This window comes from Adhaeribacter pallidiroseus, assembly GCF_003340495.1.
In the GTDB taxonomy this organism is placed as follows: domain Bacteria; phylum Bacteroidota; class Bacteroidia; order Cytophagales; family Hymenobacteraceae; genus Adhaeribacter; species Adhaeribacter pallidiroseus.
In genome coordinates, this window is record NZ_QASA01000001.1 from 57,672 (window position 1) to 115,342 (window position 57,671).

Annotated in this window: 35 protein-coding genes (2 of these 35 cut by a window edge); 26 read left to right on the plus strand and 9 right to left on the minus strand. The window is 45.0% G+C overall.

The window, feature by feature from the left end; translation table 11 throughout:
• The 3 genes from AHMF7616_RS00200 to AHMF7616_RS00210 form a co-directional block, all read left to right on the plus strand.
• On the plus strand, window positions 1-1,413 hold the 3' portion of the coding sequence (locus AHMF7616_RS00200; protein WP_115371050.1) for a VCBS repeat-containing protein. It extends 2,112 nt beyond the left edge of the window; 1,413 of the gene's 3,525 nt are visible here — the last part of the coding sequence; the start codon falls outside the window, past its left edge; the stop codon is at window positions 1,411-1,413.
• Between the two features lie 152 nt (window positions 1,414-1,565).
• Entirely contained in the window at window positions 1,566-3,203 is a 1,638-nt protein-coding gene (locus AHMF7616_RS00205; RefSeq protein WP_115375396.1) for an AGE family epimerase/isomerase, read from the plus strand.
• A 133-nt stretch (window positions 3,204-3,336) separates the two neighbouring features.
• Entirely contained in the window at window positions 3,337-4,200 is an 864-nt protein-coding gene (locus tag AHMF7616_RS00210; protein WP_115371051.1) for a sugar phosphate isomerase/epimerase family protein, read from the plus strand.
• A gap of 793 nt (window positions 4,201-4,993) precedes the next feature.
• Here the strand turns inward: AHMF7616_RS00210 and AHMF7616_RS00215 are convergent.
• The 4 genes from AHMF7616_RS00215 to AHMF7616_RS00230 form a co-directional block, all read right to left on the minus strand.
• On the minus strand, window positions 4,994-6,709 hold the full coding sequence (locus AHMF7616_RS00215; protein WP_115371052.1) for a GMC oxidoreductase: 1,716 nt from the start codon (window positions 6,707-6,709) through the stop codon (window positions 4,994-4,996).
• Entirely contained in the window at window positions 6,709-7,251 is a 543-nt protein-coding gene (locus AHMF7616_RS00220; RefSeq protein ID WP_233507219.1) for a gluconate 2-dehydrogenase subunit 3 family protein, read from the minus strand. Before AHMF7616_RS00220 ends, AHMF7616_RS00215 begins: the two co-directional genes overlap by 1 nt.
• A gap of 185 nt (window positions 7,252-7,436) precedes the next feature.
• Window positions 7,437-9,017 carry a TolB family protein gene (locus AHMF7616_RS00225; RefSeq protein ID WP_115371054.1) on the minus strand — a complete coding sequence of 527 codons (1,581 nt, stop codon included), beginning with the start codon at window positions 9,015-9,017 and terminating at the stop codon, window positions 7,437-7,439.
• A 99-nt stretch (window positions 9,018-9,116) separates the two neighbouring features.
• Window positions 9,117-9,989 carry an AraC family transcriptional regulator gene (locus tag AHMF7616_RS00230; protein ID WP_115371055.1) on the minus strand — a complete coding sequence of 291 codons (873 nt, stop codon included), beginning with the start codon at window positions 9,987-9,989 and terminating at the stop codon, window positions 9,117-9,119.
• A 395-nt stretch (window positions 9,990-10,384) separates the two neighbouring features.
• On the opposite strand from AHMF7616_RS00230, the gene AHMF7616_RS00235 reads away from it, so the two are divergent.
• From AHMF7616_RS00235 to AHMF7616_RS00290, 12 genes are all read left to right on the plus strand, one after another.
• Window positions 10,385-11,563, plus strand: a complete 1,179-nt coding sequence (locus AHMF7616_RS00235; RefSeq protein WP_115371056.1) for a glycoside hydrolase family 26 protein — start codon at window positions 10,385-10,387, stop codon at window positions 11,561-11,563.
• A 43-nt stretch (window positions 11,564-11,606) separates the two neighbouring features.
• On the plus strand, window positions 11,607-13,481 hold the full coding sequence (locus tag AHMF7616_RS00240) for a sodium:solute symporter family protein (protein WP_115371057.1): 1,875 nt from the start codon (window positions 11,607-11,609) through the stop codon (window positions 13,479-13,481).
• Window positions 13,482-13,637: 156 nt separating this feature from the next.
• Window positions 13,638-14,852, plus strand: coding sequence for a glycoside hydrolase family 130 protein (locus tag AHMF7616_RS00245; protein ID WP_115371058.1), 1,215 nt, complete (start codon window positions 13,638-13,640; stop codon window positions 14,850-14,852).
• A complete protein-coding gene (locus tag AHMF7616_RS00250) occupies window positions 14,852-16,078 on the plus strand; it encodes an AGE family epimerase/isomerase (RefSeq protein WP_115371059.1) in 1,227 nt (408 codons plus the stop codon). The genes AHMF7616_RS00245 and AHMF7616_RS00250 overlap by 1 nt, the downstream gene beginning before the upstream one ends.
• 77 nt (window positions 16,079-16,155) lie before the next feature.
• Complete coding sequence (locus AHMF7616_RS00255) at window positions 16,156-16,656, plus strand: cupin domain-containing protein (protein WP_115371060.1); 501 nt, start codon at window positions 16,156-16,158, stop codon at window positions 16,654-16,656.
• A 534-nt stretch (window positions 16,657-17,190) separates the two neighbouring features.
• Window positions 17,191-18,315: a glycoside hydrolase family 27 protein gene (locus AHMF7616_RS00260; RefSeq protein WP_115371061.1), complete on the plus strand. Its 1,125-nt coding sequence runs from the start codon at window positions 17,191-17,193 to the stop codon at window positions 18,313-18,315.
• 628 nt (window positions 18,316-18,943) lie between these two features.
• Window positions 18,944-21,781 carry a glycosyl hydrolase gene (locus AHMF7616_RS00265; RefSeq protein WP_115371062.1) on the plus strand — a complete coding sequence of 946 codons (2,838 nt, stop codon included), beginning with the start codon at window positions 18,944-18,946 and terminating at the stop codon, window positions 21,779-21,781.
• A gap of 300 nt (window positions 21,782-22,081) precedes the next feature.
• Complete coding sequence (mgrA, locus tag AHMF7616_RS00270) at window positions 22,082-23,071, plus strand: L-glyceraldehyde 3-phosphate reductase (RefSeq protein ID WP_115371063.1); 990 nt, start codon at window positions 22,082-22,084, stop codon at window positions 23,069-23,071.
• 391 nt (window positions 23,072-23,462) lie between these two features.
• Window positions 23,463-23,948: a tetratricopeptide repeat protein gene (locus tag AHMF7616_RS00275; RefSeq protein ID WP_115371064.1), complete on the plus strand. Its 486-nt coding sequence runs from the start codon at window positions 23,463-23,465 to the stop codon at window positions 23,946-23,948.
• 14 nt (window positions 23,949-23,962) lie between these two features.
• Window positions 23,963-25,291 (plus strand): histidine kinase dimerization/phosphoacceptor domain -containing protein, encoded by a 1,329-nt coding sequence (locus tag AHMF7616_RS00280; protein WP_158546063.1) that lies wholly within the window; start codon window positions 23,963-23,965, stop codon window positions 25,289-25,291.
• Window positions 25,291-26,082 carry a response regulator gene (locus AHMF7616_RS00285; RefSeq protein WP_115371066.1) on the plus strand — a complete coding sequence of 264 codons (792 nt, stop codon included), beginning with the start codon at window positions 25,291-25,293 and terminating at the stop codon, window positions 26,080-26,082. The genes AHMF7616_RS00280 and AHMF7616_RS00285 overlap by 1 nt, the downstream gene beginning before the upstream one ends.
• 229 nt (window positions 26,083-26,311) lie before the next feature.
• Window positions 26,312-35,653, plus strand: a complete 9,342-nt coding sequence (locus tag AHMF7616_RS00290; RefSeq protein WP_115371067.1) for a LamG-like jellyroll fold domain-containing protein — start codon at window positions 26,312-26,314, stop codon at window positions 35,651-35,653.
• Window positions 35,654-35,913: 260 nt separating this feature from the next.
• Here the strand turns inward: AHMF7616_RS00290 and AHMF7616_RS00295 are convergent, their stop codons facing one another.
• Window positions 35,914-36,564: a response regulator transcription factor gene (locus AHMF7616_RS00295; RefSeq protein ID WP_115371068.1), complete on the minus strand. Its 651-nt coding sequence runs from the start codon at window positions 36,562-36,564 to the stop codon at window positions 35,914-35,916.
• Entirely contained in the window at window positions 36,557-38,035 is a 1,479-nt protein-coding gene (locus AHMF7616_RS00300; protein WP_115371069.1) for an ATP-binding protein, read from the minus strand. Before AHMF7616_RS00300 ends, AHMF7616_RS00295 begins: the two co-directional genes overlap by 8 nt.
• 801 nt (window positions 38,036-38,836) lie before the next feature.
• On the opposite strand from AHMF7616_RS00300, the gene nirB reads away from it, so the two are divergent.
• From nirB to AHMF7616_RS00330, 6 genes are all read left to right on the plus strand, one after another.
• Window positions 38,837-41,347 carry a nitrite reductase large subunit NirB gene (nirB, locus tag AHMF7616_RS00305; protein ID WP_115371070.1) on the plus strand — a complete coding sequence of 837 codons (2,511 nt, stop codon included), beginning with the start codon at window positions 38,837-38,839 and terminating at the stop codon, window positions 41,345-41,347.
• A gap of 101 nt (window positions 41,348-41,448) precedes the next feature.
• On the plus strand, window positions 41,449-41,820 hold the full coding sequence (nirD, locus tag AHMF7616_RS00310) for a nitrite reductase small subunit NirD (protein WP_115371071.1): 372 nt from the start codon (window positions 41,449-41,451) through the stop codon (window positions 41,818-41,820).
• Window positions 41,821-42,071: 251 nt separating this feature from the next.
• A complete protein-coding gene (locus AHMF7616_RS00315; protein WP_115371072.1) occupies window positions 42,072-43,529 on the plus strand; it encodes an alginate export family protein in 1,458 nt (485 codons plus the stop codon).
• A gap of 39 nt (window positions 43,530-43,568) precedes the next feature.
• The gene (locus tag AHMF7616_RS00320; protein WP_199474034.1) at window positions 43,569-44,942 is read left to right on the plus strand and encodes a NarK family nitrate/nitrite MFS transporter; all 1,374 of its coding nucleotides are present in this window, start codon (window positions 43,569-43,571) and stop codon (window positions 44,940-44,942) included.
• Between the two features lie 415 nt (window positions 44,943-45,357).
• On the plus strand, window positions 45,358-48,885 hold the full coding sequence (locus tag AHMF7616_RS00325; RefSeq protein WP_115371073.1) for a nitrate reductase: 3,528 nt from the start codon (window positions 45,358-45,360) through the stop codon (window positions 48,883-48,885).
• A gap of 268 nt (window positions 48,886-49,153) precedes the next feature.
• The gene (locus tag AHMF7616_RS00330; protein ID WP_115371074.1) at window positions 49,154-50,611 is read left to right on the plus strand and encodes a rubredoxin; all 1,458 of its coding nucleotides are present in this window, start codon (window positions 49,154-49,156) and stop codon (window positions 50,609-50,611) included.
• A gap of 16 nt (window positions 50,612-50,627) precedes the next feature.
• On the opposite strand, the gene AHMF7616_RS00335 is transcribed toward AHMF7616_RS00330, so the two are convergent.
• Window positions 50,628-51,506, minus strand: coding sequence for an MBL fold metallo-hydrolase (locus AHMF7616_RS00335; protein WP_115371075.1), 879 nt, complete (start codon window positions 51,504-51,506; stop codon window positions 50,628-50,630).
• 220 nt (window positions 51,507-51,726) lie between these two features.
• On the opposite strand from AHMF7616_RS00335, the gene AHMF7616_RS00340 reads away from it, so the two are divergent.
• Window positions 51,727-52,938, plus strand: a complete 1,212-nt coding sequence (locus tag AHMF7616_RS00340) for a molybdopterin molybdotransferase MoeA (RefSeq protein ID WP_115371076.1) — start codon at window positions 51,727-51,729, stop codon at window positions 52,936-52,938.
• A 317-nt stretch (window positions 52,939-53,255) separates the two neighbouring features.
• Window positions 53,256-54,194 (plus strand): Nif3-like dinuclear metal center hexameric protein, encoded by a 939-nt coding sequence (locus AHMF7616_RS00345; protein WP_115371077.1) that lies wholly within the window; start codon window positions 53,256-53,258, stop codon window positions 54,192-54,194.
• Between the two features lie 314 nt (window positions 54,195-54,508).
• Here AHMF7616_RS00345 and AHMF7616_RS00350 read toward each other — a convergent pair whose 3' ends face one another.
• Window positions 54,509-54,832 (minus strand): DUF7009 family protein, encoded by a 324-nt coding sequence (locus tag AHMF7616_RS00350; protein ID WP_115371078.1) that lies wholly within the window; start codon window positions 54,830-54,832, stop codon window positions 54,509-54,511.
• A gap of 258 nt (window positions 54,833-55,090) precedes the next feature.
• On the opposite strand from AHMF7616_RS00350, the gene moaC reads away from it, so the two are divergent.
• The 3 genes from moaC (at window position 55,091) to AHMF7616_RS00365 (ending at window position 57,319) form a co-directional block, all read left to right on the plus strand.
• Window positions 55,091-55,576, plus strand: a complete 486-nt coding sequence (gene moaC, locus AHMF7616_RS00355; RefSeq protein WP_115371079.1) for a cyclic pyranopterin monophosphate synthase MoaC — start codon at window positions 55,091-55,093, stop codon at window positions 55,574-55,576.
• Complete coding sequence (locus tag AHMF7616_RS26930) at window positions 55,557-56,735, plus strand: NTP transferase domain-containing protein (protein ID WP_233507220.1); 1,179 nt, start codon at window positions 55,557-55,559, stop codon at window positions 56,733-56,735. Before moaC ends, AHMF7616_RS26930 begins: the two co-directional genes overlap by 20 nt.
• A 143-nt stretch (window positions 56,736-56,878) precedes the next feature.
• Window positions 56,879-57,319: a hypothetical protein gene (locus AHMF7616_RS00365; protein ID WP_115371080.1), complete on the plus strand. Its 441-nt coding sequence runs from the start codon at window positions 56,879-56,881 to the stop codon at window positions 57,317-57,319.
• A 40-nt stretch (window positions 57,320-57,359) separates the two neighbouring features.
• On the opposite strand, the gene AHMF7616_RS00370 is transcribed toward AHMF7616_RS00365, so the two are convergent.
• A protein-coding gene (locus AHMF7616_RS00370; protein WP_115371081.1) for a molybdenum cofactor biosynthesis protein MoaE crosses the window boundary here: on the minus strand, window positions 57,360-57,671 show its 3' portion. The gene runs 99 nt beyond the window's last position; 312 of the gene's 411 nt are visible here — the last part of the coding sequence; its start codon lies off the right edge, out of view — the gene reads right to left on this strand; the stop codon is at window positions 57,360-57,362.

Sequence of the window (57,671 nt, forward strand, 5' to 3'; positions counted from 1 at the left end):
AATGATAATGATTTGGATTTATACGTAGCCACCGGCGGCAACGAAAACCTGGACCCCAATGCTTATTTGCACCGCCTGTATAAGAACGATGGCCAAAGCAACTTTACTTTAGATGCGCGAGCCTTGCCGCAGATTATGGTAAGTGGCTCCGTAGTAACGGCTGCCGATTATGATAAAGACGGCGACTTAGATTTGTTTGTGGGCGGGCGCAACAGCCCGAAAAAATACCCGATGCCGGGGCAAAGCTGTTTGCTGCAAAACAATAAAGGTACTTTCCGGAATGTAACGTCGGCACTTTGTAAAGAACTGGAGAAAGCCGGGATGGTAACCGCTGCCCTCTGGACGGACTTCGACCAGGATAACCAAATTGATTTAATTGTGACGGGTGAGTGGATGCCTTTGCTTTTTTTTAAAAATGACAAAGGAATTTTTAAAAATGTGACCAACCAAACCGGCTTAACGCACACCGAAGGCTGGTGGAACAGCTTAATAGCCGGCGATTTCGATAACGATGGCGATCTGGATTACGTGGCCGGAAACCTGGGCTTAAATTCCCGGTTTAAAGCTTCGCCGGAACAACCCGTAAGTTTGGTAGCTAAAGATTTTGATAAGAACGGCAACATCGATCCGGTAATGGGCTATTACATTCAGGGCAAAAACTACCCGGCTCCGCCCCGCGATGCGCTTACCGATCAGTTGGTTTCCATGCGTAAGAAATTTCCGCGCTACTCCGATTACGGCGAAGCTACGTTTGAACAAATGTTTACGCCCGAAGAACTGCAAGGCGCTTACCAGGCGAAAAGTTATACGTTTAGCAGCAGTTACCTCCAAAACCAAAGCCATGGCAAATTTACGATCAAACCTTTGCCCATGCCGGCTCAGGTAGCGCCGGTGTACGGCATGCTAGCTACTGATTTTAACCACGATGGAAATCTGGATGTAATGCTAGTCGGTAATTCTTATGCCACCGAAACGGCCGTGGGGTATTACGATGCTTCGGTAGGTACTGCTTTAGCGGGTACGGGCCAAGGTACATTTAAAATTATTCCGCCCAAGGCTACGGGTTTTAACGTGAGCGGCGATGCCAAGGCGATGGTGCAATTACTTACTACCAATAACAATTCTTTACTAGTGGTAAGTCAGAATGCCGATAGTTTAAAAGTTTTTGCTCCTTCCCAAAACCAGAATAATCAGGTGATTAAACTTCAACCTACCGATGCCTACGCTGATTTGTACTTTAAAAACGGCAAAAAACGCCGGGAAGAATTTACCTACGGCATCGGCTATTTATCGCAGTCGGGCCGGGCATTCATCAGCCAGAATTTATCGAAAGTTATTATAACTAGCTTTACCGGCAAGCAGCGGCAGATTAGTTTTGATAGCAAAGAAGTAGCCATACAAACCAAGCAGTAGAATCGTAAAAATTTAAAAAAACAGCGTAGCGGCTCTAGTAATTAGCCCTATGCTTTGGGTAGATTAGAAAAACAGGTAATTATTAAACAAGTTCTACGGATTTAAAACCAAAATAAGCTAAATTACTTCGTTGATTATTGTTTGCTTTCGCTATGATTTTTAAAAAACAACTCTTTAAACTGACCCTGGCTCTGGCCTTATTCGGTTCATTCGCTTTTTACCCAGGAGCCTTTAAACCCGCCGATGATGCTACGGAACGAGCCCGGTTAGCCACGGTAATTGATAAATCTATTAAAACCGAAATGCTGAATAAATGGTATCCGCAGGCCGTCGACAGAGAAGCGGGTGGATTTTTGAGTACTTTTTCTTACGACTGGAAACCCGTGGGCGAGCAGGATAAAATGGTGGTAACGCAAGCCCGTCACATCTGGTCTAATTCCAAAGCTTCCCAACTGTATCCCGAAGTAGATTATTATTTACCCAGCGCGAAACACGGCGTAGCCTTTTTGCGCGACAAAATTTGGGACAAAACCAACGGTGGTTTTTTTACTTTAGTAGACCGGCAAGGTAATGAGAAAAAACAAGAAGGCGGTTATGCGGGCGGCGGTAAAAACGCCTACGGCAATGCTTTTGCGATTTACGCGCTAGCGGCTTACTACCAAGCCTCCGGCGATACCAGTGCTTTAAACTTAGCTAAGAAAACGTTTCGCTGGCTCGAAAAACACAGCCACGACCCGGTAAATAAAGGCTACTACCAAACCCTGGCCGATGATGGTACGCCCATCCAGCGTACAAAGGAAGTGCCTTCTACTTCGGATGTAGGTTACAAAGATCAGAATAGCTCCATTCACTTACTCGAAGCTTTATCGGAATTGTATTTGGTGTGGCCCGATCCTTTGGTGCGGGAGCGTTTACAGGAAATGCTGGTGCTCATCCGCGACACCTTGGTAAATGAGAAAGGCTATTTAACTTTATTTTTTACCCCCGATTGGAAGCCGATCAGCTTTCGGGATTCTTCCGAAGCCGATATAGATAAGCACCACACCCTGGACGAAGTTTCGTTCGGCCACGACATTGAAACCGCTTATTTGTTACTGGAAGCTTCGCACATTTTAGGGTTGCACAACGATACCAAAACCATGGCCGTCGCCAAAAAATTAACCGATCATACCATCCGCAACGGGTTTGATAATAAAATGGGCGGGTTTTACGATGCCGGATATTATTTTAAAGATAAAACAAACATCACGATTATTAAAGACACCAAAAATTGGTGGGCCCAGGCCGAAGGTTTAAATACCTTGTTGCTCATGGCCGATCATTTCCCGAAAGATTCGCTGAACTATTTTAGTCTTTTCCAAAAAGAGTGGAAATACATTAACACCTATATCATTGATCACGAGCACGGCGAGTGGTACATGGGCGGTATTGATAAAGAACCCGACATGAAAACCGCCCAAAAAGGTCAGATCTGGAAAGCTTCGTACCACCAGTTCCGCGCCTTATCCAACATTGTGCAGCGTTTGCGTCCTGATAAAACCGCTCCTTCATCTCCAAAAAATTTAAAAAAGAGTGGCACTGGCACCTTAGTTCTGCAATGGGATAAAGCCACTGATAACCGGCGGGTGATTGGTTACAATTTATACCAAAACAATAAACGCATTGGTTTTACCCCGCTCACCAGCTTTGCTCTGGCTAATGCCGCTAAGTTAAAAGGAAGTAAAATCACGATTAAAGCCATTGATTACCAAGGAAACCAATCAGTGAATAGTACGGCTATTACGCTTTAATAAGAGGTTTTGCAAAACCTTGTAAAAAGTCCCCTTCGGAGGGGATAGGGTGAGGACAAACCAAGCAAGGTGCCCTTAGTACTAACCATTATTAGAAAAATTTAAAAAATTCCTTAAATCTATTTACCCAATTATGAAAAGAATTATTTGCTCATTGAGTTTTGCTGCGTTATTAGGCATGAGCGCTACCAACACTTTTGCTCAAAAAGGAACGCCGATCTTTCCGCAGGTCCCCGGTATGGAAGCTTACACCTACCGCGAAAGTTTTAAGAAAGATGTTGCCGCCACCCTTGATTCTATCAAAGCTTTAGGCATAACGGAATTGGAAAGCGGCCCCAATCCCAATGGCTTAACCCCGGAAGCCTTCCGTAAAATGCTCGACGAACGCGGTTTAACCGTGCCCGCCATTGGCGCTGGCTACGATGATATTGTAAAAGACCCCGCCGAAGTGGCCCGGAAAGCCAAAGTATTAGGCGCTAAGTACGTAATGGTAGCCTGGATTCCGCATAAAAAAGAATTTACCTTGGACGATGCTAAAAAAGCCGCTGCTGATTTTAACCGGGCTGGTAAAGTATTACAGGAACAAGGCGTTACCTTGTGTTACCACAACCATGGCTACGAGTTTCAACCATACCAAAACGGTACCTTATTCGATTACCTGGCCGAAAACACCGATCCCAAGTATTTGTCTTTTGAAATGGACATGCTGTGGGCTTACCACGGCGGTCAGGACCCGGTTAAATTATTAAATAAATACGGCAGCCGCTGGAAACTGATGCACTTAAAAGATTTACGCAAAGGCGTAAAAGGCGACTTAACCGGTAATACTTCCACGGAAAATGATGTAATTTTGGGTACCGGCCAATTAGATGTACCCGCTATTTTGCTGGCTGCTAAAAAAGTAGGTATCAAGCATTACTTCATCGAAGACGAAAGCCCCCGTTGGAGCAAGCAAGTACCGAAGACTATGGCGTATTTAAAGAGTTTGAAAGAATAGTTTTTGTCTGCATAGCAGCAGTTTCCTTAAATTATTACTATGGCACGGATTTACTTTCGTGCCTTTTTTAATATTTCTGTTCGTATTGCAGCGGCTTTTGCTTTAGCTAGTTGCTAGCTGATTTTCGTTCGCATAGCTACGGCTGATGCTTTGTTTTCGGAGTGCAGTTGTTTCATTGCTTAGGTTCTGTTCTTTTTGTCTTGATACAAAAAGAACCAAAAAATCAAGACGCTAAAAACTCGCTGAACAACAGAACAGTTTAGCGTCAACTCTTGCACTTCGCTAAAGCCGATTGTTGCATAGTTAGATGGCAAAATTTAAAATACTTGAAAATCAAAATACATCCACTTTGTCATTCAGGAGGAACCTATTTAGCTACGCAGCAGAACCGATTCAGGTAATAGAAATCTTTTTATGACGTACAAAGTAATAGATCCCTTAACAGATTCTAAATAACCGTTAGAGATTTAAAAAAGCAAAAAAGCCTTTTCTGAAAAGAGAAGGCTTTTTTATGTCAAGCTAAGTAAAACGCATTTGAGAATTCTATTACTAGCCAACTTCTAAATCATTTAGCTACTAGCAAAGATACCAGTTTGGCTATGGAGGGCCTTCTAAGGTTCCGGTGCGTAGCATTCCGAGGTACGAGGAAAACAAGCTTAGACTGCCCGAGAGAGGCAAACGAGGCCCGCCAGCCAGGAGGCAAACTCACCCCGTTCAAACACGATGGAACCGCCGCCTGGAGGCTGGAACAGACTCCAAAGAAAAACTTTCGCGTTTGTAATTAAATTAAATTTTAAATATTCCCCTTCTTCATTTCCTTCACCGCATAATCAGCAGACCGAGCCGTAAAAGCCATGTACGTCAGCGAAGGATTCTGCGTAGCCGTAGACGTCATGCAAGCCCCATCGGTCACAAACACATTTTTACAAGCGTGCATCTGGTTCCATTTATTCAGGATAGAGGTTCTCGGGTCTTTGCCCATGCGCACACCGCCCATTTCGTGGATATCGGAGCCCGGAGCACTTTTGGAATCGACGGGTTTAATGTTGGTGAAACCGGCTTTAGTGAACATTTCGGTGAATTGCTCCAGGTAATCCTGAATCATTTTTTCGTCATTATCGTCGAAGGCTACCGAGAAGCGCATTTGCGGAATGCCATAAGGGTCTTTTAATGTTTTATCCAACGTTACAAAATTGCTTTCCTTCGGAATGGTTTCGCCCATCATCCAGGAGCTAACGTTCCAGGGACCTAGAACCGGGTTCAATAATTGCTCTTTCAGGGTAGCACCAATCCCTTCTTTATTCTGAATCATGCCCCGACCGCCGCCAAATCCGGCCGCATAACCCCGCAGAAAATCTGTTTCTTGCTTGTGTACGTTCCGGAAACGGGGAATGTAGGAGTGATTCGGGGTTTTGCCATCGGTGGTTTTATCCATTAAACCTTCGAACTGCGCCGAGATGCGGGCCCGGTAATTATGGAAAGCTACGTATTTGCCCAACACGCCACTGTCGTTACCCAAACCATTTTCAAAACGCGACGAAGTAGAGTTTAGTAAAATTAAATTGGTATTCAAGGCCGAAGCATTCACGAAAATAATTTTGGCGTAGTACTCCAGCATTTCTTTGGTATTGGCATCTACTACGCGTACGCCTGTAGCCTGGCCTTTTTTATCGTCGTAAATAATAGAATGCACCACCGAATGCGGCCGTAAGGTCATCTTGCCGGTTTTAGCAGCCCAGGGCAGGGTAGAAGCGTTGCTGCTGAAATAACCGCCAAAGGGGCAGCCCCGCACGCACAACGCCCGGTGCTGGCACTTGGCCCGGCCTTGCTGGTAATGCACTTCTTTCGGCTGAGTCAGGTGGGCACAACGACCCTGAATCATTTGCCGGTCTTGGTAATTTTTAGCAATTTGGTCCTTAAAATAAGCATCTACGCAGCTCATTTCGGTAGCGGGTAAAAACTCACCATCGGGTAGGTGGGGCAAACCATCTTTATTGCCCGAGATACCGGCAAACTTTTCGACGTAGCTGTACCAAGATGCCAGATCTTTGTAGCGGATGGGCCAGTCTACGGCAAAGCCGTCGCGGGCCGGGCCTTCAAAGTCGAAATCGCTCCAGCGTTGGGTTTGGCGCGCCCACAACAACGATTTGCCGCCCACGTGGTAGCCGCGCGTCCAGTTAAACGGTTTATCTTCAATGTAAGGCTGTTCCCCGTCCTTCACCACAAAATGCATGGTGGCTTCGTTAAACAAACCTCGTTTCTGGCTTTCTATCGGGTTTTGCTTCTTTATTTCCAAAGGAACCTGGCCCCGATGTTCAAATTCCCATGGGTTTAAGTTGGCCGTGGGGTAATCAATTACGTGTTTTACATCCCGACCGCGTTCCAGTACCAAGGTTTTCAAGCCTTTACCGGTTAATTCTTTGGCGGCCCAACCGCCGCTAATGCCCGAGCCAATAACGATGGCGTCGAAGGTCATTTCTTTTACTGCGTCTATTGATAAATTTGCCATTATTTCTGTAACTGAGCTTGGGGAGTAGGCGCCGGAACACAGCCGTAAAAATGTCCCGGAATCATCTTGTAATTGGTGTGATTGGTTAAGTAATATTCGGAAGTAAGGTAGCCTTGCAAGGTTAAGTCTTTCACCAGCTTGTAAAACGAAGCCCAGTTCGGGTCGATGGAAATTTCCATGGTGGTTAAAATTTCTTCGCGTTGCTTGGTGTCGCAGGTAGCAAACGTTTTGGCGTAGGTTTGTTTCGCTAATTGCTCCGCCGTGGCTAAACCTTTTACTACGTTTTCCTGTACCTCGGGCTCATAGCAATCCGCAATCATTTTGTGCACGAACGTATAAATTTTTAAATCTTTAGCTCCGGGCGTATTGGTAGCTGGCAGAATGGTTTCGGTAATTTCGGCCAGCAAAGCTTCCTGCTCCGACGATAAGTAAGACTTTAGAGATTGGATAGAAGTGGCGCTCCAGCTATCGGCCCAGGCTGGCAGTGCCAGCAAACTCCCGAATGCTAAAGCCATGTTTTTAAGAGCTACTCGTCTTTTCATTTTTAAAATTTCAGCTAATTATTGTATACTCAGGCATTGTTTGTTAATGGTTGTTCGAAGAAATAAAGGCTGTAGTTCAATAAGGTATTATATTTTATTCGTATTCGCTAAATTAACCGGTATAAAGGGCCGCCCAAAATTCTGAAATCAACCGGCATTTTTTAAATTTTCGATGCCTTGTGGGCTTACTTTGCTTTTTCTGCAATTGGGGTAGCCGCTTTTTCAGAGTTACTCACAAAAGAAATAAATTTACTATCCGGCGACCACGAATTAACATTGATCGTTCCTTGTCCGCCGTACAGGTAAGCCATTACCCGGGGCGCACCGCCGGTAGTGGGTAACAGCCGCAAGGTTACCCGCTGGTAACTAGGGTGAGCATTCGGGTCGATGTCCGTGGGGAACGAAATATAAGCAATCCATTTGCCATCCGGCGAAATATGCGGGAACCAGTTGTGGTTTTCGTCGAAGGTGATTTGTTCTTTACCCGAACCATCCGGCTTCATCCGCCAGATTTGCATAGTACCGGTAGGGTTGGCGTTATAATAAATATACTTGCCATCCGGCGAGTATTCCGGGCCGTCTACGTGACCGGCAGTATTTTTGGTGAGCGCTTCTTCTTTGCCGTTGTTTATATTTGCCCGGTAAATGTTATAAATTTTGCTGCCATTGCGTTGGCCTACAAAAACTACATCCTTGTTATTGGTGGCCCAACCGTGCCAATAAGATGGCGATTCCTGGGTTATTAATTTCGGGGTGCCGCCAGTTAAAGGCAAAACGTACACGTACGAACCGCCGGTTGCACCTTCTTTACCGCCGCTAATGGCTAGTTGCTTGCCGTCGAAAGAAATGCCGTGGTCGTTATTAATGCGGGAAACGGTGCCGGTATTTAGTTTTTCCGGAGTGCCGCCGGTAACCGGAATGGTGAATAAGGCCCCGCCTTCGTTATAGAGCAATTTTTTACCGTCTGGCATCCAGTTTGGCGCTTCAAATTTGCCGCTAGATTCCTGAATCACTTTACGTTTACCATCCGCAATGGTCATGATTTCCAGACGGCAACCCAGTACATCCTGCGTTTTAGGTAAAAGTTTTTGAATTTGTGGGTTCGGGTGATAAATACTAGCCACTGGTTTATCGATGCGGACATTCCAAACTTTGGCTTCCTGTACATCGTCGGGGTTGTGCGACGAAATAAACAAACCCGCTAGCACCGCATCGGGCAGATCGGGCATCTCGTGCGAACCTACTTCTTGCAAAGGTTCGCCCCAGTTGGCTACGCGCATTATCATTTTCTTGCCGCTACGCTCCAGTTGAATTACCTGAAAAACGGTTTTCTTAGAGTAAAAAATTTCGTCTTGGGGGTCGCGCATGAAAGCGCCACGCAAAGGCCGCCACTGTAAAACGGTTAAACCGTCGCCGTGCACTACCGCGTTCATACTGGCCGCCGCTTCGTCCGCCGATTCCCGCACCATCCAACCGATTTTGCGGTGCGGATCGCCTTTCTGGCCCATAAATTCAAAATGGGCGGTTAAGATAAAATCCCCCTGAATGTGATTATAAAGGTAGTGAAATTCATCGCGGTTAAACCAGATATTACTGCCGCCGCCTCTTATAGTATAGGTTTGTGTATTAGAGTCGTAAGTAGCACTCCCGGTCATTTTAGGTTTTCCAACATCGGCGTTGTTTTGAAAAATACCCACTGGGTTTGTTTGAGCGAATGCACTCGAACCAATTAAAAAAAGCAGGGCAATTGATAAAAGTTTAGCCATCAGTACAATAAAGAGTTGAATAAGTGAAAATGCGTATAAGTTAAGCAGTTACGCGTTAGAAATTTTAAATTTTTTTAAATTTTTCGTTGCAGCAATGTATTAAATGTAAACGCGGCTACCAGAATAATTTTGGCGAAATTCTTTAGGCGTACACCCGTTTTTTTTGCGAAATATCCGGTTAAAATAAGATAGATTGTTAAAGCCGCAGTTATACGAAATTTCGGCAATGGTTTGGGTAGTGTCAATTAACATTCGCGAGGCGTGGCCCAACCGGATTTGGTTTAAACTTTCGATGAAGGTTTTGCCAGTCCGTTTCTTAATAAACCTACTAAACGATACTTCCGGCATATTTACCACGGCGGCTACATCGGCTAAGGAAATTTCTTTATTATAATTGGCCTGCATAAATTCAAACGCTTTTTCGATACGCCGGCTGTGGTAGTTAAATTGTTCCGAGGTAAAAGACGAGTTAGACAAAGAACGCATATTCGACGACACGGATAAATCGTGCAGAATAGAAATTAATTCCAGAACCGAGTCGAAACCAGTTTTTTGCGTCAGCTTTTCTAAACGGGGCCGGAACTTTTCGGTGGTTTCGGGCGGGAAAGCAATGCCTTTGCTGGACCGTTCGAGTAAGTTGCGAATAAAACTTAGCTGATTGCGCTGCAAAAACTTTTCGTCGAACAAATCCGAGTGAAACTGCAGGGTAATTTCAAAAATTTCCTTGCTTTTGCACTGGTGCGTAAACCAGCCGTGCGGCAAATTACTGCCTACCAAAACCAACTCTAAATCATCAATTACCTCTACGTGGTCGCCTACTACCCGTTTGGTGCCGGCGGCATTGGCAATAAAGTTCAACTCAAACTCGTCGTGGTAATGCAGCGGGAAATTAAATTCCTCTTTAATCCGGTGAAAAACGGTAAAACAATCATTTTGAGTAAGCGGCGTAATTTCGCGGTAAATGGTATTCATTAAAACCTTATTCTTATTGAATTCTATTTAATTAATACGTAAATATTTTGGTAAATTGATAAAATAATATCACTATTTTTCGCATACATTTATTAAAGTTTTAGACATTTAACCATTATTGGCCTCATGTATATAAAGTACTAATAACGTCTAATTTAGTTGGGTATACTATATAAATAATTGAAAATTAGCTTAATCATTCTGTTTTTTTACTGCTTGTTAAGATTGCAGTTTAGTTGGTATAACTTATCCAAAAATTAAAAATTTATTTTTACAAAGAAAAATAATTGGCGTTTTGGGCAAATAATTGATAAAATAGTATTACAATTCTGAAGTTAATTAAATATAAATTTGTTTTTCTGATGTATGCTGATTTGTAGTTAAGAAGGAATAATATGGCGTTTACCTACCAGCGGTTTTATGAAAAGCTAATTTGTTTTACTACCCACCGAAAGCCACTTATTGTATTACTGGCTTTTGGACTTTACTATTCTTCCGTTTCAGCTTTAGCGCAATCCTTACCCATTAACCCTAAAGCTACTACCGAAACTAAAAACCTGTTTGCGAATTTACAGCGGCTAGCTGGTAAAGGTGTGCTATTTGGCCACCACGATGATTTAGCTTACGGTATCGGGTGGAAAGACCAACCCGGCCGCTCCGATGTGCAGGCGGTAGCGGGCGAATACCCGGCGGTTTTTGGTTGGGAAATCGGGAAGCTGGAGTTTAACCATTCCATTAGTATTGATAGCGTGCCGTTTGCAAAAATGCGGGCGTATATCCAACAGGTATATGCCCAGGGAGGGGTAAACACTATTAGCTGGCATTTAAATAATCCGGTGCAACCCGCTAAAACCAGCTGGGACAAAGCGGATTCTACAGTTATTAAATTGTTTGCCGATAACAAGGCACTGAAACGCTACGAAGGCTGGTTAGATCATGTGGCCGATTTTATGAAAAGCCTGAAAAGCGCAGAAGGCGAAGCGATACCCATTATATTCCGGCCGTACCACGAGCATACCGGCAGTTGGTTCTGGTGGGGCCGCGGCCACGTAGCGCCTCCGTATTACGTGAAACTCTGGCGTTTTACCGTGGATTATTTGCGCAAAAAGAAAGTAAATAACTTATTGTACGCTTACTCTACCGATAGATTTACATCGCGCGAAGATTACCTGCAAAACTGGCCCGGTGATGATTATGTAGATATTATAGGATTTGATTTATACCACCGCCCGGAATCGGATCCTTATAACACCTTTGTAGCCGATGCCCGCCGCATGGTCGAAACCGTAAGGCAAATTGGCCAGGAAAAACGCAAGGTGTGGGCCTTTACCGAAACGGGCCAGGAAAGGGTGCCTTTTGCTAACTGGTGGACCGGATTTTTACTGCCCATTATTCAGGATGCTGGTTTATCGTACGTAATGGTGTGGCGCAACGCCCGCTTAAATCACTTCTACGCGCCGTACCCGGAGCACGTGAGTGCCAGAAATTTTAAATTATTTGCTACTAATCCCAAGGTTCTGTTGCAAACCAAAACGGCCGCCGAAAACTTGTATGCTCCCGTGCCGGCTCATTAAAAATTATCTCACCTTATACTTACCCTATAAAATTAATACCTGAATGAAATTAACCACCGGTGATATTTGCATTATTCTGGTTTACCTGGTAGCTGTTATTGTGCTGGGGTTGGTGCTGAAGAAAAGAGCTTCGAAGGATAAAGAAGCCTACATGCTGGGCGGTAAAACCTTGCCGTGGTACATGCTGGGCTTATCCAATGCTTCGGATATGTTTGATATTTCGGGCACCATGTGGATGGTAACATTGGCGTTTGTGTACGGCATGAAAAGCCTCTGGATTCCGTGGTTGTGGCCGGTTTTCAACCAAATTTTTATGATGATGTATTTATCAGTCTGGTTGCGGCGGTCGAACGTAACTACCGGCGCCGAATGGATAAATACGCGTTTTGGCTATGGCAAAGGGGTATTGGCTTCGCATACCATTGTGGTGGTTTTTGCCATTCTGAGCTGTTTGGGTTTTCTGGCCTATGGTTTTGTGGGCTTAGGTAAGTTTGTGGAGATATTTATTCCGTTTAGCAGCGTTTCGCCTTATTTGCCATTCTCGGTACCGGCCGAATACGTAGCCCACTTTTACGGCATTGTTTTTACGGCTTTTGCGGTATTCTACGCCATCTTGGGCGGCATGACCAGTATTGTAATTGGGGATGTGCTCAAGTACGTGATTATGACCATTGCGGCCGTAGTAATTGCTTACATCGCGATGCAGAACCTGGCGGTAAAGAGTTTGAATGTGCCGGAAGGATGGTTTACACCGTTCTTTGGCTCCACCTTGAACGATTTAAACTGGACCGGTATTATAAACGAAGTAAACGATAAAATACGGGAAGATAAGTACACCTTATTCGGGGTTTTCTTCATGATGATGACCTTTAAAGGTATTTTGGCTAGTTTGGCCGGTCCGGCCCCGAACTACGATATGCAGAAAGTGCTTTCCACGAAATCGCCGCAGGATGCGGCTAAAATGAGTGGTTTTGTATCTATTTTTTTGCTGCCGGTACGTTACGCCATGATTATGGGATTTACCGTGTTGGCTTTGCTGCACTACGACCAGCTTAATCTGCAATCAGCCACCGGTATTGACTTTGAAAGAATATTACCCGCGGCTATTCTGCAATTTGTACCAGCCGGTTTAATGGGGTTGCTTTTGGCTGGTTTACTCGCCGCTTTCATGGGTACTTTTGCGGGTACACTTAACGCTGCCCAAGCCTACATCGTTAATGATATTTACCTCAAATACGTGAATCCGAATGCCTCCAACAAACGCATCAGCAATATGAATTATATTACTGGTTTAGGGGTAGCCATAGTGGGCGTATTAATGGGCTTGTTTGCAAAAGACGTAAACAGCATTCTGCAATGGATTGTATCGGCACTGTACGGTGGTTATGTAGCGGCTAATGTTTTAAAATGGCATTGGTGGCGCTTTAACGCTACGGGCTTCTTCTGGGGTATGCTGGCGGGTATTGTGCCGGCTTTAATATTACCCCTGGTTTTTAAAGAAACATTAGAATTGTATTATTTTCCGGTATTATTCCTGTTGTCTTTGGCTGGCTGTATTATTGGCTCCTTATCAACTCCTGCTACCGAAGAAGCTACTCTAAAGTCTTTTTACAAAACCATTCGGCCCTGGGGATTTTGGAAACCAATTGATGCTTTAGTTAAAAAAGAAGATCCTGCGTTCGAGGAAAACAAGAATTTTAAATTAGACGCCTTTAACGTGGTCATCGGGGTAATCGCGCAATGCTGCTTAACCTTGTTGCCCATGTACTTAATTACCCGCATGAACAGCCAGTTATTCGTAACCATTGCTATTTTGGCGGTATGTCTGGTTATTTTAAAGAAAACCTGGTGGAACCGGTTACCCCAAGATAACCCTACGTTCGAGAATAAACCCAAAAAGGCTTTTGCCGGGCATTAGATTCACCTTGTTATCTGTAAATAATTTAAAAAAACAGAGGGCCGGAACTGCCAAATGGCGGTATTTGCTTAACGACAGAATTTCTGGATTTAAGAATTTAACTTTTAATCTGCCTAACTGAAATTGCCCCATCCGTTATCAAAACAATTAACAAACATGAACTTTAAAGAACGATTAAACCAACTGGAAAAAGCATATACCAAACTAATTACCCGCCAAAACGAAAAGCAGGAGTTAGGCAATGGCATATACTACCGTTATAAATACCCCGTATTAACCGCGCAACACGCTCCAATTTTCTGGCGCTACGATTTAAACCCGGAAACCAATCCTTACTTAATGGAGCGTTTCGGGATAAATGCGGCCTTTAATGCCGGTGCTATTAAGCTGGGCGGTAAGTATTTGCTGGTGGTGCGGGTAGAAGGCCTGGACCGGAAATCGTTTTTTGCCGTTGCCGAAAGCCCGAACGGCACGGATAATTTTAAATTTTGGGACCACCCCGTTACCATGCCCGAAACCGAAGACCCGGATATTAACGTGTACGATATGCGCGTGGTGCAGCACGAAGATGGCTGGATTTACGGGTTATTCTGTACCGAACGCAAAGACCCCGATGCCAAACCCGGCGATGAGTCGTCGGCGTACGCGCAGTGCGGCATTGCCCGTACCCACGATTTAGTTACCTGGGAACGTTTACCCGACTTAAAAACCAATTCGCCGCAGCAACGCAACGTAGTTTTGCATCCTGCGTTTTACCACGGAAAGTATGCCCTCTATACCCGGCCGCAAGATTCTTTTATTGAAGCGGGTACCCGCGGCGGCATTGGTTTTGGCCTGACGGATTCCATGGAAAATGCCGTGGTAGACGAAGAAGTTATTATCGATGAAAAACGATACCACACCGTGTACGAAGTGAAAAACGGCCAGGGCCCGGCTCCCCTTAAAACGCAAAAAGGTTGGTTGCATTTAGCGCACGGCGTGCGAAATACCGCGGCCGGTTTGCGTTATGTGTTGTATTTATTCTTAACCGACTTACAGGATATTACCAAAGTGACGCACAAGCCGGCGGGTTATTTTATCGCTCCGGAAGGCAAAGAAAGGGTAGGAGATGTATCGAACGTAACGTTTGCCAACGGCTGGATTCTGGACGACGATGGCACCGTTTTTATTTACTACGCTTCCTCCGATACCCGCATGCACGTAGCCACCTCTACCCTGGACCAGCTGCTGGATTACGTAGTAAATACGCCGGAAGATGGTTTCCGGTCAGCCGCTTCGGTGCAGCAACTAAACGCCCTCATCGACCGCAACCTGGCGTATAGCGCCATACCGGGTAAAAATTTTATTTTAAAAACCAGTAAAGTTAGTTAATGGTAACTTCCCGGATAAATCATCCAGTAGCTGATAAACTGCACCAGTACCAAACCGAAGCCGAAGCCGAAATCCGGCGAATTTTAAATTTTTGGGTAGAACAGGCCCAGGACGAGCGCGGCGGATTTATTGGGCAAATGAATAGCCAAGGCCAGGTAAACCCCAGCGCCCCCAAAGGCAGCGTTTTAAATGCGCGCATTTTATGGTCTTTTTCGGCGGCTTACCGGCATACGCAAAGCGAGCAGTACCGGCAAATGGCCGACCGGGCTTTTAATTACCTGCTCACTTATTTCATCGATCAGGAGTTTGGCGGTACGTACTGGCAAGTTAGTGCAGCCGGCAAACCCCAAAATACCCGCAAACAAATTTACGGACTAGCCTTTACCATCTACGGTTTAAGTGAATATTACCTGGCCACTCAGAATAACCAAGCTTTAAAAGTGTGTCAGGAACTCTTCCAGTGGATAGAAAAACACAGCTACGATCAAGTCCAGGGTGGGTATTTAGAAGCATTTAGTCGGGAAGGTGAATTATTGGAAGATTTGCGACTCAGCGAGAAAGACCGCAATGACCCGAAAACCATGAATACGCACCTGCATATTCTGGAGGCTTACGCCAATTTATACCGCATCTGGCCGGATAAATTTTTAAAAAATCAACTCGAAAAGTTAATTTGGGTTTTCCTTAACCATATTATCGACCGCGAAACCGGCCATTTAAAACTGTTTTTATCCACTAATTGGGCTTCTACCGCCAACCTGGTTTCTTACGGGCACGATATTGAAGCTTCGTGGCTTTTAGAAGAAGCTGCCGAGGTATTAGGCAATCCAGAATTACTCGTGGCAGTAAAAGCGGTGGCGGTGCAAATGGCCCGGGCTACCATCGAAGGCATTCAACCGGATGGCAGCTTGTACCACGAATGGAATAAAGACACCACCCATTACGACACCCATCGCGAATGGTGGGTAAGCGCCGAAGCCATGGTGGGATTTCTAAATGCTTATGGGATAACCGGCGAAGAAGCTTTCCTGGAAAAATCTTTACATTCCTGGCAGTTTATTCAGAAGTATATTCTGGATAAACACTATGGCGAATGGCTTTGGGGCGTATTCGATGATTATACCCCAATGATGGCCGAAGATAAAATTGGCTTTTGGAAGTGCCCGTACCACAATACGCGGGCTTGTTTAGAAGTAGTTAACCGGTGTAAAACTTTATTAAAGTAAATTATTCAGAGATAGTCCAGCAGCAGTTCTTATTTTTAAACCCGATAGAATACAAGAATATAATAGAATTATAAGGCATGTCAGAAAAAAGTAAGGAAGTTATTTTTAAGGAAATTGAACAGCAATTAACGGAGCAACAATTTACCATTGATAAACAAGATCAAACTCGACCCTGGGGCGGTTTTTTTGTGATTAAAGAAAACCAGGCGCAACAATTTGCCGACTTGTATTTTGACGGGATGCCCATCGAAGATTTAAAAATCTCGGGTAAACTAAGCCCTAAAATCTTGGTAGTGGCCCCAGAGATGCGTCTGTCGTGGCAGTATCATCACCGCCGCGCCGAAATCTGGAAAGTGATCCAAGGCAAGGTAGGCGTAATTACCAGTCCCACCGACGACGAAGGGGAACTAAAAACCTACGCAGTAGGCGGCCTGATTACCCTGGAACAAGGCGAACGCCACCGCTTGGTTGGCCTAAATGACTGGGGCGTTTTGGCCGAAATCTGGCAACATACCGACGCCAGCAATCCTTCCGACGAAGAAGACATTATCCGGGTGCAAGATGATTTCGGCCGGTAAATTTTTTAATTTTTGGAGCATCAAGGCGCATAAGCTAAGCTCATAGACCAATGTTATTCATCAAAATTTAAAAAAATCACAGCAGAAATGTAAAAGACGGCAATAGCTAGGTGCAAGAATTATCGCTAACCTGTTCCGTTGCCCAGGGCGTTTCAGCGAAGTTGATTTTCGCTGATTCCCCAGAGAACATCCTCTCCTTCCCTGTTTTTAGGGAAGGTCCCGCAGGCGGAAGGGTTCTTGTGTCAAGACAAAAAGAACAAGACCTAAGTAATTCAAGTGAAAACCGTAGTTATGCGAACGTATTAATAAGTTTGAACGGCAAAATCAACCGCCCCTAACCCCTCCTTATCTCAGGAGGAGAACTTTAATAAATTATAGTTTAAAAAATAAATTATTTGAATTTTCCTTTGTAACACCAGTCTAATTTTTAATGAAAAGAATCTTTTTTTAGTAACCAGTTTCCTAGTAACCTGCTCCGCTTTCAGCCAAGGTAACAACTATGCCCAAAACTATAAAAAGTTTGACGGATTAGCCATGACGCCACCCATGGGCTGGAACAGCTGGAACAAATTCGCCTGCAACGTCGACGAAAACTTAATTAAACAAGTGGCGGATGCGATAGTAGCTACCGGGATGAAAGACGCGGGTTATACTTACATTAACATTGATGATTGCTGGCACGGCGAACGCGACAGTTTAGGTTTTATTCATCCGGATCCGAAGCGTTTTCCTTCCGGCATGAAAGCCTTAGCGGATTACATTCACTCGAAAGGTTTAAAAATGGGCGTTTATTCCGATGCGGGTTCCCAAACCTGCGGCGGCCGACCGGGTAGCCGGGGCTATGAATTTCAGGATGCTCAAATGTACGCTAAGTGGGGAGTAGATTATTTAAAGTACGACTGGTGTAATACCGAAGGCTTAAAAGCCGAAGGCGCTTACAAAACCATTACCGCTGCTTTACGCAAGGCAGGCCGACCGATGGTACTGAGTATCTGCGAATGGGGCAACGACAAACCCTGGATTTGGGGACCAACCGTGGGGCACTTATGGCGGACTACCGGCGATATCTATAATTGTTTTGATTGCATCAACGATCACGGTTCCTGGAAATCATGGGGTGTTATGCAGATATTGGATAAACAAGAAGGATTGCGCCAGTATGCCGGACCGGGTCATTGGAACGATCCGGATATGTTGGAGGTAGGTAACGGCATGCCCGAGCACCAGGACCGCGCGCACTTTACCATGTGGAGCATGATTGCCGCGCCGCTGATTGCCGGAAATGATCTCCGCAAGATGAGCAAAGAAACAATGGGCATTCTTACGAACAAGGAAGTTATTGCAATTAATCAGGATAAATTAGGCATTCAGGGTTTTAAATATGCCGCTAAAGATAGTGTTGAAACTTGGTTAAAGCCTTTAGATAATGATCAATGGGCAGTTGTGTTCCTGAACCGGAGCAAAACAGCTAAACCAGTGGAATTTGATTGGCAAAAAACTCCCATCACCGACGATTTTGCTAAAAGAGAACTAAATGCGGCTAAAACTACTTACAAGCTCCGTAACTTATGGACGAAGAAGGACGTGGGTACTACGAAAAAAGCATTTAAAGCTGCCATTCCCAAGCAAGATGTAGTGATGCTGTTGCTTTCGCAGTAAAAATTTAAAAAAATAGTTTTAATACCAGTTATACTACAAAGAAAGGCCCCGGTTTTCCGGGGCCTTTCTTTTAATAAAAAAAATCATTTAAATATTCTTTTTTAACAGAGTAGTAAGTGTAGGCGTCAGAATATTTTTAATCAACGTGCCGATGTAGGATTTTATAAATGAGTACTATAACTACAATTCATTTTTTTTAGCTATTAATACTTTTGGATTTATACTGATTGTTCCAGTATAACTTTCATAATCCGGCACCTATGGCTATCCTTCATTAAGTAATATTTCAAAAAAAGTAAATTTAAAAGTAAAAACAGAAAGGTCTCCTACAAAAACTACTAAAAGCATTTATACGGCCTGAAAATTTTAAAATTTTTAAAAATAAGATGAATGCACGCCTAGTTGTCTGGTTAATGTTAGATTTTGATAAAATAGTATTTAACCAAGGATATTAGAATAAGTAAATTTGAAATCAACTTGTTTAAACAAAATAACCTGTTGGTACGGCTATTTTTACTTCTTCTCACTTTAAACCTTAAAGCTTTTTATTTCAGAATGTGCCAGCCTAGTACAATAGATTAATCTATCCCGCAGCATTTTATTTTCTCACTTTTTAAAACCATTATTTATGCAACAAATTTATCTTTGGATAAAAAAAAGCAGCTACTATTTTTCCGGGATGGCTGCTCTTACCTTAAGTGTATTTTTAAATGTATCCGCCTTTGCGCAAGCTCCCGAAATTAAATTAGAAGCCGAAAATGCTACCTTAAACGGGGTGAGTATTGCGAATTCACCGGAGGGCTTTTCCGGTACTGGTTTTGCCTGGAATTTTGATAACAGCGCCGATAATATAACTTTTGACTTTAATGCAACCGCTGGCGAGTACGACCTTTCTATTATCTACTATTCGCCCTACGGCGAAAAAGGCTATGGTCTGGATGTAAATGGCGTTTCTGCTGACAAAATGTTTTCCGGTACCGGAAGTGGTTTTGGTTCTGTTTCGGCCGGTAAGTTTACCTTAAAAAACGGATCAAATACTATTAAAATAACAAACGGCTGGGGGTATTACGGTATTGATTATATTAAACTGGTACCCGCCGGCGAAAAACCAAAAACCATTGTGCCTCTGGTAGATGGCAAAGCCGAGGCCGAATTGGCTGACCGGAACGGAACGGATGTATCTGCCGATCCAAAGGGTTATTCCGGAACGGGTTACGTTACCAGTTTTGATGCAGCTACCGACCAGGTAAGTATTAGTTTTAAAGCGCCGGCTGGTTTATACGACCTGCAAATTGGTTATACGTCTCCGTACGGCGAAAAAGGTTTTGATTTTGTAGTAAACACCGAGAGCGGCAGCGGTATGTTTACGCCGGAAACCGGCTTTAAGGCCGTAGGCGTGGGTAAATTCCTGCTGAACGAAGGCGTAAATACCGTTACCATTACCCGGGGCTGGGGGTATTTTGGCATTGATTATATTAAAATAACGCCTTCTGTTCCGCCCGTGCCGCTTAAACCATCGAAGCAATTAACCAATGCTAACGCTACGCAGTCTACCCGTGCCTTGTTCTCGTACATGACGGATTTATACGGTAGCAAAACATTATCGGGGCAGTACGACGATGTTGATTACGTTTTAGAAAAAACCGGTAAAGAATCAGCTATTGGTGGCTTCGATTTAATAGAATATTCTCCTTCGCGGGTAGAAAATGGCTCCCGGCCAGCCGGAACTTCCGAAAGATATATTAACTGGGCCAAGAAAGGCGAGGGGAAAGGCATTTTATCGCTGGCCTGGCACTGGAACGCCCCCACCGATTTAATTAACCAGGCACCGGATAAGTTATGGTGGTCGGGGTTTTATACCAATGCTACTACGTTTGATATAGCGGCCGCTTTAGCTGATAAAAACAGCGAACGGTATAAATTATTAATCCGCGATATGGATGTAATTGCTGCGGAGCTCAAGAAGTTTCAGGATGCGGATGTGCCAGTATTGTGGCGGCCCTTGCACGAGGCCGCTGGTGGCTGGTTTTGGTGGGGCGCCAAAGGGCCCGAACCTTTAAAAGAACTGTGGCGCATTATGTACAATCGTTTCACCAATCACCATCATCTCAATAATTTAATTTGGGTGTACACTTTTACTGGTTCCGCGGATATGAATTGGTACCCTGGCGATGCTTACGTGGATATGGCGGGCATTGATATTTACTCCAACGACCCGTACGCGAGTTTAAGCGGCGATTGGGAAAATTTATTAAACAAGTTTAACGGCAAGAAACTAATATCTTTATCTGAATCGGGTACGTTGCCGGTAATGAACAAAGTACGGGCTTACGGTACCTGGTGGTCTTGGTTTGCGATCTGGAACGGGGATTATATTAAGAAACAACCCGTAGATGTGCTGCGGGCCGTTTACCACGACGAAGATGTAATAACCCGCGACGAACTGCCGAACTGGAGAATGTACGGCCGGCCAACTGTATCGGTAACGGCTCCGGCGAATAACGCGCAATTCCTGGTTTGCGAAACGCCGGTTCTTACTGCGCAAGCTGCCGATAAAGAAGGAAAAGTAGAACAAGTAGCTTTCTGGGCCAACGGTAATTTATTAGGCACCGATACTACTCCTGGTGATGGCTGGAAGCTGGATTGGAAAAATGCACCGGTAGGTACGTACCAGATTATAGCCGAAGCTACCGATAACGAAGGCAATTCTACTCCATCGGCCCCGGTAACTATTACCATTAAGCCCGATGTGGTCGCTCCGGTTATTACTTTAAAGGCTCCCAAAACAATTATCCCGGCCGAAGATCATTTACTCAAAACCATTAGCCTGAGCAGCTTTATAGCTTCGGTTACCGATAACTGCGGTCCAGCACCAATTGTCCGGATTCAATCGGTAAGCAGCGACGAAGCTGTAACTGGTGGAGGAAGTGGCAATACCAAGACCGATATTATTATTAGCCCGGATGGCCAATCGGTGCAGGTAAGAGCCGAACGGGCGGGTACTGGCGATGGCCGGGTATACGTGATTACCGTGGAAGCGATAGACCAGGCTGGTAATATAGGGCTGGCTACCTACCAGGTACAAGTACCAAAAAGTGCCAGTAAGGCTGCCATCGCGGGCGCTCCGGTATACACGGTTAAAGGTAATTATGCGAAGACCATTGCTTCCCGCAAAGAAACTGCGGCATCTTTGCCAGTTACAGTAACTCCGGCGGTAAAAGTTTACCCGAACCCCGCTAAAGGAAATTACTTAACCGTGGAGTTGTTTGCTCCCGAAAAACAGGAAGTGAACTTAACTTTACGTAACGCCAATTCCCAAAGCGCCGTAAACTCCCGCCATCAGGTACAAGCTGGCGTTAACCAAATTCAATTGCCGCTCACCCATGTGTCAGCTGGATTGTATATTCTGCAAATTCAAAATGGCCAAGAAGTTATATCCAGAAAAGTAGTGGTTTCTAAACAATAGCATCTTTTTTCTCCCGGAAGCAGCATCAAGTTTCTTGATGCTGCTTTTATTTTGCGCCTTACCTTGGTTGAGATTAATTTTTTTAAATTTTTGCTTATCTCAGGAGGATAAATAATCTAAAATTTAAAAAATACGTCTAATTCCTAGTCGGTATGGTACATGTACTTCTATTTAAGTAGTTGGTCGTTTTTAGTTGTTCGTTGTTAGATTGTTAATAAATTAATAATCAATTACTTAAACTCAGGTTTTTATCAACTTAATTTTGTCCTGTTACTTATAAATTATTAAATCAAAAATTTTATGGCTTATACTCCTGATTCAAATCGCTACGTAGCTATGCCTTATCGGCGTTGTGGTAAAAGCGGCTTAAAATTACCGGCCTTATCGCTCGGCTTGTGGCACAATTTCGGCCACGTAGATGTGCTCGAAAATTCCCGCAAAATTATTCATACGGCTTTTGATAAAGGCGTTACCCATTTTGATTTAGCCAATAACTACGGTCCGCCGCCCGGCTCCGCCGAAGAAAACTTCGGAAAAATTTTAAAGCAGGATTTAGCCCCTTACCGCGACGAATTAATCATTTCTTCTAAAGCGGGTTATACCATGTGGGATGGGCCTTACGGCGATTGGGGTTCTAAAAAATACCTGGTATCCAGTTTAGATCAAAGTTTGCAGCGCATGGGCTTAGAGTACGTGGATATATTTTACCACCACCGTCCCGACCCGGAAACCCCGCTGGAGGAAACCATGGGTACCTTGGATTTAATCGTACGGCAAGGAAAAGCCCTGTACGCGGGTATCTCTAATTACCGGCCCGAAGAAGCCGCCCAGGCCATTAGTATTTTAAAAAAACTAGGTACGCCGTGTCTGATTCATCAGCCCAAATATTCGATGTTCGAACGGTGGGTAGAAGAGGGGTTACTGGATTTACTGGAACAAGAAGGCGTCGGGTGTATTCCATTTTCGCCTTTAGCGCAAGGCTTACTCACGAATAAATACCTGGGCGGCATTCCCGCTGATTCTCGGGTGGCGAAAGAAACCGGGGCCTTACAAGAAAATCAGATCACCGAAGATAAGCTCTCGCAAATTAAAAGATTAAACGCCCTGGCCGAGCAACGCGGTCAGACTTTAGCGCAAATGGCTTTGGCCTGGCTGTTAAAAGATCCGCGTATTACTTCGGTATTAATTGGCGCCAGCAAACCCGAACAACTGCTCGATTCTTTAAAATGCCTGGAGAGCCCGGATTTTAGCTCCGATGAATTAAACGCTATAGAAGAAATTTTAAAATAATTCAGTTATTAGAATAAGATCAGCGGCACGCTGGCCTTATTCTAATTTACCCACCAGAATCTCGAAAAAAATACGAACGGGCAGGAACCGCCTAATTAAAAGCAAGTTAAAACTATATTAAAAGGCGCCATGGTAGAAGCAGAAACTGGCAGGCCCATAAGGGTAAATTTTTGAAAATAGCGGTTGAATAAGTTATCCGTAATGTGCTTTTTTAAAATTTTACCCTTAAGCTGCCCCGTACCAACATGGCTGTTGGTTGAGTAAATTTTAGTCGGGTTAAATTTGCTGTATCGGGTATAATTTTTTAATGTTTAAAGTTAAAATTACCAGGCTTGTTTTTGCGGAACAATACTACAAATAATGTATATTTCCAGGGTTTAACCCGCCTGCTTTGAACCGACAGCATTATTTTATTTATCTAATAGCTTCGTTGCTGACGAGTGTTGGCTGTGTATGGGCTTGTAAGCAAACAACCCAAGAAAAACCAACGGTAAATTCCGCCGTATCCCCGGCTCAAGAAATTAAATCGCTGTACGACTTGGGCTACCAGAACCTAACCGATATGGATACAGTAGGAGCGGTAGCGGAAATATTGCTGCAAATAGCACAAAAGGAACCCGATGCTTTATTAAAAGGAAAAATTTTAAAAGCTAAATATTTTTGGCTGACTGGTAGTTACCAAAATGCCATGCGGGATGGGGTGCAGGCTTTAGCTTTGGCCCAGCGCACCGAATTAAACCCCGAATTACCGGTTATCTACTCCATGTTGGGTAACCTGTATAAAGAGAAAAAAAACTACCCCAAAGCTCTGGAATGCGCGGAGAAAGGGCTGCAAGCAGCCCAAGCGCTAAAAGATACCACCAATATTATTTTTTAATACGGTTAAAAGCCATGTTTACGCGGAGTTACGGCACCGAAATAAAAGATACTGCTTTAATCACAAAATCCTTACCCATCCATTTAGCCGGCCTGCAATTAGCCGAAAGCTCCGATAAGTTTGAAAAGGACCGTACGCCTTATTATAATAATATTGCTCAGTATTACCTCTACGATCAGCAAGACTACCCGAAGGCTATTTATTACGGCAATAAGGCTTTAGCTATTGGTACCAAAAATAAGCAACTGGCTTCCTTGCATTATACCTATAATTGGTTGGGCGAAGCTTACTTTGCGCTCGGCGAAAGAACAAAAGGACTAAATTTTTTAAAAAAAGCTTTACAAACTGCCCAAAAGGTAAACAGGCCTTACCGGGTTATGGAGTTATACCAAGTACTTGCCCGTTACCACCAACAAACCGGCGATTACCAAAAAGCTTTACATTTATTTACCAAATACGATTTGCTACGCGACTCGCTGGCCTTGCTGGATAATTTACGCCAGATGAACGAACTGGAAGTACAATACCAGGCCGGTAAAAAAGATCAGGAAATTAATGTGCTGAAACAAATTCAGAAAACGAGGTCGCTGCAAATTTCCTGGACTTTAGGCGTTATTGGTATTTTAGTAGTATCGGGCGTTGTTTTTGGTCTCCAATTCCGCACCATCCAACAAAAAAACCGTTTGCTGCATACCCAAAACGGGCAAATTAACGAACAAGCCGAACAGTTAAAACTGCTGATGAAAGAGCTGCACCACCGGGTAAAAAATAATCTACAGATTGTATCGAGCTTGTTGCGTTTGCAATCGAACCGGCTGGTAGACGAAGACGCCCGGAAAGCCGTGAAAGTCGGGCGGCAACGCATTGAGGCCATGTCGTTAATTCACCGGAGCTTATACCAGCAAAACAACCCGAACCTGGTAAATATGCGCGAGTACATCACCGATTTGCTCGAAAGTTTAATGGAAAGTTTTGGGGTAGACAAAGCGCAGTTAAATTTAAAATTATGCATATCCGTGGCCGAACTGGACGTAGACAAAGCGTTACCGCTGGGTTTAATTATTAACGAATGGGTGACCAACGCTTTTAAATACGCCTACCAGCAAGTGCCCGAACCGCAGTTACAGGTTGAACTCCATAATACCAATGGCCTGCAATTACTTATCCGGGATAACGGGCCGGGTTTACCGGCTACTGTCTGGGAAAAACCGCAAACTTCGTTTGGTTTAAAATTAGTGAAAGTACTCAGCAAGCAATTAAACGGTACCTGCGCCGTAGAAAATCAGGGGGGAACTACTTTTAAGTTGCACATTCCGGAAGTAATTTTAAAAAAAGCAAGCTGATGAACCATCCAGACGGCCGGGTGCACATCTTAATCGTAGAAGACGAAGGTATATTGGCCTTAGGCCTGGAAGACACCTTGCTGCAGGACGGTTACCAGGTGGCCGGGATTGCCGATAACGGGCCGGAAGCCATGGCTTTGTTAAAAGAAAATCCCGTAGATCTGGTTTTACTCGATATTCATATTAAAGGCGACTGGGACGGCATTGAAACGGCCCGGCAAATTCGCGCCATTAAAGATATTCCGTTTATTTACCTCACCGCCTTTGCCGACGAAGCCACCGTGAACCGCGCGAAAGATACGTTTCCGGCCGCTTACCTTACCAAACCCTACCAGCCGGCCAACCTGCGCATTGCCATCGAAATGGCCCTGCACCAATTCGCTTTCCGGAAATCCACCACCGAAGCCAAAGTAATTCCGTTGAACAAACCCGTCGAAAAAGACAAAACCAACCCTTCCGCTGAAACCATTCTGGCTATTAACGATGCTATTTTTGTAAAGCAAAACTACCGCTTCCTCAAGATTGTTCTGACCGATATTTTGCTGCTGGAGGCCGACAGTAATTTTACCTACATCTACACCCGCGAGAATAAATTTATTTTGCGTTGCGCCCTGCAACACGTCCTCGAAAAAATAAACTTACCCCAGTTAATCCGGGTGCACCGGTCCTTTGCCGTTAATCTGCAGCACCTCGAAACCTTTAACGATAGCTTTATCGTGATTGGTAAGCACGAAGTGCCGCTGGGCCGCAACTACAAAGAAGAATTTTTTAAAAATTTTAATTTTTTGTAGTTCTTCGTTCGCATACAACCTTTCTTTTTTCGCATACAAACCAGTGCTGTTAGCATACAATTCTAACTTCTGGCTTTTGCCATTGCTTACCTTCCGGCTACTATAAAAAACAAACCGGCTAAGATGCGCCCTCACGGCTCTTAGTACTATTTGTTCCGGAACCCGCGCCTGGAAAGCGGGGAGACTTTCTGTTCCAGTCATAATCTATTAAATTTTTAAATTTCTGATCATGAAACATTATTATCTCCGTTTTTTAGGATTCTTCCTGTTTTTTCTGGGGCTAGGCCGCACCCCGGTTTTCGCCCACAATTTTTACTACGACATTAATTATGAGCAAGGCAATGGGCGCGTTAAAGTTACCGTTTCGGTAAACGAAGACGATTGCGGGTCCTGCAACGACAACAAGCTAGAAGATTTAGATATTACCTACCGCTCACCGGTAGATGGGCGGTACTATGTTTTACTGAGCAATGCTACTTATTACAACCGGAATGGCGATAACAAAAGCTATTGGCTCGAAAACGGCGGTTCTGGTTGGGATGGGGTGTACGATAAGCAAGTGTATTACATCAACATTCGCCCGGAATGGATGGGCCAAACCATCAACATTAAAACGCACTATTATTGGGGCGATAACGACGATCGGAGTAACGATAAATACAACGATTTTTATTTTCCGAACCTGGCCTCGCCTACCATTACCTCGGCTTCTAACGGCGAGCAAACCGAAGTACGCTTAACCTGGGACAAGCCGGCTACCAATGGCTATCCTTCAAATAAAGTAACGTACCAGGTATATCAAAACAGCCGCTTAATAGGGTACCTGGATTACAGTACCACTTCTTTTACCGATGTTACTACCCAAAACGGCATAAAATACGAGTATCAGGTAAAAACCAATGTCGAATATTTGAATGGCCGTTCGTATACGTCGGCGAGCAGCCCGGCCAGTACCCGCACCGCCTGGAAAAATGCCCAACTGGTACTAACCCCTACCTACGTACCCTGCGCTACCGGTATTACGCTTAGCTGGCCCAAACCCAACCTGGAAGGAACTTATTCCTACAAAATACTGCGGAGTACCCGTTCCGACTTTAGCAGCATCGCCAATACATTTGAAGTAAACGGCGGATTAAACACCCTTACTTATTTCGATGATACCAACTTGCAACATCAGAAACCGCATTATTACAAAGTGCAGGTAATCCGGCCGGATAAACAGGTAGCTTCGGAACTTACGTCGGAGGCCAGCAGCATTACGCCTGATTTAAGTCCGGCTGCGCCCCAAATTTCTTTAATTGAGAGCGGGGTAAATTTTAAAATTTCCTGGAATGGTTACACGTGCCAAAGCCTTACCAATTTTAAACTCATCCGGAAGGTTAGTCAAGCGGGTAATGTGGTGGCCAATACGACCATTACCATTAACGGTAACCCGGGTTCGTGGGTAGATGAAAAGTTGCAAGCTTGTAATACCTACGAGTACCAGTTAGTAGCCGTAAACCAATATGCCGAAGTAGCCGGCAACATCGTGAGCAAAGCCGTACCGGACCAGATTGCCGATGCCTTGGAATGGGGCAACGAGGTAGCCGAACAGAATAACCCGCAAAATTTATTTTACAACCACGATTATAAGTTTAAAGCTTCTAAAGGATTTTTTACCAGTTATGTGCAGTTGCAATGGGACGCTAAATACAAAAGCCGCATCGAGAATTATGAGATTTACCGGAAAATTGCCGGTACTACTGATACCCGGGAATTGGTGCACGTAGCCGAAGGCGGCAGTTCCACGCTCTGGCTCGATGAGTTTGCCGAAGCCAATACCATTTATGAGTATACCATAGAAGGCGTAGCGGCTTGTAACGGGCAACAAATTAAAACCCGCGCGGCCAAAGCTTTGGGCTTCCGGGCTCCGTTTGGCACCGTAAGCGGCCGGATTTATTTTGAAGGCGGCCAGGTAGTAGAAAAGGTGCAGGTGCGGGCCCGCAATACCGATGAGGCCGCCGGTAAAGCCCTCCAATTTAACGATAACACCGCCGGATTTGACATTAAAGCTTCCCGGATTTTCTGGCCCAGCCAGGAAGGCTGGACGCTGGAAACTTGGTTACGGCCCAGTAATGCGGAAAATAACTTCGTACTCTACGATCATTACCAGAATGGCCAGGGTTTACAGGTAAGTTACGCCGACAAGCGCTACATTCTTACGGCGGGCGCCGAACAAGTAAGCATCGACCCCGGCCTTTTTTTAAAAAATAACGAATTTCATCACGTTTCGGTTAGCCTAAATACGGTTTCGCGGCAGGTGCAATGGGTAATAAACGATTCGGTTTTTGCGCCGCAGCAACTAACCAATGCTTTTCAACCTAACGCTAACCCCGATCTGCTTTTGGTATTTGGCAACAACCGCACCTATAACCAAGGTTTTCAGGGCGTGCTGGATGAAGTACGGATTTGGAATAAACCCCGCACCGCCGGCCAACTGGTACAGGATTACAGCCGGTTTTTAGACGGCAGCGAACCCGGTTTAATTGCTTACTGGAAATTAAACGAAGGTTTCAGCGATTTTGCATTCGACGGCTCGCGCGTAGACCGGAAATACAACGAAAACCACGCAAAATTGAAAGGTAGCTACGCCTGGACCACCACCATTCCCTCCGAAGACCAACTGGCCAACGTGGCTTATACCGATAGCAAAGGAAATTACCGACTCACTAATATTCAATTCCGGGGTTCCGGCGAAAGCTTCGAGATTACGCCGTTACTGGGCGTGCATACCTTTGATCCGAATGCGCTTTTGTTGTTTATCGGCGAAGGCGCTTTGAGTCATAACGGGAAAGATTTTAAAGATATTTCTTCTTTTCTGGCCAAAGGGAGCGTGCGCTACCAGGGCACTTCATTTCCGGTGCAGGGCGTGCAAATGCTCGTGGATGGCAAGACGTTGCTCAATGCTAGTAACGTACCCGTTATGTCGGATGCTAAAGGCGAGTTTGAAGCCCGGGTGCCCATTGGTCAGCACGTTTTATCTTTTGTGAAAAACGGCCACGTTTTCCAGAATGCCTATTGGCCCGCCCAAAACCAACCCCACGATTTTCAGGAACACCTGCGCGGCCAACTCGAAATACTGGATACCACCAAAGTAAAACTTATCGGCCGGGTAGCCGGGGGCCAGGTGCAGGGCGATAAACCTTTGGGGATGGGTCTTTCTAAAAATAACCTGGGTACCGCCAAAATAACCTTAGAGCCCGAAAAAGGCGGCGACCTGGACGAATCGCCCCTAAATTTTAAAAAAACCATCGATGTAACTACTGATCCGCAAACCGGCGAATACCTGACCTGGATTATCCCGGAACGGTTTATGGTGAAAGACGTGAAAACCAACAATGCCCTTACCGATGGTTCGCGCTATACTTTCGGGGAGCAGCCTATTCTGGATTTAAGTTTACCCGTGCAGGATTTACGGTGGGAGTACCAGCTAGATGATAAAGGAAAAAAAGTAGATTCGGCCAGTTACCATTTCAGCAAAAAGTTTGTGCTGCACAATCAAACCAAATGGTCCGTTAATAACAACGAGCTTATTGGGGAGAAAAAGGTAAAGCTCAGCGAAAATGGACCCGAAATCGATTTAGCGGGTAAACCATTCGGTGCCCCGGTGTTTAACATGAATGCCCAGTACGCGTTTCCTTTACAGTTCTTCGAAGAATACGAAAATGCCGACGACCACGAGAAAGAACTAGTACCGGTAACCAATGCTAAAATTAAAATTGTTAATAACTGGAAGCAGGGTAGCCCCGAAGAAGAATTAATTTTAAATAATCTACAAGGAATTTATAATTATAAATTCCGGGCCGGCAGCCCTAACTTAAGCGGTACCTACACCTATAACTTTTCGGCCGCCATTAAAATCGGCGACCAGTCTTACGCCGATTTAGGCACTTTGCCCGGTTACATTTTGGGGCAGGTTACCTCGGGTAGCGGCTTTGTTACCAAAGGCCCCGATGTAGTGGAATTTATTTTACGCGACCCGCCGGGTACCAATAGTTACGCTTACCTGAGCAAAGGTTCTACCACCACCAAATCCATGTCTATTACAAACGTTGGAGGGAGTACGCAAACCATTAATCCTACTTTTTATCTGGGGGCCAATATTAAAACGGCCGCTGGTTTTGGGGTAGCTTTAATCACCGAAACGGATATTGAACATGTACTCTCCAACGAAGATGTTATTACCGAACAACGGATCGAAAACGGCCAGCTCGTAGAAAGTTTACAGGTTACGGAAAGCTGGAAAACCAGCGACGATCCGGAGTTAGTGGGCAGCGATGCTGATTTATTTGTAGGGCGAGCCATGAATTTTATTCTGGGTAAAACCGAAACCCTGGAATTATTAGAACTAAAACCTCCCTTCGATCAGCTCCCGCATTCGGCTCCGTTTACTTATCAAGGCAAAACCTACGCTTTGGTGCGCCGCCAAGGAATTGCCGCGGCGCAGGATAACTACGGTACCCGGTTTATGTACACCCAGCAGCACATTCAAAATACTTTAATTCCTACGCTTAAGAATTTCCGGAATAGCTTGTTGCTCCGCGGCGACAACGTGTACGTCTCTAAAATCACCAAAGGAGATTCCCGGTTCGGCGCCGATAACTACGATAAAAATGTGTTTGCCAATGCGGCTTTGTCTAAACCCGCCGAAGGAGTAGCTACGCGGGGCGCTTATTCGGGACCCAGTTATAGTTTTAACCCGGCAAAACAAAGCGATCCGGATTCGGTGTACTTGCTCAATCAGCAAATAATTTTGTGGGAAGAAGCATTGCGAAGCAACGAAGCGAATAAAGTAGATGCTAAAACCAAAGGCACCGCCGAAGGCATTAGCAACGTTTCTTTTGATGGCGGCGTTACCCAAACCTGGGAGAAAAACTTAAATTCGCTGTGGGGTACCAATACTACCGTAGAAGTAACCGCCGACGCTTCCTTGGAATTTATGACTGGGGGTAAGTTTAATGGTTTTGGCGCTACCATCCGGGTAAAAGCCAACTTTTTTAATAATTTCAGCGGCTCGGCGGGTGAGTCTAATACCGAAAATCTAACCTTCGGCTACGTGTTGTCTGATGGCGATAAAGGCGATTTTTACAGCGTAGATGTGATCGATCCTTCGGCGATTAAATTACTAAACGATAAAGGCGACCACGTGGTGTGGGCCGATTATTATAAGGTGAAAGAAGACTTTGCCGACCGGAAAGAAGAGTACAACAATGGTTTCTTTTCGCCGATGTTCTACACCCGTGGTGGACAAACCTCGTGTCCCTACGAGGACGACGAAAAAACCCGCTATTACCAGCCCGGTAAAATTTTAAATGCGGCCACTTTGCGCCGCGAAAAACCCGAAATTAACGTTGAAAACAACGTCGTTACTGGTGTACCCGAAACCAACGCCGCGGTTTTTAAAATTTTACTGCAAAACAACGGCGATTCCGAAGAAGATATCTGGTACGGGGTACAGGTCGACGAAAACTCCAACCCCAACGGAGCCATTATTACCATCGATGGCTCTACCCCCAACCGGGCTTTCCGGGTACCGCCCGGCGAAGTAGTAGAAAAAGTATTAACCGTAAAAAAAGGTCCGGGGGCGGTATTTAATTACGAAAACCTGGGCATAGTACTGCACTCGCTTTGCGAAGCCGGTACGGTTGCGGATACGGTAAAAATCTCCGCCTTTTTCGCCCCGGCCTGTACGCCCGTTACCCTGCTTGCCCCGCTGGATAACTGGCTCGTAAATGTAGATGCTCAAGGCAAAGTTCCGGTGCAGCTATCGGGTTACGACGTAAACCTGCGTTCGTTTAAAAGCATTGAGTTGCAATACAAATCCACGGCTTCCAACACTTGGGCCACCATCCATACTTTTTATAATAAAGAAGCGGATTACAATGCCGCTATTGCCCAAAACAAAGATGCGGCGGTTTCTAAAATTGCCGGTAAAACCACCATTAACTTTAGTTGGGATATTACCGATTTGCCCGACCGCAATTACGAACTCCGGGCTAAATCGCTCTGCACGGATGGCTCGGTCAGTTACACCGAAGTGAAAAAAGGCTTGAAAGACGTGGTGCCGCCTCTGGTATTTGGCGCGCCGCAACCCGCCGATGGTATTCTGTCGCCGAACGATGAAATTATGATCCAGTTTGCCGACCCGGTAGAAGCCGGTTTAATTAACAAGAGCAATATTACGGTACGGGGAGTTCTGAATGGCTCCAACCTGGCGCACGGGGCATTTCTCCATTTTGATGGTCAACAAGGCCATGTGCGCATTCCGGAAGGTTTGCAATTGAATAACCGTTCGTTTACCGTGGAGTTCTGGGCGCGGGTAAATTCTAATTCGGCGAATGAAGACCGGATCCTCTTTACCCAAGGCACCGGAACAGAAGCCGTAACCATTGGTTTTGATAAGGCCGGTAAACTGTTCGCGGGTTGGGGATCCACGCCCCGCGTATTAGCCGATAAAACATCGCCAGCCACAATTTGGCAACACTATGCCGTTTCCTACGACGCAACCGCTGGTAAAGTAAGCCTCTATGGCAATGATCAGTTATTAGCCGAAAAAAACCAGGTGGAAGTAGTTACCACGCAAGGCGTAGTTTACGTGGGTTATTCGCCGGTTAACGGCAATGCCTTTCAGGGTGATGTACACGCCCTCCGCGTTTGGGATCAGTTTAAAACCCGCGACGAAGTATACGCCGGACAATCTATCCAGTCGAATGGGGGAGAACGCGGGTTAATCGGTTACTGGCCGTTCAACGATTTAAAAGGAACTGCCGCCAAAGATCTGGCCCGGGCTTTACACGCCGAAGTAGCCGCCCAGTGGGTAACCGAACCTGCTTCCAAAGCCATTTCGCTGAACGGCAACGGCTACGTTCAAGTAAATAGCGGCCATACTCCTGTTACCCAGGAAGGTGATTTTACGCTCGAATTCTGGTATAAAGGCGGGGCTAATGCCGCCAAAACGGCCTTATTCTCGGCCGCTTTACTCAACACCGATGTAAAATGGGCACTGGAATTCGACGAGCAAGGCGCTATTTTCCTGAAACAAAATGATCAGTTGTTTAACGCCGTGGATAATAATACCTTGGATGGAAAATGGCACCACCTGGCGATGGTTGTAGACCGCCGAGGCAATTTATCGTTCTTGCTGGATGGGGCGCTTACCAATTACCGTAAGGCCGATGTATTGGCGAAATTAACCGTTCCGGCTTTGTACTTCGGGGTGCGTTTCGACCAAACTTCCACGGCCGGCGGTACGCCTAAAGAGTCTTTTACTAATTATTTTAAAGGCCAGCTCGATGAAATTCGCTTTTGGAACTCGGCCCGGACCACCGAACAAATCAATCGCTCCCTCACTACGAAACTGCCCACCGACTTGGCCGACTTACAGATTTACTATCCGTTCGAAGCCTACCAGGATAACAGCGGCGTGATGCTTTCAATCGAATCTAATCGGGAGCAAAGCGGCAAAACAAACGATCAGGCTACTTTCGTGAATGCCACTTACACCAACGAATCCCCGAAGATAGACCGGCCGCAACCCGAGCAAAAAGTAGATTTTAACTACGTCATCAACAACGATAAATTGCTGATTACCCTAAACGAGCCGCAGGAATTAGTGGAGAAAACCATTCTGGATATAACGGTGCAAGGCGTTATGGATAAAAACAGCAACGTAATGCCCGGCGCTAAAACCTGGTCGGTGTTCGTGGATAAAAATCAAGTAAAATGGGTGGATTCTAACCGGAATTTTGAAAAAGAAGTAAACAAACCTTTACAATTCGAAGTGGAGATTACAAACATGGGCGGCAACCAGGAAAGTTTTCAAATTAATGGTTTGCCGGGTTGGTTAACGGTTAGTCCGGCCAGTGGTTCCATTGAGCCCAACAGTCGTAAAACCTTGGTGTTTACCGTAATCGAAAGCTTAAACATGGGCCGGTATACCGAAGATATTTTGCTGAGAACCAACTTTGGTTACGACGAGAAACTGGCCTTGCACCTGAAAGTGTTTACCCCGGCTCCCGAATGGACCGTAAATCCGCGCAATTTCAGTAAATCCATGAGCATTATCGGCCAGGTAAAAATCAACGATCAATTTTCGATTAATCCGGACGATAAAGTAGCGGCCTTTGTAAACGGGCAATGCCGGGGAGTAGCGCGCCTGGAGTACGTACCGGCCTACGACCGTTACCTGTTCTTTATGCAAGTATACGGCCAGGGGGTTGCCAACGAAAAAATAAGCTTTCAGATCTGGAATGCCAATGTAGGAGTCACGCATACCGAGGTGATTCCTGCTACCCTGGCTTTTGAAGATGGGATGGTGCATGGCTCCACCGCTAACCCCTACATATTAACTGCTAACAACATTATTTACCAGGAACTGGACTTAAAAGCTGGCTGGAACTGGATTTCCTTTAACGTGGATGTGAAAAACAAAGATCTCGCTTCGGTATTGGACCCCACTGCCATTGATCGTAGTTCCGTATTTATGTCGCAGGATTGGGTAGCCGATTATTCGGCTGGCGTCTGGTCTCCACCCGGCAAACAGGTTACCAATGTGGCCGGCTATTTACTAAAAGTAGCCGCCGCCAAGCAGCTGAAGGTAAAAGGTGCCATGTTAAATCCGGCTAACGAGATTATTACGCTCAAAAAAGGCTGGAACTGGATTGGTTACACGCCGCAGGTAAATATGCCGGTGCCCGATGCTTTAGCCGGCGTAAATTTAGCCGACGGGGATATTATTAAAAGCCAAACCGATTTTGCCGTGTACGATCAGAATAAAGGCTGGGTAGGAAGTTTAAAAACCCTTAAAACCGGGCAAGGCTACCGTATTCAGTCCTCCCAAAATACCGATCTTAAATTTACTTATCCGAAAACGTCCATTAACTCGGGTAATCGTTTGGCCAACGAAGAGTCGCCGTTAGCGAAGTTGGTGAATCCGGGAGTATTCCGGTACAATATGAACCTGGTGGCCGAAGTTGTCTCGGACCAAATAACCGAAGAAACCGGCATTCTGGTACACAATGCAGCTAACGGCGAAAAAGTAGGTTGGGGTACTGGTTACGAGATAGAGGGCAAAATCCTATTCTTTATTACCATGTTTGCAAACCTGGAAAACCAAGGATTGCGTTTCACTTACCACGATAAAGCCGGCAACTTACTGGTAAACCTGAAAGAAACCATGAATTTCCAGAGTGAGCAAATTATGGGCAGTATTTTGAAACCCTTCCAATTTACTATCAACGGCACCTGGGAAAAACCAGCAACAGCTACCATAAAAGCCGCCCGGGTGTTCCCCAATCCGTTTGCCGAAACTTTTACGATAGAGTGGCAAAATAACCCCAACGAAACGGTTATGCTGGACTTGTACGACGTAGCGGGCAGGCAAGTAAAACGACTGTGGAGCGGCCAAGTAGCTACAGATTTAGGTTCCTATACGTGCCCAGCGCAACAGCAAGCATCTTTAAGAGCCGGCGTTTATTTCCTGCGGATTACCCAAGGGGCAAAACAGGAAATGGTTAGAGTAATTAAAAACTAGTCTTTAAGCTTACCCGGTTGGATTAACGGGGTAAGCTTAAATTTTTAAATTTTAAATAATTTACAACCGAAAAGCAGAAGCAAAGCCAGTACATAATACCAGCCAAAACCGGTATCAACACCAACCAACCTAAAGCTTTAGCCAGGCTAAACACCTGGTTAAAGCTGATACCGGTGAAAATTTAAAATTTAAAAAAACTTAGCCTCGGCTACGTGCCCTAAAAGAAAATCCGGGCAACTTGTTTCGCAGGCTTTTAAAAACTACACCAGTTTTTCATCCAGCGCTTTCCGAACCAGTTCCACGGCATTTTTTACCTTTAGCCGTTTCATCATGCTGGCGCGGTGGTTATCGACGGTGCGCACGCTTAAGTTTAATTTTTCGGCAATTTCGCGGCTATTCGAACCTTCTACAATAAATTTTAGGACGGCTTTTTCCTGTTTAGATAGTTTCTTTTTCGGGGCAGATGAGGTTTCTGGTTCTTTAAGTTTTTGCAGGTAAGATGCTACAATCACATTCGAAACTGAAGGGCCGAAGTACTTTTCGCCGACGGCCACACTTCTAATAGCCTGCAACATTTCTTCGCGGGTATTATCTTTTAATAAATAACCGTAAGCGCCCGCTTCTACCGATTTTAAAATGTAATCTTCGTCGTGGTGCATGGAGAGTACCAGGCAGCGGGTTTCCGGGTACAGTTTACTGATTTGGGCGGTGGCTTCAATGCCGGTCATGACGGGCATGGCAATATCAATGAGCAACACATCCGGAGCTAGTTCTTTTACTTTCGTTAAGGCTTCGGCGCCGTTTTGCGCTTCTCCCACAATTTCTAAATCAGCGGAGTTCTCCAGTAGGGAGCGAATGCCGTTCCGGACTAGGGTATGATCATCGGCAAGTAATACTTTTATTTTAGTCATGGTCGAGGGCCAGGTAAGGTACTTTTACGTGTATTTGAGTGCCTTCTCCTGGTTTAGAATTAATATTTATAAGGCCGTTTAGTAGAAATACGCGTTCTTTCATGTTGCTGATACCGTGCGCCAAACCGGTTTGTTCCGAAGTCAAAGAAAAGTTATCGGGGGAAAAGCCTTGCCCGTTATCCGAAATGCGCAAGTGAATATATCTTTTTTTAACCTGAAGTTCAACGTTTATGTGCTTGGCTTGCGCGTATTTTACGGCATTGTGTAAGGCTTCCTGGCTTACCCGGTAAAGGCCAATTTCGGTATTTTTTGCTAGCCTTTTGCCAATCCAGTTGGTGGTAAACGAAACGTTTAGACTGGACCCGGAGGCAAGCTGATTGGTTAATAATTTTAAAGCCGAAGCTAAACCAAAATCACTTAACACGGCAGGCATTAAATTAAAAGAAATAGTGCGGGCTTCCGTTATGGTTTGGCTTACTAACTGGCGCAACTCATTTAAATGCTGTTGGGTAGTTTCCGTATGCGGTACGGCATCGCTGGTTTTCTCAATGCCATATTTTAGGGCCGTCAGCATCTGGCCCAGGCCATCGTGAATTTCCCGGGCTACCCGTTTTCGTTCTTCTTCCTGACCTTCTATGAGGTAAGTCGAGCGGAGTTTCTGCTCATTTATTTCCTGCTGGTATTTCTGATTGGTAGCTTGCAACAAAGCTTCTTTGGTTTCGGCCAACGATTTATTGGCTTGAAGTAATTCGTTGTTGACTTTTTGGGTTTGCTCCTGGGCTTGAATAAGCTGGTTAATGGTGCTTTTAATTTGCGTAACGGCCGGCCGAAACACTAATAAAGCCTCCAGTAACAAAATACCTAAGGTAAAGAACAAGACAATGTTCTCCATTCGTTGCGAATTATTTACCCGTTCGCTGGCTTCAGCATCATATTGAAACACAATCTGGTCCATAGCTTGTAAATAGGCTGGCTCATTTTTTAGAAGCTTATTCATTCGGGTAAGTAGTTCTGGAGCAGGTGCCTTTGTAGTAGGATGCAAATGATAGTACTGGTTGATAGCTTGGGCGTTCTCGAATAAAGCTTTAAAAAGTGGGTCCAGGCGGGAAAACTTTTGCCGAATAGCGGCGCTGTTATTTACCGGAATATCTAAATAAATTAGGTAACCATTTTTTAACCCGTCATGACTTTTCCCCCACAGCCTTAAGGCCTCTTGCAAATCGGTTATATATATAGGAGTAGCTGCTAAGTTTTCGTGGTGGTAAAGCAGTACTATAGTTTTGCAAATTTTCTGACTTAACATCCGTTGCCGACCAGCAATATTAATTATTCGGGAGTCGGTAAGCTGGCGTTGTAAAGAACGCTGCACTAATAATTGCCCCACCAATAAAAGCAAAGCTATCGCCGTAAGCGCCAATAAATAAAGGCGGGTAATTTTTTTGGAAATGTTTGCATCACTAGTAGAACTCATATTTATATACTGTATTAAACAGCTTAGTCCTTAAATACTCTATTTATAAATCTTTAAATACCTTATTAATAAAAGAGAGCCGTTCGGAGATTTTGGAGGAATTGGTTATGTAGTTAATACTTTGTAAACAGAACTTGGAAGGTGTCTTTAAATAAGTCTTTAAAGCTGTATATGCTATTGAGTAATTCTACTCAATTTATTACTTAGGTATTGTTCTCCCGAAAATGAGTGCCTTGATGCCAGGTTATACTTATAATTCTTCTACTAAAATCCGAAAGTCATATAAAAGCTATAAATAACTAAGTGATTTTCTCTCAAATAAATCAAATTACCTCTCCATTATACCTATTTCTGATAAATTCTCTCTTCAAAATAGCGTTTTAGCCTTAAAATTTTAGCTGCTTATTGAATATTTTAGGCTTTCATCCTCTTTTTAGCTCTAAATTGATTAGTATTTATTTAAAAAAGAAGCCATGTTTTCAAATAAATTATTAATTGGTTAAACAATCCGAAATTCCTCCTTAAAATTTAAAGCGTATTTTGTTAAAAAACTAAATTTTACCAGGAATACATTAAAAAATAACCAACTATTAAAAATTAAGTACTTTTACTCAAGATTAGGTAAAAATTATAGGTGCTTTAGTTTAAAAGGGTATACTTTTATTAAAATGGCTTTAAATTTAAGTTTAGCATTTGAAAAAAGCAGTAATATTTAAAAAGATGCTTCGAAAATTAGAGTAAGTTTTGAAAAAGCTTCCGAACCAAAGAGTAAAAAGTAGTAATCACGAAAATAGAAGACGTATGAGCCGTTTAGTAGCACAGCCGCAACGGATAGTAGTAATCGGAAATGGCATGGTAGGTTATAAGTTTTGCGAAAAACTAGTAGCTAAAGCCCAGCCGGGTACTATCCAAATTACCGTTTTCGGGGAGGAGCCTCGTCCCGCTTACGATCGGGTACACTTAAGCGCTTATTTTTCGGGTACTACTGCCGAAGAATTAACCATGGCACCCGTAGAGTGGTATGCGGAAAACAACATCAATCTGCATTTAGGTGAATTGGTTACCAGCGTGGATGCAGCTACCCAAACGATTACCACCCATAAAGGTGAATCTATTAGCTACGATAAATTAATTCTGGCTACGGGTTCCAGCGCTTTTGTGCCGCCCATTAATGGGGTAGAAAAAGAAGGCGTTTTCGTGTACCGCACCATTGAAGATTTAGATGCCATGTTGGAATACGCGCCTAAAGCCAGAACAGCCGCCGTTATTGGCGGTGGTTTATTAGGCCTGGAAGCCGCCAAAGCCGCCGTGGATATGGGCCTGACTACCCACGTAATAGAGTTTGCTTCCCGGTTAATGCCGCGGCAACTCGACGAAGCCGGCTCCGACATGCTAAAAAGAAAGCTCGAAAGTTTAGGCATCAGCATCTATTTAAATAAGAGTACTACCGCCATTTTGGGGGAACCAGGCGTGCAGAAAATGCTTTTCGCCGATGGCAGTGAATTGGAGGTAGATATGATCATTGTGTCGGCGGGCATAAAGCCGCGCGATGAATTAGCCATCAAAGCCGGTTTAGCCGTGGGGCCACGCGGTGGCATTCTAGTGAATAATACTTTGCAAACGTCGGACGCTGCTATTTATGCTATAGGCGAAAGTGCTTTGCACGGCGGCATGATTTACGGCCTGGTAGCGCCGGGTTATGATATGGCCGATACCGTTGTTACTAATTTGTTGGGCGGAGAAAAAACCTTTAAAGGTTTCGACATGTCGACGAAGTTGAAATTAATTGGTGTAGATGTAGCCAGCTTCGGCGATGCCTTTGCCAACCCGGCCACGAGCCGCTCCATTGTTTTTGAGGATAAAGCCAAAGGAATTTATAAGCGCATTAATATTTCGGAAGACGGCAAATATTTAGTGGGTGGTATTTTGGTCGGCGACGCCGGTAACTACAACATGCTGCTGCAAACGGTACAGAACAAAATTATCCTGCCCCAAGATCCGGAGGATTTAATCTTAGGTTCCCGGGGTGGTGCCTCGGAATCAGCCGGAGCGGGGGTAATGAGTTTGCCCGACGAAGCTTTAATTTGCTCCTGCGAAAACGTAAGTAAAGGTGATATTTGTTCGTCGGTAACCGATGGAACTTGTACCGATGTAGCTGGCATAAAAAAATGCACCAAAGCCGGAACGGGTTGCGGGGGTTGCGTGCCCATGGTGAATGATTTACTCCATGCTACTTTAAAGCAATTGGGCAAAGAAGTGAAAAAAGTATTGTGCGAACACTTCGACTACTCCCGCCAGGAATTACTGGATATTGTAAAAGTGAACAACATCCGCAGCTACGACGAGTTATTGCATAACCACGGCCGCGGCGATGGTTGCGAAGTTTGCAAACCAGCGGTTGCGTCTATTATGGCCAGCACCTGGAACGAGCTGATTTTAAAACAAGCCACCATCCAGGATACCAACGACCGTTATCTGGCCAATATCCAAAAAGGCGGCACATATTCCGTGGTGCCCCGCATTGCTGGTGGCGAAATTACTCCGGAAAAACTAATTGTGATCGGGCAAGTAGCCGCCAAATACGGCTTGTACACCAAAATTACCGGCGGCCAACGGATTGATATGTTCGGGGCTCGCGTCGATCAGTTGCCGGATATCTGGGAAGAATTAATTAATGCCGGTTTTGAAAGCGGCCATGCCTACGGCAAAAGCTTACGGACCGTAAAAAGCTGCGTGGGTTCTACGTGGTGCCGCTACGGCTTACACGATTCGGTAGGTTTTGCTATTCGGGTAGAAGAGCGTTACCGGGGATTGCGTTCCCCGCATAAACTAAAAGGCGGCGTATCGGGTTGCGTACGCGAATGCGCCGAAGCCCAATCCAAAGACTTTGGCATTATTGCTACCGAAAAAGGCTGGAATTTGTACATCTGCGGCAACGGCGGCGCTAAACCGCAGCACGCCCAACTTTTCGCCACCGACCTCGATACCGAAACCTGCATTAAATACCTCGACCGGTTCCTGATGTTCTACATAAAAACCGCCGAACCGCTTAACCGCACCGCTACCTGGTTAAATAAAATGGAAGGTGGCCTGGAATACTTACGCCAGGTAATTGTGGAAGATTCTTTAGGCATCTGCGCCGATCTGGATCGCGAAATGCAGTTTATGGTAGATACGTACGCCTGCGAATGGAAAGAAGTAGTGAACAATCCGGAACTGCGCCAACGCTTCCAGCATTTCATTAACACGCCCGAGCCGGATCCTTCAATCCGCTTTAAACCCGAACGCGGTCAAAAAGTACCGATTGTTTAAGGTTTAATAATCAATGATTTACTGAAAATTAAAAGATAGATTTTGGGCTATCCGGCCAGCGGCTTGCCTGATTTTTTAAAAAAATATAAAAATTAACGATCATGATACAAACGCCTCCTTCTGCTGATCGCCGCACTGAAATTTCTTTTTGGTTTAAAGCCGCTGAAGTAAGCGCCTTTCCGGAAAACGGTGGAGCCTGCGTGAAATACCAGGACCAACAAATAGCGGTATATCACTTTGCCAAACGCAACGAATGGTACGCCAGCCAGAACTTATGCCCGCACAAGCAGCAAATGATTTTAGCGCGCGGCCTGATCGGCGACCAGTGCGGCGAACCAAAGGTGGCCTGCCCGTTTCATAAAAAAACCTTCTCGTTGCTAACCGGCGAAAACCTGAACGGCGAATGCTACCACATAGAAACCTACCCGGTAAAGATTGAAGATGGTTACGTGTACATCGGTATCCGGGAGTAAGGTAAAACTTATAAAAATTTAAAAAATCGTTGCTGGCGCGAGCGTCCACGCTCGTGTCTAACCATCTGGTAGGCCTCCGGCCGGGCGAACGGATACAATTTTTTAAAATCAAATCAGCAACAAGTTCCTACCGGCCAGAGGCCGGACAATAAGCATCACGAGCGAGGACGCTCGCGATAGTAATTTTTAAAAATTTCACTGCCATCCATTTAAACAGCAAATCAATCCACCAGTGTAAGCGCTTAAAACCTATGAAGAAAATTTACCTTATCCTGTTCCTTGCCTTGTTTGCCTATAAAGCGCAAGCGCAATTCACGCTATCGGGGCAATTGCGTACCCGCACCGAGTTGCGCGATGGATTTGGCAATTTGCCGAACAAAGGCGCGTCACCAGCATTTTTTACTTCGCAGCGTGCCCGCCTCAATGTGGGCTACAGCTTAGATAAAATTAAATTTTTTACCACTATCCAGGACGTACGCATCTGGGGACAAGATGCCTCTACAATAAGCAACGCCGACGGCAATAAATTAATGCTGCACGAAATGTGGGCCGAAATTGCGCTCGCTAATGCTGCGGATTCAACAGCGGCTTTTAAAGGCCTGGATTATTTAGGATTAAAAATTGGCCGTCAGGAAATTAGTTACGACGACCAGCGCTTACTCGGCAACCTTGACTGGTTGCAGCAAGCCCGCCGGCACGATGCCGCCATTTTAAAATTAATGCACAAAGGCATACAGCTGGATGTGGGCGTGGCTTATAACCAAAATGCCGAAACCAAAGAAGGTAGAATCTACGTGCCGAGCAATGTGCACGCCGGAACTTCTACCGGGCAGATTCCGATAACTGGTCCTGTAAACCCAGCGGGTACCAACGGCATCGGGCAAATGTATAAATCGTTTCAGTACGTTTACCTGAGCAAGAAAGTCGGGGCATTTAAGTTATCCGGCTTATTCTTTAAAGACGATTTTCAAAAATCTACCGTAACCCCAACGGGCCGGGTATTTACAAAAGGTCTGAACAGTCGCTTGACTACCGGATTTAACGCGGCTTTGCTGCCTAGCCCGACGAATAAATTAATGCTGAATATTTCGGCTTATCAGCAAGGCCACCAAGACAAAGAAGGTAATCCTTTAGATGCTTATTTTGCCAGCATTTACAGCATCTATTCTTTTGGCGCCTTTTCGGCTGGTCCGGGTTTTGATTTTTACTCCGGTAACAACGGCGAGCAAACTACCCGGGTTAATCATCGTTTCGACCCGCTTTACGGTACGCCGCACAAATTTAGCGGTTTAATGGATTATTTCTACGCCGCCGATGGCCACGGTCCGGCCGGTTTGAAAGATTTTTATGTAAAAAGCCGCTACATCAAAGGCAATTTCTCCACGAACGTAGACCTGCACCAATTTTTATCCGGCAACCAGATTGCCTACCGCGAAAATAACGCGGATGTTTTAACCCGTTACCAATCTAATCTGGGTACCGAAGTAGATGTTATTTCTACTTTTACTTACGGCAAATACATCACTTTCGAAGCCGGTTACGCGCACCTGTTTGGCACCAACTCGCTCAACCGCATTAAAACTTCCGGGTTTCCGGCTGCTAACAACACTTTCCTGCCCAAGCAGCGCCAGGCTAACTGGGCTTACCTCATGATCAACATCAAACCTGAATTTCTGGCTACTAAAGCTACTCCACAACCTAAATCCTAAAAAAATTAAAAATAATTTACTAACCATAACCCATCAGTCATGACGCTACTATCCAGCCTTAAAGTCGGTAAAGCCACCAAAATTAAGATTTTTAGTTTTGCCGGCCCGCACATGCGTACGTTTCATATTACATGGTTTGCCTTTTTTCTTTGCTTTGTTGCCTGGTTTGGCGTGGCCCCGCTGATGCCGGTAATCCGCGAAGAGTTTCATTTAACCAAAGCCCAAATTGGGAATATCATCATCTCCTCGGTGGGTATTACCATTTTTGCTCGTTTGTTTATCGGCTGGCTCTGCGATAAGATTGGCCCCCGGATTACCTACAGCATTATTTTGATATTGGGTTCGCTGCCGGTTATGTTTATTGGCTTAAGCAATAGCTACGAATCCTTTTTGCTGTTCCGGTTAGCCATTGGGGTAATCGGGGCTTCGTTCGTAGTAACCCAGTTTCATACATCGTTGATGTTTGCGCCCAACGTGGTGGGTACGGCCAATGCCACCACCGCTGGTTGGGGTAACATGGGCGGCGGCGCTACCCAAATTATTATGCCTTTAATCTTTGCCGGTTTTATTAGTTTAGGCTACGTGGATACTGCCGCCTGGCGCTATGCCATGGTGGTACCGGGCGTATTGTTATTCCTGATGGGAATTGCTTATTATAAGTTTACCCAGGATACTCCCGAAGGCAACATGGCCGATTTAAAAAAGAACGACCCAGCTTACCGGATGAAAGCGGCCGAGAGCAAAGGCGCTTTCTGGAAAGCCTGTAAAGATATTCGGGTTTGGATGCTGTTCTTAATTTACGGGGCCTGCTTCGGTATTGAGATTACCATCGACAACATTGCCGCTATTTACTACTTTGATAAATTTAAGCTGAACCTGGAAACCGCCGGGTTAATTGCCGGTCTGTTCGGGATGATGAATATTTTTGCCCGTACCCTGGGCGGTTATTTCGGTGATAAAGCCGGTATCCGTTACGGTTTAAAAGGTCGGGTAATATTTCTGGCGTTTGCCTTATTTATGGAAGGCGTGGCCCTGATTCTTTTCTCTCAAATGACTGTTTTGCCGATAGCCATTGCCGCCATGTTGTTCTTTAGCTTGTTTGTGAAAATGTCGGAAGGAGCCACCTTTTCGGTAGTGCCATTCATCAATAAAAAAGCCATTGGTTCCGTATCAGGTATAGTAGGTGCCGGTGGAAACGTAGGCGCCGTATTAGCCGGTTTCCTGCTCAAGGATGAATCGTTAACCTACAGCGATGCGCTGTTTATCATTGGTTGCGTTGTAACGGTCGTATCGTTCGCCTCTTTCCTGGTACGTTTCACCAAAGCCCACGAAGCCGAAGCCCAGCAAGAAATGAACGAATCGTTATGCAATGTTTCTGCCGGTTCAGAAACCTCTGTTCCAGCACTTGTCTGAACCTGGATTCATCGGATTTAAGGATTACCAAGATGAAGCCCGAATAGCGAATTTACGCAGATTTCCTGGATTACGTAGGTTCGAGAATTAGCAAAATTTTAAAATAATCTTGAATTCTAAGACAAGCAGGAGTTAAAAGCAACAATACCAGTTTGGCTCTTGAGGGCCTTCTAAGGTTCCGGTGCTGCATAGCAGCATTCCGCAGACGAAGTCGAGGAAAGGAAGCTTAGACCGCCCGAAAGAGCCAAACGAGGCCAGCCGGCCATGAGGAAAACAGGGTACTGGTCAAATAAGATAGCACCGCAGCCATCGGGGATTGCAAATCCCCAGCCAGTATGCTTCCGGATTACAAATCCGAAAGAGCAAGCAAACCTCCGAATTGCAAATCCGGAAGAGCAAATTAAAAAAGAAGCAAATGAAAAAGAATAAGAGCCATCGTTTTAAAACTACCTGTTCGTACTGCGGCGTAGGCTGCGGCATTGTGGTGGAACAAGACGCCAAAGGTAAAATTCGGGTAGAAGGCGATGCGGAGCATCCGGTAAACAGAGGCATGCTTTGCTCCAAAGGATTGAATTTACATTACGTGGTTTCGGACCATTCCGACCGCTTATTGTACCCCGAAATGCGCTGGGCCAAAAACCAGCCGCGCCAACGGGTAAGCTGGGATACGGCTTTAGACCGGGCCGCCGCCGTTTTCAAAACCATTATCGACAAGTACGGACCCGATTCGGTAGGTTTTTACGCCTCCGGGCAATGCCTCACCGAAGAGTATTACATCGTAAACAAGCTGGTAAAAGGCTATTTAGGAACAAATAACCTCGATACCAATTCTAGGTTGTGCATGAGTTCGGCGGTAGTGGGTTATAAAATGGCGCTCGGGGAAGATGCTGTTCCGGCCAGTTACGACGATATAGAACTAGCCGATTGTTTTTTAATTGCCGGGGCCAATCCGGCCTGGTGCCACCCCATTATTTACCGGCGCTTAGAGCAGCATAAAGAACAGCATCCCGAAATAAAAGTAATCGTCGTGGACCCGCGCCGCACGCAAACCTGCGCTTTAGCCGACCTGCATTTGCAAATAAATCCGGGTACCGATATTATCTTGTACCACGCCATTGCCCGTTACCTCATCGAAGAAAATTTAATCGATGCGGCTTTCGTGCAAAACCATACCGATGGGTTCGAAAATTTTAAAAAATTTGTATTTCAGACCAGTCTCGAAGAAGCGGCCTTTACCTGCGATGTGCCGGTTTCGGATATCAAGCTAGCGGCTACTTATATTGGCAATGCCAACGGTTTTATTTCCATGTGGGCCATGGGCTTGAACCAGAGTGTTATCGGGGTAGATAAAAATTTAGCTTTATTGAACTTGTCGTTGGTAACCGGGCAGATTGGGAAGCCAGGTTCCGGACCTTTGTCCTTAACCGGACAACCAAACGCCATGGGTGGCCGCGAAGTAGGAGGGATGGCCAATTTGCTATCGGCGCACCGCGATTTAGCAAACCCGGTACACCGGCAGGAAGTGGCTAATTACTGGGGGGTACCCAGTGTACCCGCTCAGCCGGGTCTTACCGCCACCGAAATGTTTCAGGCTTTGCGCGACGATAAATTAAAAGCCGTCTGGATTATTTGCACCAACCCCTTGGTAAGTTTACCGGATGCCGGCTTAATGGAAGAAGCTTTGAAAAAAGCCCGTTTTGTGGTGGTACAGGATATTTCGAACAAAGCCGATACCTTACAGTACGCCGATTTGGTATTGCCTGCCGCCGGTTGGCTTGAAAAATCCGGCACCATGACCAACTCGGAGCGCCGCATTAGCTACTTAAACAAAGTTGTATCCCCACCCGGAGAAGCTTTACCGGATGTAGAGATTCTTTGCCGCTTCGCCAAGAAAATGAATTTTTCAGGATTTGATTACAAACGAACTGATGAAATTTACGAAGAACACGCTCGCCTGACCAAAGGGACTAACATTGATATTAGCGGCTTAAACTACGAAGCCTTACAGGAAAAGCGTAGCATTCAATGGCCGGTTCCCGCCTTGGGCCACGAGGGTACACCGCGCTTGTTTACCGACCATCAGTTTTATACGCCCAATAAACGCGCGAAAATTTTAACTCCGGCTACTATTTACAACCAGTCGGAACAGGTGAGTCCGGAGTTCCCGCTTATTTTAACGACCGGCCGGGTCCGCGACCAATGGCACACCATGACGCGCACCGGCAAAGTGAATAAACTGAAGCAGCACTTAGGTAAACCGTTCCTGGAAATTAACCCGCTGGATGCCGCTCTGCGCGATATCAATGACGGCGATACCGTGGAGATTTTCAGCCAGCGCGGCAAAGTTCGGGTAAACGCCGTAGTTACTACCGATATTAAAACGGGGGTGATATTCCTGCCCATGCACTGGGGTAAAATATTAAACCGCGATTTTGGCCGTACCAATAACCTGACGAATACTTTGGTCGACCCGAAATCAAAAGAGCCGGATTTTAAATTTTCGGCGGTACAGGTACAAAAATACCAAAAACCATTTGAGAAAATAGTAATCATCGGGGCCGGGGCAGCCGCCTACCGGTTTATTAATACTTACCGCGAGAAAAATCTTACCGATGATATTCACGTGTTTTCGCAGGAAGCTCATCCGTTTTATAACCGCGTGTTATTACCCGAATACCTGAACGGCCACCTGAACTGGGAGCAACTCGAAAAATTTAAAAATGGCGAACTGGCTAAGTTAGACGTGTACCTGCACGAGTCAACCGGAATCCGTTGCATCAACCGCATAGCCAAAACCGTTACCGATACTCACGGCAAAGTACATGCTTACGATAAGCTGATTATTGCCACCGGGAGCCGGGCTTTTGTGCCGAAAGATGTGCCGATGGAACTTCCGGGTATTTTTACCATGCGTAACCGCGGCGATGCCGACCGTTTAAAAACCTTCCTGAACCACCAGGGCCACGTGGTAATTGTGGGTGGTGGTTTACTGGGCTTAGAATTGGCTGCTTCCTTACGCGAAATTGATATACAAGTATCCATTGTGCAACTAAGCTCGCGGCTCATGGAGCGGCAACTCGACTTAATTTCCGGCGATTTGCTGCGCGAGCACATCGACGAGATGGACGTTAAAGTTTATTTCAACGACCAAGTGCAAACTATTTTCCTGAATAAAAACGAACCGGGACTAGTAGTAAATTTAAAAAGTGGCAAAGCCTTGCCTTGTAACGCGGTAGTTTACGCTATAGGCACACGACCAAATGTAGAACTAGCGCTGGAGGCCGAAATAGCTTGCGGCCGGGGAATTCAGGTAAACGATTATTTGCAAACTACCACCGACCCGGAAATCTTTGCCATGGGTGAAGTAGCCGAATTTAAAGGCGTGGTAAACGGTATTACCGCCGCCGCCGAGCAACAAGCCGATGTAGCCGCCAGATTCTTGGCTGGTGATTTCAGTAGCTATTATTCCGGCTCTATTTTCATGAATATCTTAAAATTAGCCGATCTGGATTTGTGTTCCTTGGGACTGGTGGAGGTGCCGGATAATAGCCCGGATTACGAAGAGGTAATCTTCACGGACAAAGCCAAACGCTATTATAAGAAATGCATTATTCATCAGGATAAGCTGGTTGGGGCTATTCTGATGGGCGATAAAAGTGAATTTGCCGAATTCAAAACGCTCATCGAAAATAAGATAGAACTCTCAGAAAAACGCATGGAGCTACTCCGGTCCGGTAAACCAATTGCTCCGGTACTGGGTAAGCTGGTGTGCTCCTGCAACAACGTCGGCGAAGGAAATTTAACCGCCATGGTAAAGGGTGGCTGCACCGATTTCCGGCAACTATGTCAGCAATCCGGTGCCGGTCTAGGCTGCGGTTCCTGCAAACCCGAAGTTAAAGCTATTCTGGAACGAGCTCTACCATCCGAACCAGTTTCAGTTTAGTTAATTTTTTAAAATTATGCTGGCGCGAGCGTCTTCGCTCGTGTCTATTATCAGGTAGGCCTCTGGCCGGGCGAACGGTTAAACTTAAATTAGAAGTAAATAATATAAGGTTACTACCGGCCAGAGGCCGAACGATGAACATCACGAGCGAGGACGCTCGCGATAGGAAAGATGGGAAAGTATTAGCAGGAAAATAGAAAGATTTAGAGCATTCAACCTTCCAACCTTAAAACCAAAACAACTTGTAACCTGCAACTTGCAACCAAAAATGGAAAAAAGAGATTTAGTCCGGGTATTTGCCCGTGGGGGAGTAGTTTCGCCGGGAGATTTAAAGCAAATTCTGGCTACCGCCAGCGAGTTTGGGAACGAGGTTATTCATTTCGGGTCGCGGCAGGATATTTTGTTTCCGGTAAGTATTCGCAGCAAAACTATTCTGGATAGTACGTTTCAGGCCATTCGCACGGATTATGATTTTGGCGGCAAGCATTACGAGAACATCGTTAGTTCGTACGTAGCTGCCGATATACTACCGGCTACCAGTTGGCTCCATTCTGATACCTACTTGTATATTCTGGATGATTTTGATAAGTATCGGCCTCAACTGAAAGTAAATATTGCTGATCCCCGGCAAACTTTGGTACCGCTGTTTACCGGAAATTTGAATTTTGTGGCTTCCAAACAGGAAAATTATTGGTATTTGTACTTGAGTTTACCTGAATTTGGTAAAAAGTTGGTTTGCTGGCCGGCTTTGGTTTATACCTTTGATGTGGTGCGCACGGTAAAAGCCCTGGAAGCCGTTTACCAGGATCAACCTAATTTACCGGTTACCGGGCTTTTCGACCAGGCCAATACCCGCATGAAAGCCAACAACCGACCACTACCAGGCGAGTTAGATTTATCTACCGTACCTTTCCCGACTTACGAAGGCATGAACAAAATGGCTGGCGATAAATACTGGCTGGGGTTGTACTGGCGCAATAATCAATATACCATTAACTTTTTGCAGGCACTCTGCGATTTATGTGTGCAAACCAATATCGGTAAAATCAGCATTACGCCTTGGAAATCATTTATTATTAAAGGAATTGCCGAACGGGATAAAATAAAATTTGAAAAACTGCTGGGTAAATTCGGGATAAACATGCGGCATTCGTCGCTGGAACTCAACTGGCACTTGCCGGTACTCGACGAAGAAGCTTTGCAATTAAAACGGTACCTGGTACGCACCTTCGACCAGAACGACATTAGCACCGAAGGCTTAACGTTCGCGATTAAAACGGTACCGATGATGCTATTTACTTCCATCGTGATCGAGAAAAATCCGGCTTCGAAGTATTCGGATAAATACGAACTGCTGCCCACTTACAATGTGCTGTACTGCCGCGATTTTAACCCGAACAAACGCGATTACCAGACTTACGCCAAAGATGTACTACAGGAAGATCTGGCACCTTTGCTCATGGAGTTAAGCCGCTTGTACTACGAGCAATTAGATTACGAACCCGAAGTAAAAGTTACTAAACCGGCCGTGGAGCAAAAATCGTTACACCCGGTTTACCAATGTTCGCATTGCTTAACGGTTTACGATCAAACTTTCGGTGATGAAACTGCGGGGGTTTCGGCTGGAGTCACTTTTGAAGAATTGCCGCAATCTTACGTTTGTTCGCTGTGCGAAGCGCCTAAAAAAGAGTTTGTAAAGCTGCATTTAGAGAAGGCGGCGCATTAAAAATTTAAAAATTTCTTCATTTTATTTCCAGGTAACCACCTTGCTCTAAAATATGATACCGGTCTTGCAGAGGTTTCGAAAGTCTTATTTTTACTTCGGCTGGGTAGCCTTTGGCCCAGAACCGATCTCGTTCATCGTAAGTCATGGTGCTGTGGTGCTGGGGTAAAATATAGCTTGGCGAAAGCCGGTTTATCAGCATTACGGAGTTATCGATGTATGTATTATGTTCGGTAGGGGAGAAAAAGAGTACATCAATTTTTTCCTGAAAAAGCTGATCTTCCAGTAAAACCGAATCGCCGGGTTGGAGAAAGCGTTTGCCGCCAATGGTTATTACGTAACCACAATCCTGTAAATTAGCTTCGAAATACACCGCGAAATTAGCGTTGCCATGAATGGCCCGGATGGGTTCTATTTTGGCACCGAGTAGTTCAAAAGGCTCTCTTGGTTTCGCTACCCGAATCCGTTCCTGCGGTATTCCTAATTCCTGAGCAGTTTTCAAACAACTCTCTGGCAGCACAAAAATGCATTTCGAATTTTTTATAAATATTTTGGCGGTTTTGGGATCAAAATGGTCGCTGTGCGCGTGAGTAACCAAATAAATATCCAGTTCCGGAGCAATCTCCAGCGCAGAAACCGGAGTTGGTGCACTTCTGCCACCATATTCCAAAGCTAAATCGGTACTAATCAATAAATCTCCTGATTTAATTAACCAGCCATTGTGCCCGGTCCACCAAATAGCCGTTCCGGTGGTATGTTTTTTAATTTGCTCCAAGATAGATTTGGATGGACTAGGACCAGCAGTTTTAGAAGGCTTTCCGGTTTGACCGTAGCCAGTTGTTCTAAAACCACATAGTAGTAGCAGCAACACGAAACCAAGTGTAAAAAAATCTTTCATAAAATCCGGATTAAAATGTAGCTATTAAGGTGTAGCAGGTGAGGGGCATTTACATTTTCTAAAATTAATATTACCAGGGAGATTTAAAAATAAGACAGGTCACTGTTAAATGAACAAAGCAGTGCTTATTTTAAATCAGACCTAACTATAAGTAAAGCTCCGGTTTCAAACTTTCTCAATTCACCAAAATTTGTTTAAGTTAGAGCCTTTTTTAAGGTTTATGATAACAGTCGACGAAGCTTTTGCCCGAATAATTGCCCAAAAAATAGAGCTGCCCGTTACCGAGCTGAGCCTGGAAGAAGCTGTTGGAAAAGTACTGGGTGAACCTATCTACGCGGACCGGGATTTTCCACCGTACCACCGCGTAACCATGGATGGCATTGCCATTCGGTATGAGGCTTACCAGGCCGGCGAAGATACGTTTCGGGTGGAAGGCCTGCAACTAGCGGGCGCGCCTGCCCAAACCTTAACCAGCAAAGATGAGTGCCTGGAAGTAATGACCGGCGCCATTTTACCCAAAAACACGGATACGGTAATCCGCTACGAAGATGTAAGTATAACCGAACGCCGGGGAAAACGTTACGCGCATATTTTAGCCGCGCCCAAAATGCGGCTCCAGAATGTACACCAGCAAGGTTCCGACCGGCGCGCCACCGATTTACTGATTCCGGAAGGCACTATTTTATCTCCCGCCGAAATAGCCGTGGCCGCTTCGGTTGGTAAATCGAGTTTAAAAGTTGCCGAAGCGCCTCGGGTAGCCATTATCTCTACCGGCGATGAGTTGGTGGAAGTTACCCAAACGCCTTTACCGCACCAAATTCGTAAATCGAACAGCTATATGTTGCAGGCTGCCCTGCGCGAACAAGGCGTAACCGCCGATGTGTTTCATTTAGCCGATGATAAAGCTTTATTATTAAATGAACTGTCGGAAAAATTAAAAAAATATGCGGTGCTGGTGTTGAGCGGCGGCGTCAGTAAAGGCAAAGCCGATTATATACCGGAGATATTGCAGGAGTTAGGCGTAGAACAACTGTTTCACGAGGTAGCGCAACGGCCCGGGAAGCCGTTTTGGTTCGGGAAACACGCAGCAGGGCCGGTGGTTTTTGCCTTGCCGGGTAATCCGGTTTCTACGTTTGTTTGTTATTATAAATACATCCAGCCCTGGTTGCGGACTGTTCTGGGAGCCGCGCCCGCCTGGAACTTGCAAGCGCATTTAACTACCGAAGTCACTTTTAATCCCAAGCTGACTTATTTTTTACCAGTAAAAATTTTTATTACCGCCAACGGCATCTGGCGGGCGCAACCCATTACGATTGGCGGTTCCGGCGATTTTGCCGGTTTGCTGGCAGCCGATGGATTTCTGGAACTTCCCCCCGACCAAATGAAATTTTCGGCGGGTGAATCCTTTCCGTTGATTTGTTTTAGAGGGTAAGTAATAGACACAAGTATCAAGACGCTAGTATCAAGACTAAATACACCTATTTACGTGTAAATTAAATAGGTTAGTGATCTACTTTGAAAATACGCGTGTATCTTTCATTTCGTCCTTTTACTTAGATCTCAAATTTTTAAATGATTTTCTTTCCCGCTGGTAAAAATTAAAGCTGGTTCTTAAATGAAGATAACTGATCTGCTATGCTGTTGAACTTATCGGAAATTTTAAAAATGGGCGCAAGGGATGCCTTTAAATCCAGAATTTATTAGTTAAAATGCAGTATTGTTTTACGCTTCTAATCTATTCCGAAAAAGATGACCTTACCCAAAAATAATTCTAACTTTTTAACCAGTATCACCGATAGAAGGGCCTTTCTATCTTCCTTAACCAAAGCCGTGGGAGCTTCGGTATTACTAACCAGCCCGTTCGTTTCTCAGGCCGAAATTTTAAATTCTCCGCCGCAATCGTATACGGTAAAGCAAATTATTGATTTATTCTTAAAGGAAATACCGGAAGCGCCTTTCGAGAAAACCGTAGATACGCTAAAATCGGGCAGTATGGATATTAAAGTTACCGGCATTGTCACGACGATGTTCGCTACCGTGGAAGTAATCCGGAAGGCCATCGACTTAAAAGCTAACTTCATTATTGCGCACGAGCCCACTTTTTATAGCCACCAGGATGATACTGATTGGCTGCAAAAAGACGAGGTATACCAGTACAAAGCTGATTTGCTAAAGCAGCACAACATCGCCGTTTGGCGTAACCACGATTACCTGCATACCCATAAACCCGACGGCGTCATGGCCGGACTTGTAGCGGCTTTAAGCTGGCAAAAATACGTTCAACCCGAATCTTCGGCCCGTTTTGTATTACCGGCTACTTTTTTTAAAGATGTAGTGGCTCACGTAAAATCTAAGTTAAATATCCAGATGGTACGCTACCTGGGAGAGCCTACGCAATCCTGCCGGAAAGTATTGCTTTTGCCCGGAGCCTCTGGCGCCAAAAGACATATCGCGGAAATAGAAAAGGAGAAGCCCGATGTCGTGTTGGTGGGCGAAGCGCAGGAATGGGAAACCGTAGAATACGTGCGCGATGCCCGGGCCAAAGGCGATAAAATTTCGCTGGTATTACTGGGGCACGCCGTGAGCGAAGAGCCCGGCGCCGAATGGATGGCTACATGGCTTAAATCGAAGGTGCCTGGTCTTAAAGTAATGCACGTGGTATCCAAGAATCCGCTGTCTTTTATGTAGGTTTTTTAAATTTTAGCTGAGTTGATGGCTATTATACCTGCTTGAATTTAATGCCGGCAGTCTAAATCTTTTTCTACTACATTTCTGGCGCAAGTCTTAGCGGAGCGAGACTTGTGCCGAACAGACACCGGTCAGTCTCTAGACTGACGTATGGTTTTATTATTTTGCCAGTCGGGATACTGGCTTTTGTTTCTTAAGCACAAGTGACGCTTCGCTGAACACTTGCGCCAGCTTGAGTTGAATATGTTAAAATAATTAGAATATCGTCAATATTTTACAAATCGAATAACGAACAACTCATAACGACCAACTACTTAGTGCCGGCATTCTAAATCTTTTTCCACGACAATTCTCAGCTGTTTCTCATTGCCTAAATCAATCAGGTCATCAAACCCGATTAAATCGGTGTCGGTCCATTTCTGGGCCATTAATTCCGGAATAGAAATCGTAATAACATTGTCGGAAAAACGTACGCTAACTTCTTTGCCGGAAGTTTGTTGTAAAATATAGCGCAAGGCATTGGTTTCATCGGGGCTGAACAAGATGGTTTCTGCTACCTGACCCGTGTCTGCAAATTGAATTACCTCTGCTTCGGAAAGGCGCAAACGCAAACTGTTTCCCTGAATTCTTAGTTTCATAGTGTATTAGGCAATGGTCCATAGTTCACAGACCATAGATTTATGATTAAATTTGTTTTAGTTTAGAGCCTACCATCCGGTAGATAATAGGGCAAATTTATTATTCAACTTTTAGATTAGTAAGTAAGATATTTACGACTTGCTTTAGCAAACGTACAATGTATTAGGGAAAACATACAACCAAGATAATCTTTTAACTTTACAACTTTCCAATTTTTCAACCAACTTGCAACCTGTAACCTGCAATTTTCAACCAAAATGGAACCAGAGAAAACTTTTTCGCACCTGGATGCGGCCGGTAATCCGGCCATGGTAGATGTGAGCGCGAAAAGCGAAACCAAAAGAACCGCTGTGGCCCAAAGCATTGTCGTGTTGGGCGACGAAATTATGCAGCATCTTACTAACGGCGAAATTCAAACGAAGAAAGGTCCGGTATTTCAAACGGCGATTATTGCCGGTACCATGGGTGCCAAAAAAACTTCGGACTTGATTCCCTTGTGTCACCCCTTGGGTTTGGAAAGTTGTAAATTCCAGATTCAGGTAAACGAAGCCAACGAAGTAGTAATTCAATGTATAGCCAGCTTAACCGGTAAAACCGGGGTAGAAATGGAAGCGTTGACCGGGGCCAGTGTAGCGGCCTTAACGATTTACGATATGTGCAAAGCTTTTTCGCACGACATTGTTATTAAAGAAACCCGATTAATCAGTAAAACCGGAGGTAAAAGTGACTACACTGGCAAATAAACCCGCGCATCAAAAACATGTAGCCTTAAGCCGACCCGCTTTGGGGCATTTCGGCAGAACCGAATTGGCTATTTTGGGTACACCCTGCGGCAATATTAAAAAATTAGCTTTCGCGCTCACCGAAAAACTAGCCAAAAATTTAAAAATTGCCTACGTCGATGCTGACCACAAAAGTGCGGATGCCGCCGCGAGCAACGGTCCGGATATAAATACCGCTTTAGCCTACGGCAGCTTTCTGGAGTATACCGATAAAATTACCTTTCAACGGCTGGATTACCGGACTAACTGGAACGAATACCAGCAAAAAGCTTTTTTTCAAGCTACGGATTTAATTCTGGTTAACGGCAATCATTTTCCGGCTCAGGCGCAGATTATAGTAATTGATCCGGCAAAACCCCTGGATAAAAAACTGGATAAACTCACCAACGTGCAATTGATATTGCTGCAAACCGGGGTAACGGAAGTTCCTGAATTTATTCAAACGCATTTAGCAAGTGCGGCTTCCGTTCCGGTTTACGCCATTTCTGAAACAGAAAAAATTACAGATTTTGTTGTTAGTTTTTACCAGCAGCACGTTCCTCCTTTAAATGGATTGGTATTAGCGGGTGGTAAAAGTACCCGGATGCAAAGCGATAAAGGCTTATTGCAGTATTATGATCAAGACCAGCGCACGCACGTACACCAACTGCTAAGTGCTGTTTGCGTAGAAGCTTTTGTATCGTGTAATGCAACGCAGGCTGCAGATTTAGAAGGAAAACTGCCGTACCTGGAAGACCGATTTTTAAATTTTGGGCCAAAAGGCGGCATTTTAACGGCGTTGCAGCACAATCCGAACGCGGCTTGGCTGGCGGTAGCTTGCGATTTACCTTTCCTGAGTAAAGAAACCCTCGCTTATTTAATACAGCACCGCGACCCAACTAAAATGGCCACCGCCTTTTACGATTCGGATGATACATTTCCGGAGCCGTTATTGACGATTTGGGAGCCAAGAGCCTTTGCGGTTTTGTTACAGTTTTTGAGTTTAGGCTACTCCTGTCCGCGCAAAGCGCTCATTAATTCCGATGTAAAACTGCTAACCATTCCGGACGCCGGCGAACTGCGCAATGTAAACGACCCACAAGCGTATAAAGAAGCTATCACGGAGTTACAACAAAATTAGAAGTAATAATATGGAAAAGAGAAAGATTGAATTCTATACGATAACCGAAGAAAATACAAATTATGCTTACTGGATGTCGAAATCGCCGCAAGAACGTATTGCTGCTTTAGAACATCTTCGTAATCAGTATTTAACCGATAAAAATGGAATTAGACAACGACTTCAAAGAGTTCTTACAATTACTAAACCAATACAAAGTTGAATTCTTGATAGTGGGAGGCTATGCGGTGGCTTTTCATGGTTACCCTAGATACACGGGGGACTTTGATATTTGGATAAATGCATCCGGGGAGAATGCTGATAATCTTATTAGAGCTGTTGATGCTTTTGGTTTTGAGACAGAAGGCTTGCAAAATTTAAATTTTGAAACCGAAACAATAGCTTTTCATTTAGGTACACCTCCTATCAGAATTGACATAATGAATCAAATCTCCGGTGTAAAATTTAATGAATGTTTTTCCAGAAGAATAGTAACTGAAGTGAACGGTGTTACAAGTAATTATATCGGACTGCCGGATTTACTAAAAAATAAAAAAGCGAGTGGCAGATTAAAGGATTTAAATGATATTGAGAATCTACAATAAAGCTGCAACTTGTAACCTGTAACCTGCAACCTGTAACCATTTACGGGTGAGCGGCTACCCAAACTTCGCCATCTTCAAAAATTTCTTTTTTCCAGATGGGTACAATTTCTTTTAAGGTATCAATAATAAATTCGCAGGCTTCGAAAGATGCTTTACGGTGCGGGGTAGAAACCGCAATGACTACCGCTGCTTCGCCAATCGGCAACACGCCGGTCCGGTGCACAATTGCTACTTTTTGCACGGGCCAACGAGCCGAGGCCTGATCGGCTAGTTCCTGCATTTTTTTTAAAGCCATCGATTCATAGGCCTCAAACTCTAAGCGAACTACGGCTTTTGTCTGCGTCTTATTTCT

What these genes read in the sequence shown, in the direction of transcription:
- AHMF7616_RS00330 (WP_115371074.1), top strand. Translation starts at nt 49,154, where the DNA reads ATGGAAAAAAGAGATTTAGTCCGGGTATTTGCCCGTGGGGGAGTAGTT.
- AHMF7616_RS00255 (WP_115371060.1), top strand. Translation starts at nt 16,156, where the DNA reads ATGTCAGAAAAAAGTAAGGAAGTTATTTTTAAGGAAATTGAACAGCAA.
- moaC (WP_115371079.1), top strand. Translation starts at nt 55,091, where the DNA reads ATGGAACCAGAGAAAACTTTTTCGCACCTGGATGCGGCCGGTAATCCG.
- AHMF7616_RS00220 (WP_233507219.1), bottom strand. Translation starts at nt 7,251, where the DNA reads ATGAAAAGACGAGTAGCTCTTAAAAACATGGCTTTAGCATTCGGGAGT.
- AHMF7616_RS00265 (WP_115371062.1), top strand. Translation starts at nt 18,944, where the DNA reads ATGCAACAAATTTATCTTTGGATAAAAAAAAGCAGCTACTATTTTTCC.
- nirB (WP_115371070.1), top strand. Translation starts at nt 38,837, where the DNA reads ATGAGCCGTTTAGTAGCACAGCCGCAACGGATAGTAGTAATCGGAAAT.
- AHMF7616_RS00250 (WP_115371059.1), top strand. Translation starts at nt 14,852, where the DNA reads ATGGTAACTTCCCGGATAAATCATCCAGTAGCTGATAAACTGCACCAG.
- AHMF7616_RS00290 (WP_115371067.1), top strand. Translation starts at nt 26,312, where the DNA reads ATGAAACATTATTATCTCCGTTTTTTAGGATTCTTCCTGTTTTTTCTG.
- AHMF7616_RS00345 (WP_115371077.1), top strand. Translation starts at nt 53,256, where the DNA reads ATGACCTTACCCAAAAATAATTCTAACTTTTTAACCAGTATCACCGAT.
- AHMF7616_RS00285 (WP_115371066.1), top strand. Translation starts at nt 25,291, where the DNA reads ATGAACCATCCAGACGGCCGGGTGCACATCTTAATCGTAGAAGACGAA.
- AHMF7616_RS00295 (WP_115371068.1), bottom strand. Translation starts at nt 36,564, where the DNA reads ATGACTAAAATAAAAGTATTACTTGCCGATGATCATACCCTAGTCCGG.
- AHMF7616_RS00230 (WP_115371055.1), bottom strand. Translation starts at nt 9,989, where the DNA reads ATGAATACCATTTACCGCGAAATTACGCCGCTTACTCAAAATGATTGT.
- AHMF7616_RS00315 (WP_115371072.1), top strand. Translation starts at nt 42,072, where the DNA reads ATGAAGAAAATTTACCTTATCCTGTTCCTTGCCTTGTTTGCCTATAAA.
- AHMF7616_RS00350 (WP_115371078.1), bottom strand. Translation starts at nt 54,832, where the DNA reads ATGAAACTAAGAATTCAGGGAAACAGTTTGCGTTTGCGCCTTTCCGAA.
- mgrA (WP_115371063.1), top strand. Translation starts at nt 22,082, where the DNA reads ATGGCTTATACTCCTGATTCAAATCGCTACGTAGCTATGCCTTATCGG.
- AHMF7616_RS00245 (WP_115371058.1), top strand. Translation starts at nt 13,638, where the DNA reads ATGAACTTTAAAGAACGATTAAACCAACTGGAAAAAGCATATACCAAA.
- AHMF7616_RS00320 (WP_199474034.1), top strand. Translation starts at nt 43,569, where the DNA reads ATGACGCTACTATCCAGCCTTAAAGTCGGTAAAGCCACCAAAATTAAG.
- nirD (WP_115371071.1), top strand. Translation starts at nt 41,449, where the DNA reads ATGATACAAACGCCTCCTTCTGCTGATCGCCGCACTGAAATTTCTTTT.
- AHMF7616_RS00325 (WP_115371073.1), top strand. Translation starts at nt 45,358, where the DNA reads ATGAAAAAGAATAAGAGCCATCGTTTTAAAACTACCTGTTCGTACTGC.
- AHMF7616_RS00280 (WP_158546063.1), top strand. Translation starts at nt 23,963, where the DNA reads ATGTTTACGCGGAGTTACGGCACCGAAATAAAAGATACTGCTTTAATC.
- AHMF7616_RS00205 (WP_115375396.1), top strand. Translation starts at nt 1,566, where the DNA reads ATGATTTTTAAAAAACAACTCTTTAAACTGACCCTGGCTCTGGCCTTA.
- AHMF7616_RS00240 (WP_115371057.1), top strand. Translation starts at nt 11,607, where the DNA reads ATGAAATTAACCACCGGTGATATTTGCATTATTCTGGTTTACCTGGTA.
- AHMF7616_RS00340 (WP_115371076.1), top strand. Translation starts at nt 51,727, where the DNA reads ATGATAACAGTCGACGAAGCTTTTGCCCGAATAATTGCCCAAAAAATA.
- AHMF7616_RS00235 (WP_115371056.1), top strand. Translation starts at nt 10,385, where the DNA reads ATGGCGTTTACCTACCAGCGGTTTTATGAAAAGCTAATTTGTTTTACT.
- AHMF7616_RS00225 (WP_115371054.1), bottom strand. Translation starts at nt 9,017, where the DNA reads ATGGCTAAACTTTTATCAATTGCCCTGCTTTTTTTAATTGGTTCGAGT.
- AHMF7616_RS00215 (WP_115371052.1), bottom strand. Translation starts at nt 6,709, where the DNA reads ATGGCAAATTTATCAATAGACGCAGTAAAAGAAATGACCTTCGACGCC.
- AHMF7616_RS00300 (WP_115371069.1), bottom strand. Translation starts at nt 38,035, where the DNA reads ATGAGTTCTACTAGTGATGCAAACATTTCCAAAAAAATTACCCGCCTT.
- AHMF7616_RS00365 (WP_115371080.1), top strand. Translation starts at nt 56,879, where the DNA reads ATGGAATTAGACAACGACTTCAAAGAGTTCTTACAATTACTAAACCAA.
- AHMF7616_RS00260 (WP_115371061.1), top strand. Translation starts at nt 17,191, where the DNA reads ATGACGCCACCCATGGGCTGGAACAGCTGGAACAAATTCGCCTGCAAC.
- AHMF7616_RS00335 (WP_115371075.1), bottom strand. Translation starts at nt 51,506, where the DNA reads ATGAAAGATTTTTTTACACTTGGTTTCGTGTTGCTGCTACTACTATGT.
- AHMF7616_RS00210 (WP_115371051.1), top strand. Translation starts at nt 3,337, where the DNA reads ATGAAAAGAATTATTTGCTCATTGAGTTTTGCTGCGTTATTAGGCATG.